Source organism: Streptomyces humicola, from assembly GCF_024436035.1.
GTDB classification, from domain to species: Bacteria; Actinomycetota; Actinomycetes; order Streptomycetales; family Streptomycetaceae; genus Streptantibioticus_B; species Streptantibioticus_B humicola.
Genome location: NZ_JANFNG010000014.1, coordinates 56,586 through 111,549, shown reverse-complemented (window position 1 = coordinate 111,549; position 54,964 = coordinate 56,586). Strand labels below are relative to the sequence as shown.

Sequence of the window (54,964 nt, the reverse complement as noted above, 5' to 3'; positions counted from 1 at the left end):
CGTCGAGGTGCTGCGCCGCTGCGCCTCGCTCACCGGCGACGCCGAACACCCGGTCCGTTTCCTGGCGCTGTCGGTCTCGGACGCGGCGGAGGACGTGATCGGCGTGATCCGCGGGGGCGCCCGCGGCTACGTCACCAAGACGATCACCGGCCCGGACCTCGTCACCTCCATCTTCCGCGTGGCCGACGGCGACGCGGTCTTCTCCCCGCGCCTCGCGGGCTTCGTCCTCGACGCCTTCGCCTCGACCGACGCCCCGCCCGTCGACGAGGACCTCGACCGCCTGACGCAGCGCGAACGCGAGGTGCTGCGGCTCATTGCGCGCGGCTACGCCTACAAGGAGATCGCCAAGCAGCTGTTCATCTCCGTGAAGACGGTCGAGAGCCATGTCTCGGCGGTGCTGCGGAAGCTGCAGCTCAGCAACCGGCACGAGCTGACACGGTGGGCGACGGCACGGCGTCTGGTGTGAACTTGCGCGCCCTGAGACCGAGAACGGTGGGGGTAGGTCCGCCGCCCTCGGCGAACCGTTCCGGCGTCAGCCCCGCATCGAGGAACGCGTGCATCAGCTCCGGCAGCGGCCAGTGCGCGGCACCGACCTTGGCGCGAAGCCCGTGGTCCGTCCAGGACTCCTTCGTCCAGTGGCCGTCGAGGTAGCCGGGCCGGACGACGACGGCGTCGGGATCGCCGCGGTCGGCGAACCCGCCGCAGAAGCAGGGATGCACGCCGACGTGCACGAACACCCCGCCGGTCCGCAGGACGCGCGCCGCCTCCCACACGACGGCCGGGTACCCCGGCATGTCGGTGTGTGCCACTACCGCGACCGTGGCGGGCACGGACGCGTCCCGCAGGGGCAGCCGCTCGGCGTCCGCCTGTGCGACGGGCAGCCGTCCGCGGGCGTACCGCAGCATCCCGTCGGACAGATCCACCCCGACGGGATCCCAGCCCAACGCGCGCAGCCGGCTCGCGTGAATCCCTGTCCCGCACCCGATCTCGAGGCAACTGCCCGCGCCCTCACCGAGCAGCTGCCGCAGCACGCGGTGGACCCCGATCGGGTCGTCCTCCTGGCTGCGGAGGAACTCCTGCTCGTACCAGTGGGCGATCTCGTTGTACGGCGCCGTGGACACCATGGAACCCTCCTTCACTCCCTTTGAGCCTTGTGTGCTTGAGCCTTGTGTGCTTGATCCTGGTGTGCGCGGCCCTGTTCGGTAAGTGCGGTGAGCGCCGCGAGATGCCGTTCGAACGCGCGGCGGCCCTGTCGGAGCACGCGACAACTCCGGTGCGTCGGCCGCGTTCACCGTGCCTGCGGCCTGTCGACGTGTGTGTGCGCGTAGAGCGGCTTAGTGGTGCCGCTCGCAGGGATCACGTTGGAGGCGGAGAAGATCAAGGAGCACATCCGCTGAGCATGGCACCCGTATGTCCGGTTTAGGGCAGTAAATGCCTTTGAGTCTTGTAACTCCTTTCTGTGTCATTAGGTGGGTAATCACCGCCAATGTGAGAAGTCGGCGGAGGCTGGCCCTCGTCTTGGCATGTCCTATTTATGTCGCTCTGCGGTGTGGTGTGCGACATAGGGCGTAAATCACTTACGAAGCGCTCTAGTGGGCTTATGTGTCCTTGACACCCTCAGTTCAGGACCAAAGTCCCACATCGCCCGGCTCGCCACTAGGCGGCTTAGTAAATCGGCAATTGTCGACGTATTTCCCAGCGGCTAAGAATGTCCACGCCGCAGCGCACCGCTATCCGAAATGCGGATCTTTTGCCGATAGGACACGGCAACTGCGGCCAACCAAATCCCGGAAGAGGTCCGCTCCATGCCTATTGCTGCCTTCAACCGCCTGACCCGTACGCGTCTGGTCTCCACCGGCTGCGCCGTCGCCATCGGTACGTTCGCACTGACCGGCGTGGTTTCGACGGGGACGGCCGAGGCCGCGAGCCCCAGCACCTACACCGTCCAGTCCGGTGACAACCTGACGTCCATCGCCAACGCCGAGCACGTGGCCGGCGGCTGGCAGGCTCTCGCCAGCGCGAACAACCTCACCAGCCCGTACATCATCCAGCCGGGCCAGGTGCTGAACCTGCCCTCCGGTTCGCCGTCCGGATCGACCGCGACCGCGACCGCCACCCCCGCCGTGGCCAAGACCTCCTCGTCCACGGCCACCGCTCAGACGGCCAGCTCCACGACGTACCCGAACAACCTGGACGGCTGGATCCGCCAGTCGCTGGCGATCATGGCCCAGAACGGCATACCGGGCAGCTACAACGGCATCTACCGCAACATCATGCGTGAGTCGTCCGGCAACCCGAACGCCGTGAACAACTGGGACTCCAACGCCGCCGCCGGCACGCCCTCCGAGGGTCTGCTGCAGGTCATCCAGCCGACGTTCAACGCCTACCACGTGCCCGGCACGTCCTGGAACCTGGTCGACCCGGTCGCCAACATCACGGCCGCGTGCAACTACGCGTACCACGTCTACGGTTCGATCGACAACGTCAACGGCCCGTACTAAGAGCGTGCCCCGACCCGCCCATGCCTACGGGGCACGGGGCGGCCGGGTGCGCAGGACGTGGTCGCGGAAGGCGCGCGCGGCCGGGGGCAGGAGGCGGTCGGCGAGCCAGGCCAGGCCGATTTCGCGAGTGCAGACCGGGGCGACGACAGAGATCAGGTGCGCGCGCTCGCCGCGGCGCGGCTCCTCGGTGTGATGGGCTGGGAGCAGGGAGACCCCCAGTCCCGCACCGATCAGGCCGCGCAGCGTGGCGACCTCGTCGCCCTCGAACGCGATGCGCGGCGTGAAGCCGGCCGTGCGGCAGGCCTCCTCGACGATGGTGCGCAGGCCCATGCCGGAGCGCAGCACGACGAAGGGCTCGTCGGCGAGCTCCGCCAGCTGGACGCGCTTGCGGCCGGCGAGGCGGTGGTCCGGTGGCACGGCGAGGCCGAGCGGCTCGGTGAGCAGGCGTCGCCAGCGCAGTGCGCGGGCGCGCGGTTCGCGCGGTTGCGGGGCGGTGAGCGCCAGGTCGACGGTGCCCGCACGCAACGTGTCGCTTCGTCACCGGTATTGGACGCATGGAACGGGATTGGCGGAGGATCGAGAGGAGACGGCACTGCCTGACTGCCTGACCGTCCGTATGCCCGACTGCCTGACGCAACGAACCATGGGACCACGTGATGACCTACCGGCCCGAAACCACCGGCGCCCGAGGCGCCGCGCTCCTCGCCGACCCGCTGCTCAACAAGGGCACGGCCTTCAACCGTCAGGAACGCGACGAACTCGGCCTCGACGGGCTGCTGCCGCCAGCCGTCGAGACCCTCGACGAGCAGGCCGACCGCGCCTACGCCGCCTTCCTCAACTACGACAAGCCGCTCAACCGGCACATCTACCTGCGCCAGCTCCAGGACACCAACGAGGTGCTCTTCTACCGCCTGATCACCGAGCATCTGGAGGAGATGCTTCCCATCGTCTACACGCCGACCGTCGGGGAGGCCTGCCGCCGTTTCAGTGCGATCTACCGCAGGCCGCGTGGGCTCTTCCTCTCCTGGGAGGACCGTCACCGGTTCCGGGAGATCCTGCGCAACCGTCCGCACCCGGAGGTGGACGTGATCGTCGTCACCGACGGCCAGCGCATCCTCGGCCTCGGTGACCAGGGCGTCGGAGGCATGGGCATCCCCATCGGCAAGCTCAGCCTCTACACGGCGATCGGCGGCATCCACCCCGCCCGCACCCTCCCCATCCTGCTCGACGTCGGCACCGACAACGAGGAGCTGCTCGCAAACCCGCACTACCTCGGCAGGCGGGAGCACCGGCTGACCGGCGCCGACTACGACGAGTTGGTCGAGGCGTTCGTCTCGGCGGTCGAGGCGGAGCTACCGGGCACGTTGCTGCAGTGGGAGGACTTCGCGACCGTCCACGCCCGACCGATCCTCACCCGTTACCGGGACCGGCTGCTCACCTTCAACGACGACATCCAGGGCACCGCGGCCGTCGCGCTCGGCGCGCTCACCACCGCGGTCTCGGTCGCGGGCACCGCGCTCACCGACCAGCGGTTCGTGGTGGTCGGGGCGGGCTCCGCGGCCGTCGGCGTCGCCGACATGATCCGTACGGCGCTCGTCGACGAGGGGCTTTCGGAGGCGGACGCCGCATCCCGCTTCTGGTTCGTCGACGTGAACGGGCTGCTGGTGCGCTCGCGTACCGATCTGACGGACGAACAGCGGGTGTACGCGCGCGACGACGGTGAGGCCGCCGGCTGGAACGGCACGGGACTCGCCGAGGTCGTGCGGCAGGTCGCGCCGACGGCACTGATCGGGCTCTCCACGGCGCATGGCGCGTTCACCGAGGAGATCGTGCGGCAGATGGCCTCGTCATCCGAACGGCCCATCATCTTCCCGCTGTCGAACCCCACGTCGCACGCCGAGGCCGAGCCCGCGGACCTGGCGCGGTGGACGGACGGCAAGGCGCTGATCGCCACCGGTTCGCCGTTCCCGCCGGTGGAGGTGGACGGGCGCGAGGTGCCGGTGGCGCAGGCGAACAACGTGTACGTCTTCCCGGCCATCGGCCTTGCGGTGACGGCGGCCAGGGCCAGCCGGGTCACCGACCGGATGCTGGTGGCCGCGGCCCGCGCCGTCGGCGAGTGCGCGACGCGCGCGGCCGGCGCCGACGGCCTCGTGCCGCTGCTGCCGCCGCTGACGGGGATGCGGGAGGCGGCCCGGGAGATCGCGGCGGCGGCGGCGCTTGCGGCGGTCGAGGACGGGGTCGCGCCGAAGGCGTCCGAGTCGGAGCTGCGCGCGGCGGTCGAGGCGGCGCAGTGGGTTCCCGCCTACGCGGACTGACGGGCTGCGGGCATGATCCTTGCAGGCGCGGGCAACGCGGTGGTGTCCTCATCCTGAGCCCGGCCCGAAGAGCCGCAGGTCATGCGGGCCGCGTCGCGCCCGCGAAGGGCATTTCGGACAGGGGCGCGATGCGGATGGGGGCGCCGGGGTGTGGGGCGTGGATGATTTCGCCGTCGCCGATGTAGATGCCGACGTGGCTGACGCCCGCATAGAAGAAGACCAGGTCGCCCGGCTCCAGCTGCGATTCGGGAACGCGCGTGCCGGCGTTGATCTGGCTGTACGTGGTGCGGGGGAGGGAGACGCCGGCGGCGGCCCAGGCGGCCTGGGCGAGGCCGGAGCAGTCGTAGGCGCCGGGGCCGGTCGCGCCCCATACGTACGGCTTGCCGAGCTGGGCGAAGGCGAAGGCGACCGCTTGGGCGGCGCGGGCGTCCGGAGCGTGGACGTCGGCGACGGTGAGGGGGTGGGCGACGCTGCCGGCGGAGGCGACGGCAGCCGCCTGTCCGGGGGAGAGCTCGTCGAGGAGGTGACGGGCGCCGGCGAGCCTGCTGTCGACCGCGTTCTTGTCGGCGGCCAGGGCACGTTGGTCGGCGGAGAGCGCGGCCAGATCGGCCGCGGCCTCCTCCCGCAACTGCTGGGTGGCGCGCTGCTGTTCGGCGAGGGCGGTGAGTTCGCCGGCCTCGGTGGCGTCGGCGCGGCTGAGCAGGCCGGCCCGCTCCAGGTACTGGGCGGGATCGGAGGAGAGGATGAGCTGCATCGCCGGGTCGATGCCGTCGGAGCGGTACTGGGCGTCGGCGAGCGTGCCGAGCCGGTCGCGGCTGTGGTTCAACGCCTCGGTGCGGCGGGCGAGTTCGTCCTGGAGCGCGGCGAGCTCGATGCGGGCGTGTGCGGCGTCGGCGGTGACGCCGTCGTACTGCTGCGTGGCCTGTTCCGCCTGGCGGTAGAGGTCGGCGACCTCGCTTCTGACCTGCTCGGGGGTGGGGCGGGCCGCGGCGTGGCCGGATTCGGCGAAGACGGTGGCCGTCGCCGTGCCCGCCATCGCGAGGGTGGCGGCGGTACGGAAGTGGGGCCGCGGTTCCTTGGGTTTTCGGTGCTTGCCTTGTTCCCGCTGTTCTCGCGGTTCTCGCGGTTTTCGCATGGGTGCCACGGGGCGACTGCTCCCTCCCGGGGCCGCGGAGGCGGCTTTGGTGAGGGACGGTAGACCCGCGCGTCACCGCGGCGCGGGGCATCGAGCGGGATTGCCCGTAAGCGATCGTCCAGTGACCGTACGTGATCGTTGCGTATGCGTGCATAGGCGGTGAAGGCCCACCCGAGTGATGAACCGTGCTATGGGCTGATTAGGCTCGCGCCCATGGACGTGCTCATCAACTTCTTCGTCGGCCTGCACATCATCGGCATCGCCGCACTCCTCGGCGGGTTCCTCACCCAGATGACGGCCATGCGCAACGGTGAGGCGCGGATCGTGCCGGCGATGCTGCACGGCGCCTGGACGATGCTCGCCACCGGTCTGGTGCTGGTCGGCCTCAACCAGGCCGGCCACCACCAGCTGAGCACCATCAAGATCGGCATCAAGGCCGCGATCCTCGTGGTGATCCTCGGTCTCGCCTACGTCAAGCGCGACGAGGAGACGGTGGAGACGGGCGTCGTCGCCGCCATCGGCGGGCTCACCGCCGCCAACATCTTCATCGCCGTGCTGTGGACGTGAGGCCGGGGGGATGAGTCATGCGGGGCGGGTCGCACCGTATATCGGCATCTCCGTCATCGGCTGGATGTCGACGACCGCCCCCGTGTGCGGGGCCTGGATGATCTGTCCGTTGCCTATGTACATCGCCACGTGGTCGATCGAGCTGTTGTAGAAGATCAGGTCGCCCGGTTGCACGTCCGATATCGGTATCCGGGTGCCGACGTCGACCTGGTCCCACGTCGTGCGGGGCAGTGACACCCCGGCGGCGCCCCAGGCGGCCTGGGTCAGGCCCGAGCAGTCGAAGGAGTCCGGCCCGGTCGCGCCCCACACGTACGGCTTACCGAGCTGGGCCTTGGCGAACGCGATCGCTTTTGCGGCCTTGGCGGTGTAGGAGCTGTCGGCGTTCTTGGCGGCGTTGGCCTGCGCCTCGGCGGCCAGCTGGGCGGCCTTGCGCGCCGCCTCCTCCTCCTGCTGCTTGCGGAGGGCTTCGAGCCGCGCCTTCTGCTGCGCGGTGAGGCTGTTGAGCAGGGTCTGCGCCTGGGTCAGCTTCTGCTGGACGGTGGTCTTGTCGGCGGCAAGCTGTTGCTGCGCGCTGCTCAGCTGCTGCAGGCTGTCGGCGGCCTGCGTGCGCTGCTTGGCGGCGGCGGCCTGCTGCTGCTCGAAGGTGGTGAGCACCTGCTGCTGCTGGGCCGTCATCCTGCCCAGGATGTGCTGCTGCTCGAAGTACTGCTGAGGGTCGGAGGCGAGGAAGACGGCGGCCGTCTGGTCGAGGCCGCCGGTGCGGTACTGCTCGGCCGCGAACTGGCCCAGCACGCGCCGGGACTGGTTGAGCCGCTCAGCGTTCTGCGCGACCTGGGTGAGGAGGGCGTCGGCCTTCTGCCGCGCCGCGGCGGTCTGCTCCTGTGCCTGGTCGTACTTCTGGGTGGCCTCCTCGGCCTGCTGGTTGAGCGAGTCGACCTGGCTCTGCACCTCCTGGATGGACGGCTGCTGCGCTGTCGTCGCGGCGGAGGCGTGCTCGCTCAGCAGGGTCATCGTGGCGAGTGCGGCGGAGGTGACTCCCACGACGGCGCGCGGGCCCGACGGCGACAGGGTGCGAGTGCGCGGCTTGCGATGCGACGCCATGAAGGCGCTCCTTCCGTGGACCGCCTACCGGGTTAGCTGTCGGGTTAGGGCTTCGGAAGGCTGCCCTCCAGTCGCGACGGACGTCCGTGCGGACGCCCGTTCGGACCGATTCACCCCAAAGGTTGGTGGGTCCCCGGCTCCGGCCAGGCCGGATTAGGCGGAGGCGTCCGTTTCGGCCCTGGTCGCCGAACTGGGGGACGGGCGCCTGGTCGAGCACGCTAGCGAACGTGTGTGGCTCGTGTGAAGCCTGGTGCGTGATATGTCCGAAACCGCTTTGTTATCTTCACGCCGGCCGCTACGGCTGCTCGTCGGGCGCCGTCTTCCGGCGACCCCCGCGAGCTGTCGGTCCGGCGGCCTAGACTCGTACGACGATGAGCAGCCTCTTCGACGACAGCTTCCTGGCCGACCTCGAACCGCCCGGCGAGGAGCCTCCGCCGCCCGACGAACACCCGGCGGGGCACATGCCCGACGACCTCTTCGAGGGCCGGTTCGGCGCGCCCGCGCGCCGTGACCCGTACTACCGTGACGGCGCCGCGCGCCCCGCCGTCGACCCCGCGCAGCTGCTCGAAGGGCTGAACGAGCAGCAGCGCGCCGCCGTCGTGCACTCGGGCACGCCACTGCTCATCGTCGCCGGCGCAGGCTCGGGCAAGACCCGCGTGCTCACCCATCGCATCGCCCACCTGCTCGGCGCCCGCCGCGTCCACCCCGGCCAGATCCTCGCCATCACCTTCACCAACAAGGCCGCGGGCGAGATGAAGGAGCGCGTCGAACAGCTCGTCGGCGCGCGCTCCGCCGCGATGTGGGTGATGACCTTCCACAGCGCGTGCGTGCGGATCCTGCGCCGGGAGAGCAAGAAGCTCGGCTTCACCTCCAGCTTCTCGATCTACGACGCCGCCGACTCCAAACGGCTGATGGCCCTGGTCTGCCGCGACTTGGACCTGGACCCCAAGCAGTTCCCGCCGAAGTCCTTCAGCGCCAAGGTCTCGGGCCTCAAGAACGAGCTGATCGACGAGGAGACCTTCGCCGCCCAGGCCGAGAACGTCTTCGAGAAGAAGCTCGCCGAGGCCTACGCCCTCTACCAGGCCCGGCTGCGCGAGGCCAACGCCCTCGACTTCGACGACCTGATCATGACGACGGTCAACCTGCTCCAGGCGTTCCCCGACGTCGCCGAGCACTACCGCCGCCGCTTCCGCCACGTCCTCGTCGACGAGTACCAGGACACCAACCACGCCCAGTACACCCTGGTACGGGAGCTGGTGGGCACCGGCGACGAGGCGGCGGAGCTGTGCGTCGTCGGCGACGCCGACCAGTCGATCTACGCCTTTCGCGGCGCGACCATCCGCAACATCCTCCAGTTCGAAGAGGATTACCCGGACGCCACCACGATCCTGCTCGAGCAGAACTACCGCTCCACGCAGAACATCCTCTCCGCCGCCAACGCCGTCATCGAACGCAACACCAGCCGGCGACCGAAGAACCTGTGGACCGAGGCGGGCGCCGGCTCGGTGATCACCGGCTATGTCGCTGACACCGAACACGACGAGGCGCAGTTCGTCGCCGAGGAGATCGACCGGCTCACCGACGCGGGCGAGGCCAAGCCTTCGGACGTCGCCGTCTTCTACCGCACCAACGCCCAGTCCCGTGTCTTCGAAGAGATCTTCATCCGCGTCGGCCTGCCCTACAAGGTCGTCGGCGGCGTGCGCTTCTACGAGCGCAAGGAGGTCCGCGACGTCCTCGCCTACCTGCGGATACTGGCCAACCCCGAGGACAGCGTGCCGCTGCGCCGCATCCTCAACGTGCCCAAGCGCGGCATCGGCGAGCGCGCCGAGGCGATGATCGAGGCGCTCGCCCTGCGCGAGAAGATCACCTTTCCGCAGGCGCTGCGCCGCGTCGACGAGGCGTACGGCATGGCGGCCCGTTCGGTCAACGCGGTGCGCCGCTTCAACGAGCTGCTGGAGGAGCTGCGTACGGTCGTCGAGTCGGGCGCGGGACCCGCGACCGTCCTGGAAGCGGTGCTCGAACGGACCGGTTATCTAGCCGAGTTGCAGGCGTCCCACGACCCGCAGGACGAGACCAGGATCGAGAACCTGCAGGAACTCGCCGCGGTCGCCCTGGAATTCGAGCAGGAGCATCCGGAGGGCTCCCTCGCCGACTTCCTGGAGGGCGTCGCCCTCGTCGCCGATTCCGACCAGATCCCTGACGAGGACGAGGAGGGGGAGAGCGGCGGTGTCATCACGCTGATGACGCTGCACACCGCCAAGGGCCTGGAATTCCCGGTGGTGTTCCTCACCGGTCTGGAGGACGGCGTCTTCCCGCACATGCGCTCCCTCGGCCAGACCAAGGAGCTGGAGGAGGAGCGGCGGCTTGCGTATGTGGGCATCACGCGGGCGCGGGAACGGCTGTACGTGACGCGCTCGACGATGCGCAGCGCCTGGGGCCAGCCGTCGTACAACCCGCCGTCGCGTTTCCTGGAGGAGATCCCCGACAAGCTCATCGACTGGAGGCGCACGGGCGGGACCAGCCCGTCGGCATCGGCCTCTGCTGCCTCGGCAGTCACGGCGGTGGGCAGGAAGGGGCCCGCCGGGCCGTCCGGGTTCGCCGCGAGGAGGGCGACGGAGCGTGAGGTGGTCGCGCTCGCCGTCGGGGACAGGGTCACTCACGACTCGTTCGGCCTCGGCACGGTCGTCGCGGTCAAGGGCAGCGGGGACAACGCGGAGGCGACGATCGACTTCGGCGACGAGAAGCCGAAGCGGCTGCTGTTGCGTTACGCACCCGTCGAAAAGCTGTGAGCAGGCGCTGACTCGGCCTCAGCGCGGGTCGAGACCGTGGCTGAGCAGCCAGGGCAGCGGGTCGATCGGCTGGCCGCCGCCGGGCCGTACCTCGAAGTGCAGGTGCGGCCCTGTGGTGTTGCCGGTGTTGCCCGAGTAGGCGATGACGGTTCCGGCCCTGACCGAGCCGGAGCGGACCCTGGTGCCGCTCAGATGGCAGTACAGGGTCTGGGTGCCGTCGGGCGCGGTGACGATCGCCATGTTGCCGTACCACGGATTCCACAGCGTGCGGACGGTGCCGTCGGTCGTCGCCCGTACGGGGGTGCCCTGGCTGACGGGGAAGTCGATCCCGGTATGGATGGACATCCAGTTGATGCCGGACTGGCCGAAGTAGGCGCTCAGGCCGCGTTGCGCCACCGGCAGGACGAACTTGGCGCGCAGTGTCTCGCGGCGCGCGGCTGCCACCGCCCTGCGCCTGGCCTCCTCAGCCTGACGCTGCTTCAGCTCCAGGCTGATCCGCTCGTGGCTCGCGCGCGCGGCGGCATCGGCGGCGCGCCGTTCGGCGCGGGCGAGTTCCTGCCCGGCCCGGGGCGCCGGGATCGGGGACGCCGTCGCGCCTCCTTCGTCCGGTGTCCGTCTCAGGAGGCCGTCCGTGAGACGGATGCCGGCCGGGCTGTGTCCGGCGGCGACGCTGCTCGCCGCCGCCGCTGCGACCCCCATGACGGCGACGGACGGCGCGGCGACGGTCAGCATCGCGGCGCGAGTCGCCGGATATCGGCGTCGACGGCGTCGGTCCACCACCAGTTTCTCCAGTTCCTCTTTCGCAGAGAACGAATGGCGACCTTATCCACGGCCAATGCGCGGCGACAATTGTCGCGCTCTTTCGGGTAGGTGTGCGAGCGTCGCCGAACGCAGGCCTGACGAACGCAGGCCTGACGAACGCAGGCCTGACGAACGCAGGACTGGAGAACGCAGGACTGGAGAACGCAGGAGCTATGCCGCGTCCACCGTGCTCGCGGCCGGTGCGCCGCCCTGCAGCGCCTGGCGTACCGCGGTAGCCACCGCCCCGTTGACCGGCATGGCCAGATGTCCGATCCCGCGCACCTCGATGTTCTGCGAGATCAGATCCGAGTGTTCGAGCCGGGCCGATTCCACTGGCACCATCAATTGGTCCACGCCGCTCCAGAAAGCGACGAACCGCGTCGAGCAGCCCGGCGCGGGCAGTGCGAGCTCGGCTATCAGTTCGGAATTCGGACGCATTTGCCGGACGATGGGGTGAGTGCTCGCCAGCGGCACCGCCCGCGTACCGGAATGCGGTGCGGCGAGAGTGACGACGGTGCGCACCCGCGCGTCCCCGCCGAGGCGCTGCACGTAGTAGCGCGCGATCAGACCGCCGAGGCTGTGCCCGACGATGTCGAGCCGCCGATGGCCGCTCTGCTCGCAAACCTGCTCCACATGGCGCCCCAGCATCTCCGCCGCCCGGCGGATGTCGCTCGTCAACGGCGAGTAGTTGATGGCCTGGACGTGCTCCCAGCCGCTGCGCCGCAGGCTGCGCCGCAGCACCGCGAACACCGACCGGTTGTCGACGAAGCCGTGCAGCAGCAGAACGGGCGGGTGGATGCCGTCGGCCGCCGCGTGGACGCGGCGGCTGGTGGGCGAGGACTGAGGTGAGCCGTCCTGCTGCTGCGGCATCACCCTTTTGGCGTATTCCTCGCCCAGCCGCTCTTGCAGGACACCGGTCGGGTAGAGCAGAAGGTGCCCGGCCAGGATCGTCACTTCAAGGCTGGTGGCGCGGATCAGGTCGGTGGTGTGCTGCAGCCCGCGCAGTGCGCTGGTGACGGCGGTGCTGGTGAAGGACAGGGCACCCATGGCCCACCTCCTTGCGGCACGCAGGAGACGGCCCTGTCCCCCGCGTGCCCTGCTGGGCGGCCGGTCAGAAGCGACGTCTGGCCGTGCCGGCGGCTCTCCCTGGCGGCACTCTTCTTATCCACCTATCCACGACCGGTCCGCCTGCCGCCCGTACCGTCGCCGCGGGAAAACGGGAGGGGTATACGGGTCGAACGCGTCGCGAATGTGTGTCCCACATGTGATTTCCCCCTCCCTCTACGCCGTGAAACTGCCGAGTAGGGGATGCTGGAGATAACGTTCGTTCACGCTTGAGCCCGATGGCATCGCATGACATGGCAAGGCATGGAGGCAGTGATGGGTGTGTCCGGTCCGATCCGCGTGGTGGTGGCCAAGCCGGGGCTCGACGGCCACGACCGTGGTGCGAAGGTCATCGCGCGTGCGCTGCGCGACGCGGGCATGGAGGTCATCTACACCGGCCTGCACCAGACGCCCGAGCAGGTCGTGGACACCGCCATCCAGGAGGACGCCGACGCGATCGGCCTGTCTATCCTCTCCGGCGCGCACATGACGCTCTTCGCCAAGGTGCTCGAACTGCTGCGCGAGCGCGACGCGGCCGACATCAAGGTGTTCGGCGGCGGCATCATCCCGGAGGCGGACATCCCGCCGCTCAAGGAGCTCGGCGTCGCCGCGATCTTCACCCCGGGCACGCCGACCAGCGACGCCGTCGACTGGGTCCGGGCGAACGTGCGCCAGACAGCCGACGCCTGAGCCGTGATGCAGTGCTGTCAGCCGCCTCTGTGACCGTTCTCACCGCCGTGGTGTGATCTGGAATTTAGATCCTTGCGGTGGGCAGGGATAACCTGCGATGCGGACATGCCGCGTACTAGGCGGACGTGTGCGCCCCCGCAGGATCGCAGGATCGCGTCCTCACGCCGTCGCCCATCACGTCACGGCACGCCCACGCAGACAACAACCCCTCCAAAAGAAGCAAAGGGACGGACGCGCGTGGACCTGTTCGAGTACCAAGCGAGGGATCTCTTCGCCAAGCACGGTGTACCGGTGCTTAGCGGTGAAGTCATCGACACCCCCGAGGCCGCGCGCGAGGTGACCGAGCGTCTCGGCGGCCGGGTCGTCGTCAAGGCCCAGGTCAAGACCGGCGGACGTGGCAAGGCTGGCGGCGTGAAGCTCGCCGACAGCCCCGACGACGCCGTCGAGAAGGCCACCGCCATCCTGGGCATGGAGATCAAGGGCCACACGGTCCACAAGGTGATGCTCGCCCAGACGGCGGACATCGCCGAGGAGTACTACGTCTCCTTCCTCCTCGACCGCGCCAACCGCACCTTCCTCGCCATGGCCTCCGTCGAGGGCGGCATGGAGATCGAGGAGGTCGCGGCGACCAAGCCCGAGGCCCTCGCCAAGGTCCCGGTCGACGCCAACGAGGGCGTCACCGACGCCAAGGCACGCGAGATCGTCGAGGCCGCCAAGTTCCCGGCCGAGCTGCACGACCAGCTCGTCGAGATCCTCAAGAGCCTGTGGACCGTCTTCATCAAGGAAGACGCCCTGCTCGTCGAGGTCAACCCGCTCGCCAAGACCCCCGAGGGCAAGGTCCTCGCGATCGACGGCAAGGTCTCGCTCGACGCCAATGCCGCGTTCCGCCAGCCGGAGCACGACGCGCTCGAGGACAAGGCCGCCGCCAACCCGCTGGAGGCTGCGGCCAAGGCCAAGGGCCTGAACTACGTCAAGCTCGACGGCGAGGTCGGCATCATCGGCAACGGCGCCGGCCTGGTCATGTCCACCCTGGACGTCGTGGCCTACGCCGGCGAGAAGCACGGCAACGTCAAGCCGGCCAACTTCCTGGACATCGGCGGCGGCGCCTCCGCCGAGGTCATGGCGAACGGCCTGGAGATCATCCTGGGCGACCCGGACGTCCGGGCCGTCTTCGTCAACGTCTTCGGCGGCATCACCGCGTGCGACGCGGTCGCCAACGGCATCGTGCAGGCCCTGGAGCTGCTCAAGTCCAAGGGCGAGGACGTCACCAAGCCGCTGGTCGTGCGGCTCGACGGCAACAACGCGGAGCTGGGTCGCAAGATCCTCACCGACGCGAACCACCCGCTCGTCGAGCAGGTGGACACCATGGACGGCGCGGCCGAGCGGGCCGCCGAGCTGGCTGCTGCGAAGTAAGGGACGAGGTCACCAAAGCCATGGCTATCTTCCTCACCAAGGAAAGCAAGGTCATCGTCCAGGGGATGACCGGGTCCGAGGGCCAGAAGCACACCCGGCGGATGCTCGCCTCCGGCACCAACATCGTCGGCGGCGTCAACCCGCGCAAGGCCGGCCAGAAGGTCGACTTCGACGGCCAGGAGATCCCGGTCTTCGGCACCGTCAAGGAGGCCATCGAGGCCACCGGCGCCGACGTCACCGTCATCTTCGTGCCGGAGAAGTTCACCAAGGACGCGGTCATCGAGGCGATCGACGCCGAGATCCCGCTCGCCGTCGTGATCACCGAGGGCATCGCGGTGCACGACACCGCCTCGTTCTGGGCGTACGCGGGCGCCAAGGGCAACAAGACCCGCATCATCGGCCCGAACTGCCCGGGCCTGATCACCCCCGGCCAGTCCAACGCGGGCATCATCCCGTCGGACATCACGAAGCCGGGCCGCATCGGCCTGGTGTCGAAGTCCGGCACGCTGACCTACCAGATGATGTACGAGCTGCGCGACATCGGCTTCTCGTCGGCGGTCGGCATCGGCGGTGACCCGATCATCGGCACCACCCACATCGACTGCCTCAAGGCCTTCCAGGACGACCCCGAGACCGACCTGATCGTGATGATCGGCGAGATCGGCGGCGACGCGGAGGAGCGCGCGGCGGCCTACATCAAGGAGCACGTGACCAAGCCCGTCGTCGGCTACGTCGCAGGCTTCACCGCCCCCGAGGGCAAGACGATGGGCCACGCCGGCGCGATCGTCTCCGGCTCGTCCGGCACCGCCCAGGCGAAGAAGGAGGCCCTGGAGGCCGCGGGTGTCAAGGTCGGCAAGACGCCGTCCGAGACCGCGCGCCTGGCACGGGCCGCGCTCGGCGGCTGACCGCAGGCGCAGAACGGTACGAAACGGTACGAAAGAAAGGCGCGGGCCTGAATCCCTGGCCAGGGATCCAGGCCCGCGCCCTTTTGCTGCGCTTGCAGGGTTTGCTGCGCGCCGTTGGGTGGCGCCTCACCGCGACACGACGACCATTCGTCCGCTCCCGGGGCTGAACGGACGTTATTGGCAGCATGGGCTGATGTGACCGATGTGACCCAAGCACCCGATGGTGCCGCCGAAGCGCCCCGGGCGACAGAACGGCAGAACGCCCAGCCGTCGGCACCACCGTCGACGCAGCCGTCGATGTCACCGTCGACGTCGATGCTCCGGCTGCTCCGGCTCTTCTGGCTCTCCCTCGGCCCCCGGCGCGCCGAACTCGCCAGGCGCGCCCCCGAGGTCGCCTCCGCGATGCTCGGCGGCGTGGTGGCGGCAGGGCTCGGGCTCGGCGTCTTCGCCGTCGTCGTGCTCTTCTTGTGGATCACCTCGCCGTACGCCGACAGCGGCCCGAATGCCGCGCTGCACGTGGCCGCCGCCCTGTGGCTGCTCGCGCACGGCGCCGACCTGCTGCGCACCGACGCCCTCACCGGTGCCACCGTGCCGATCGGTGTGACCCCGCTGCTGTTGACGGCCCTTCCCGCCTGGCTCGTCTACCGGGCAACCGCACACGCTGTCGACGCCGCCGAGGAGGCGCGTGCGGCGGTACGGGCCGTCGCCGACGGAGTATCCGGAGCGTCCGGAGTATTCGGAGTGTCAGGAGAGCCTGGAGAATCCGACGAGGAGGAACCGCTCGGACCGGTCGCGGTCGCCGGCTGGTTCGTCGCGGGATATCTGCTCGTCGCGTTCGTCGCCGTCCTCGTCACCATGAACGGCACCCTGCGCAGCTCCCCGCCCTCCGCGCTGCTGTTCGTCCCGCTGCTCGCCGTCGTCGCCGCGGGCGCCGGGGTGGGCACCTCCCGGCTGCGGCTGCCCGTCTCGCGCGAGATCCTCGACGACGCGCTCGGCGGCGCCCTCGGCGTCGCGGTCCGGGCCTCGGTCGTCGGCGTGGCCGTGCTCATCGCCGGCGGCGCGCTGCTCACCGCGGTGGCGATGCTGTGGCACGGGCTGGCTGCGGGAGAATCCATCGTCCGGCTCAGCCGGTCGGTCTCGGACCGCTTTGCCGTCCTGCTGTTGGCCGCCGCGCTCACGCCGAACGCCGCCGTGTGGGCCGCCTCGTACGCGCTCGGGCCGGGCTTCTCGGTCGGCGTGGGCAGCGTCGTATCACCGACAGGCGCGCACGGCTACCCCGCCAGGATCCCCGACTTCCCGCTGCTCACCGCCCTGCCCGCGCCCACCGGGCACGTCGCCGCCACCCCGGTGACCTGGCTGGGCTGGCTCGTGCTCGCCGTGCCGTTCGCCTCCGGGACCGTCGTCGCGTGGTACGTGGCCGACCGCGCCGACCTGCACCGCTGGACGGTTCGGCGTACGGCCGCGGCCGCCGCACTCGGGTCGGTGGGGTGCGGTGTGCTGACGACGCTCGTCACGCTGTACGCCGCCGGGCCGATGGGCACCGGGATGCTCGCGGACTTCGGCCCGACAGGGTGGCGTACGGGGGCCGCGGCGCTCGGCTGGACGGCGCTCGTCGCCGTGCCGGGGGCGGTCGGCGCGAGCCTGTGGCGGCTGCACGGCCCCAGGCCCGCGCCTGCGGCGCGAGCTCGGGTCAAGCACCCGCCGGAGCCACCGGCCGACAGCCCACCGCAGGCGGGCGTGCAGGCGATGCCCGCGCCGCGCACCGCGGGCCATGCGAGTGACAACGCGGCCGACAACGCGAGCGAGTCGGTGGACGCTCAGTCCTGAACGCCGAGGACGGACTGCAGCTGCTTCGGAAGCAGGCTGTTGCAGGATTCGCGGGCAGGCTGCGTCAGCGCGTTGTTGACGCAGTTGTAGTAGTCCTTGTAGACGATCTGGAAGGTGAAGGTCACCGCCACGATCGCCAGTGCGACAAGGCCCGCGATGATCCCGCTCACCGCCGCCGTGAACTGCGGATTGCGCTGGTCCCGCGCGTACGGGGACGGGGACGATGACGGGGCGGCGGGACGGCCCGTGGCCGGCGCCTCGTCGCGCGGCGGCCCCGGCTGCATCGCGGCCAGCACCTGGGAACGCGCCGCACCCGTTGCCGTCCCGGAGCCGTCGTCCTTCGGCTGGGCGCGCAGTGAACTGATCCCCCAGTACAGCGCGAGCGCGCCCAGCAGCAGTGCCACCTCCGGCAGGCTGAACAGCCCGAAGAACAGCCCCCACATGCCGGCGAGCAGCGCGTAGCGGGCGCGCCGCTGCACCGGATCGGTCACGTCGAATCGCGGCCCCATCCCGCCGCCGGGGCCCGAGGAGCCGCCACCCGGACCGGACGGAGGCTGCTGGCGGGGGCCACCGCGCGGCGGCTGCGGCCGGTGCTCGGGCGGCTGGTTGCTGCTCCAGCGGTCGCCGCCGTCGTCGGCGGGAAGCCGCGGCTGCCATGGGCGGTCGGGGGAGTCCTTGGCCGGTGGCGCGAACGGGTTGTGCTCGTCGTCGCCGGCGGTGCCGGCTCTGCCGACGGTGTCGCTGGGCGGGGGCGGGGTGCGTTGCTCGCGCAGCGCCGCCGCTGGTACGCCGACCGGGGAGACGGAAGAAGCCGCCCCCGGGACGCGCATGATCGTGATGCGGCCGCTGCTCATGGTTGTCTGCGTCATCCCCTTGCCATCAGCTGTACAAGTCCCCTGATGGTGCACGCTACCGGCAGCGTGCACCACCCGTCCCTACGGGGGCGTGGCGTGGTGCCGGTATCGTTGCTGACGGTCGGCTCCTTCGTAGGGTTCCCTGGATCTTCCTGACCCCTTGGTTTGTACGACCACACAATATGATCGGCCCCAGCCCCCTCAACCCCCGCGAAACCACCGCGAGAAAGAACCCCGCCGTGGCCCCCGCCTCCACTCCCCCCGCACCTCCTTCTCGCCCTGCCCGCCTCGTCGTCCTCGTCTCCGGCTCGGGCACCAACCTCCAGGCGCTGCTCGACGCCATCGCCGCCGACCCCGGCTACGGGGCCGAGGTCGTCGCCGTGGGGGCCGACCGGGACGGCATCGCCGGTCTGGAGCGGGCGCGCCGCGCCGGGCTGCCGGTCTTCGTACGCCGGGTCAAGGACTACGAGGACAAGGGTGGCCGTGCGGCGTGGGACGCGGCGCTCGCCGACGCCGTCTCCTCCTACGAACCGGATCTCGTGGTCTCGGCCGGTTTCATGAAGATCGTCGGCAAGGAGTTCCTGAACCGCTTCGGCGGCCGGTTCATCAACACACACCCGGCGCTGCTGCCGAGCTTCCCCGGTACGCACGGCGTCCGGGACGCCCTCGCCTACGGCGCCAAAGTGACCGGCTGCACCGTCCACTTCGTCGACGACGGCGTCGACACCGGTCCGATCATCGCGCAGGGCGTGGTCGACGTCCGCGACGAGGACGACGAAACCACGTTGCACGAGCGCATCAAGGAAGTCGAGCGACGGCTGCTCGTCGAAGTCGTGGGCCGCCTCGCCCGCGACGGCTACCGCATTGAGGGAAGAAAGGTCATCGTCCCGTGAGTCCCGAATCCACGAAGCGGCCCATCCGCCGGGCCCTGGTCAGCGTCTACGACAAGACCGGCCTGGAGGAGCTGGCCCGAGGGCTGCACGCGGCCGGGGTCGAGCTCGTCTCCACGGGGTCCACGGCCGCGCGGATCGCGGACGCCGGGGTGCCCGTCACCCAGGTGCAGGACCTGACCGGCTTCCCCGAGTGCCTCGACGGCCGCGTCAAGACGCTCCACCCCAAGATCCACGCGGGCATCCTCGCCGACCTGCGCCTCGACGCCCACCGTGAGCAGCTCGCCCAGCTGGGTGTCGAACCGTTCGAGCTCGTCGTCGTCAACCTCTACCCCTTCCGTGAGACCGTCGCCTCCGGCGCCTCGCCCGACGAGTGCGTCGAGCAGATCGACATCGGCGGCCCGTCGATGGTCCGCGCCGCCGCCAAGAACCACCCGTCGGTCGCCGTCGTCGTCAACCCCCAGCGGTACGAGGAGGTGCTGGGCGCGGCCGCGGACGGGGGCTTCACCCTGGAGCAGCGCAAGCGGCTCGCTGCCGAAGCGTTCCAGCACACGGCGGCGTACGACGTCGCGGTCTCCGGCTGGTTCGAGGCGAGCGGCTACGCCCCGACGGATGAAGGCACCGGCTTCCCCGCCTTCTTCGGCGGCGCCTTCGAGCGCAAGCAGGTGCTCCGCTACGGCGAGAACCCGCACCAGCCGGCCGCCCTCTACACCGACACCTCGTGGCGCTGGGGCGGCCTCGCCACTGCCGAGCAGCTGCACGGCAAGGAGATGTCGTACAACAACTACGTCGACACCGAGGCCGCGCGCCGTGCGGCGTACGACCACGACGAGCCGTGCGTCGCGATCATCAAGCACGCCAACCCGTGCGGCATCGCAATCGGCGCGGATGTGGCGGAGGCCCACCGCAAGGCGCACGCCTGCGACTCGCTCTCGGCGTTCGGCGGCGTGATCGCCGTCAACCGTGCGGTGAGCGTGGCCATGGCCGAGCAGGTCGCCGAGATCTTCACCGAGGTCATCGTCGCCCCGGAGTACGACGACGGCGTGGTGGAGGTGCTGGCCCGCAAGAAGAACATCCGCGTGCTGCGCTGCCCGGGCGAGCCGTGCGAGCGGCGCGAGTTCCGCCGCATCGAGGGCGGCATGCTCGTCCAGGCCAAGGACCGCTTCCAGGCGGACGGCGACGACCCTGCCCACTGGACGCTGGCGAGCGGCGACGCGCTCGACGAGGCGGGCCTGCGCGAACTGGCCTTCGCCTGGCGCGCCTGCCGGGCGGTGAAGTCCAACGCGATCCTGCTCGCGAAGGATGGCGCGACGGTCGGGGTCGGCATGGGCCAGGTCAACCGCGTCGACTCGGCCCGGCTCGCGGTCCAGCGCGCGGGCGCTGAGCGCGCGGCGGGCTCGTTCGCCGCATCGGACGCGTTCTTCCCGTTCGCCGACGGGCTGGAGGTCCTGACGGCGGCGGGCGTGAAGGCCGTCGTCCAGCCCGGCGGTTCGGTCCGCGACGAGGAGGTCATCGAGGCCGCGAGGAAGGCGGGCGTGACGATGTACCTGACGGGCACGCGGCACTTCTTCCACTGACCGCACCGGGGAGGGCGGAGGCCGCGTCGCCGCGAGAGCGGAGGCGCGGCCTTTGTCCTTGAGCCTGAAGCCTTCACAGATTCCCCTTCAACTGCCCATCGGCCACTCACGGTTTCGGTTGCGAACCCTTGTCAGGCTTTGGGAGCGTTATGCCGCTGCAGAGACCAGATCCTGACAAGAAGGTGTCGTCGTGACCGCTCTCCGTTTCACCCTCCCGACTCGGCAGGCGTGGACGCCGATCATCGGTGTCGGGGTCCTGCTGCTGATCGCCGTGATTGCGGGCGGCTTCGGCGCACTCGGCGTTGCGGTGCCGTTCGTGTTCTTCGCGGTGATGCTGTTCGTCATATACTTCGTCGTCATGTTCGGCTCGTACTCGACCTTCGACGAAACGGGCATCCACTCGAAGCGGGGCATTTACCGGCACAAGGTGACGTGGGACCAGGTACGCGAGGTGAAGCTCGATCCGAAGTCAGGCCAGGTCCTCATGGTGTACAAGCACCACGGCAGGCCGTTCAAGCTGGGTGCCCCGATCAGCGGCGGGTTCTCGACCGACCCGGAATACCGCGCGAAGGTCGCCCATATCCAGGAATTCGTTAGGGCGCACATCGGGTGAGGGCTGAGGCCCAGAAGTCACGAGTCGGTTGCGGGGACGCAGTGTCACGTCCCCGCAACCGGCCACCAACTAGTTGCTCTTGCTGGAGGAGGGGACGCAGCGGATCGAACGGACAAGGTTGTCCAGGTCGGGAACGACTTCCGCGAAGCGCTGCTGGTCCCACGCCATCATGAAGACCTGTACATCGGTGTCGAATTCGTCGTCACGGAAGGCGTAGTCGGCCTGCCAATATTGTCCGGGCCCGGTGACGCCGGTCCAATGGGCCTTGATACCCGTCCCGAGTGCCTCCGTCTTGAACCATTCAGCTTCCGGCTGGATCGTAGCCGACTTGGTGCCGTAGTAGCCGTAGAACTGGAGCGCTTCCTCTCTTGTCCCCTGGCACTTCCACAAGCCGATGAAGGTGGCTACGGGAGTCTTCGTCGTGTCGGGGCAGTGGAAGTAGATCTTGTGCGCGGCCACGTTGCCGGCGATCTCGGCGCGTCCGCGGACCAGGGCCTGAGCGCGAGGCACGACCTCCTTCTTCATCAACTTCTTGGTCAGCTCGCCGTGGGCACGCATGACGCGCTCACCCGCCCAGTCGGTGGCCCACTCGGCAGCGTCAGGCCATTTTGTGCCCTGGAAGCTGAGGGGAACCGGGATCCATACCTCTCGGTCCCAGCCGACCTCGGCCCAGTTGTCCGTTGACTTGCGTTGATCGAAGCTCACGCAGCCTCCTGTCTGTATTGCCACCGCAACGTGCTCATGATCCCGTCGAACAGCGTGCAGAGCAGCTTCGACACCTGATCGTCGGGGTTGCCTTCCCCGAACGTCGAGAAGGATGAGACGAGCCAGCTGTCGGCCGTTCCGGGCACTGACAGAATGTACTCGACGCGGCGCGACGGATACTCCACGTTGCGTCCGGGATCAGGGTCATACACCCGTTCCGTCCGCATACCATGGGACCCGTCGAGCTCGATCGGTACTGCGCCCTCAGTGGTCGACAACACCTCGGCCAATACCTGCTCGGGATTGGGCGCGTCGAGTTTTCCGAACTCCACGTAGGAGATGAGGAACGAGGCCGGCAGATTCCGCTCGCGATGACCGAGCGGCAAGAATACGTCCACGCCGGCGTTTTCGCGAGCTTGCCGGATCGTCTTCTTGAGCCGGGCCTCCAGCTCACGCCGGTACTGCGCGACCTCGTCCCGGCTGTGCTTGGCGAAGGCCTTGTCGAGCAGAGCGGCGATCGCCTTGTCAGTACCGCTTCGGACCGGAACCTTGTGCCATTCGTTCGGTACGACGAGCCGGTAGCCGGACACAGGGCCGGGCGGCCTCTGTGCCGGGCGGCGCTCCTGCCTCTCGGTCATGAACCGATCCCTGCGGTCGTCATTTCTTTGAAGTCGTTGAACGCGCCCCAGGAGGGCGAAGTGTCGCCTTCCGTAATCGGCCGGAAGATGTCGCCGTCCTCAAAGCCGTGGCCGTGCGCGAGGTTTCCGATGAAGTTGATCGCGTCACTGCCTCCGGCCCAGTGGCCGAACTGGTCGGCAATGTTGGCACTGCCGTTAATCACGCGGACTGCGTTCACCAGACCGCCGGCGCGTTGGACGATGTTCGCGCCAAGCCTGGTGTTGGGGAACTGTTCGGCGAAATTGTTGATCTTCTCCATGTTCTCGACGACGTCCTTTTCGCCGCCGGCCATGAACTTCTCGCCAACCGCTTTGCCCCAGTCCGAGACAGCGGACCACGCCCGACTGGCGAATCCCTGTGAAGCCTCTTCTGCGGGATCCGCACCGTCTGCCGCCAGCTTGGCCGTAGCTTCGCCGCCCTCCTCCACCTCGGAGCCGTCGCCCAGCACCTTGCCCAGGCCGGTAGCGAGATCCGCGCTTCCCTCAAGAGCTCCCTTCGCCCAGGAGGCGGCGCCCAGCGTCGCGAGCGCGAAGACGTCCATGGCGACATCTGTCCAAGAACCGTCACCGTTGAGAGCCAAGGCGGTATGGCCTACCAAGGCCGCAATCATGAATCCGGCCAGGATTCCCGTCGCAATGTCCAGTCCCGGGATAAGCAGGGAAAGAATGACGAGCCCCGTGACGATCCACGTGCACACATCCGCCAGCAGCTTGATCAAACCGGCGTGCTCATGGATCCAGTTGGAGACGCCGTCCCAGAACCCGTCCTTCAGGTCGTCGTGGTCGGAGTCCTCTATCTTCTGCATCCAGTAGCGGCCACGGTCATCGCGATGGTTCTTAGCGTTGTCCAACTGCCGCTTGGCGTCAGCGATCTCTCCTTGGGCAGCCTCTTTCGCCTTCTGCGCGGCCGCTTGCTGCTGCTCCTGCTGCGGCGTGAGCTTCGGCTGAGGCGATCCCGGGGCCGGCTTCATCTCAGGCGCATTCGCCGTCGGCGCGGCCTGCTGGGCCTTGGCGAGAGCCCTCAGCGACTCCGACTGGGAGTACTCCAGATCGCTGGCCCAGTTCCCGAGGTAGGTCGCCACGGACTCGTAGCGCGTGGCCACCTTCTCCAGATCCCCGGTGAGCTCGGTGGCCGTGCTGCGGATCTTGTCGGCGTACTTGCCGACGTTCAGGTTCTCGTCGCCCTGGATCTTCTTCAGCAGCCCGATCTGGTCGCGAAGCGTCTGCGCCATGCGGCCCAGGCGGTTCGACTCGTCGCGCACCTCTTGTGGATCCCCCGGAATCGGATCCTGGCCCTCGCCCAGTACAGCCCACTCGTAGTCCGGCGGCCTACCCATGCTCTTGGCTCCTCGCAGTTCTGGATGTCCGTATCGAAGACTGGCAGCCGTCGGCTACTTCTTGCCATGCCCGTCGAGGCCGTGCTTGAGCTTGTTGTCCACGTCGGTGAATGCTTCCATCGTCTTCTCGGACATCTCTCCCAACGCCTGGACCTTGTCGAGAATCTTGCGACGGTGGTTGTCCCAGTTGTTGGCGAAGTCGTCCATCGCGTGCGCGATATCACCGGAGCCGAGAGCACCCTTGATTTCGCTTTGGTGCTCCCCGGTGTTCTGCAGCTCGTTCTGGATCGCCTTGAGATTTGACGTCGTTTGACTGAGCCAGTCATAGGAGACCTTGAGGTCTGCCATCCCCGTAACCAATCCGCTCGCAGTGGCCACTGTCAGTGGTTTGATACATCCGACGCATTTGACCGTGCTGCCCGCTGGTGGCTTGATCCCGTCGGTGTCACAACTGGCCATCGTAGTACTTGCAGTTGAAGAGGTACTACCTCCGGCCTGTGACGGTTGCATGATTGTTGTGCTGTGTGCGGCAGCTCGCGCGGGTGTGTAGGGTGCGGTGCGCTACGCCGACTGGTGCGTGCCGGTGACAAGCGCACGTACCTTCACAATTTCTCTGTCTCATGCCTGAAGTTTTCTCACTTCACCGCGGCGGCCGGTTCACAGCCAGTCCTCTTCCGGCATGGCTGCTCTCAGCAGGGCGAAGAGCGGCCATGTGCCGCCGCTCAGGGCGGGGATGCCGACGTACGCGACGATGCCGTGCGCCGATCCGAAGCGCTGGATGCCGGGCGGCCAGCGGCGGTCGGCGGCCGTTCCCGGCGCGAGGAGAAAGTACATCCGCCTAAAGCCGCTTGCTTCGCAGACGATGGGACCTGCGTTGGCGTGCGTGGCGGTGATGAGCTCCTCGGCCACCTCCTCACCGCGTACGCCGGCGACCCGTACGGCGTCGAACTGCATGCCTGCGCGACGCAGGCAATGACCGTCCGTCGGGACCCATTCGGGACGGTAGGGGGGCGAGGGGTGGAGTTTCGTCGTTCATGGCTTGAACCATGCCGTCGCGAGACTAGCCTGCGTAGTGATCGGATGGTGACAGACCGTAGCTGTGCGGTGATGTGCGGGCGTTGTACCGGCTGTGTCGCACGCGGAGGCATACGCCAGGGCGGTGATCGCCGGATACTGTCCACCGCTGGACGATGACGAGATCGAGCGCCAGGCCGCAGCCCGGCTGGGGCGGCAGTCGCACTTCTGACGCGAAAGCCTCTGCCGGTATTGGGCTTTGTCGTCGATCAGGCGCCCATCCTGCGCACGATCGGCGGGCGGGACGTGCATCGAGCGCAACTTCGTCAGCTGCTCGACATCTCGCGGCTTCGGCACATCGCAATTCAGGTGATGCCACTCGACTGCGAGGTGCATCCCGGTTCCGACGGCCCGATGGTCCTGCTGGACACCCCTGAGGGGCGGAAGTTGGCGTACATCGAGGGACAGGGGACCAGTGAACTCGTCTCGAAGCCTGACGAGGTGAGCGTATTGGACCGCCGCTATGGGGTCATCCGGGCTCAGGCACTCACGACCAGGGAATCCCGCAGGCTGATCGAGGAACTGGCAGGAGAGCGATGAGCACCTGCAGGCGATACACGGTCCTGGTGAACTGCAGTGGTTCAAGTCGAGCTACAGCGGAGCCCAGGGCGGCGACTGCGTCGAGGTCGCCGCGGGCCCCCACACCATCCACGTCCGGGACTCCAAGGACGTCACGCGACCCTCACTCTCGTTCGGACCGGGCGCCTGGGCCGCGTTCATTGCCTACGCGTCGGTCTGACGCGAGACGCAAGAAGGCCGCACGTCCGGCTTCCGGCAGGTGCGTGCGGCCCTCCTCTCACGGCATCCAAGTCGCTCGAATCACTGCGACTTGATGACGATCGTCTTGACGATCTTGTCCGCGAAGGTCTGCTTCTTCGCGTCCCAGGCCGGCCACAGGAAGCCGAGGTAGCAGGGAAGCGCATCCAGGATGTGGGCGATCTTGCGGCCGAAGGCCAAGCCGAAGCCGAGCACCTGGCCGTCGGACTCGCGCACGAGGCGGATGTTGACCGCGCCCTTGCCGATCGACTGGCCGGTGGTGCCCTCGCGGTAGATGTGGAACACCCAGACCCCGATGAAGACGAGGTATGCGACGATCGACAGAGCCGCGGTGTTTGTGGCCGTGGCTATGCCGTTGATGATTCCGGCCGGCACGCCCGCGATGATGGCGTCGATGAAGTATCCGCCGAAGCGCTGCCACCATCCCGCGTACTCGGCGGGGGCGCCGGCGCCCGGCTGGCCGTAGCCGTAACCGGCCTGCTGCGGGTACGGGGTCTGGGCGTAGCCCGGCTGCTGTTGCTGCTGGGGGTAGCCGTACTGCGGCTGGCCCGGCTGTTGCTGGGGGTAGCCGTACTGGGGCTGGGCAGGCGGCTGCTGCTGCGGGTAGCCGTACTGGGGCTGCTGCGGCTGCTGGGGCTGGCCGAAGCCGGGCTGCTGCTGGCCGTACGGGTTCTGGTCCTGTGGGCCGGGCGGGTAACTCACGTCGATTCCTTCGAGCGGTTGATGTGGGACGAGCCGGACCGTGTCCGGAGATCCAGGGCTCGTTCCACCCCCGTGCCCCCCGCGGCCCGACCGACCCATCGTCCTAGTACCACACAGCCCGTGTCCAGATACCGCTGGTCACACCCGCCACTATGGGGCCAATTGCGGGATATGACGGGGCGTAGTGTTATCGGGGCGTGACTGCGGTGACGTCGGCGTGGCACGTCACCGCAGATGTCTCCCGTTGTGCGCCGGTGTCACCGCGTGTTGACGACGATGGTGCTAAGGATCTTGTCGCTGAAGGTCTGCCGCTTGGCGTCCCAGGCCGGCCACAGGAAGCCGAGGTAGCAGGGGAGCGCGTCGACGAATTGCAGCACGCGGCGGCCGAAGGCCGTGCCGAAGCCGACGGGTTGGCCGGTCGATTCGCGGACCAGCTTGATGCCGAGCGCCTTCTTCCCCGGCGTGCAGCCCGTCTTGCCCTCGCGATAGGACAGCCACAGCTGGCCTGCGAAGCCCAGCAGCGAGGCGCCGTAGAGGAGGAGCATGGTGCCGAGCCCGAGGTGGGCCGCGGCGGGGCAGGTGGTGGCGCCCTGGTCCTGGCAGGCCTGCACGTTGTGGACGGCCTTCGCGATGAACTGGACGTAGCCGATGATGCCGATGATCGTCGGGACGAGGCCGACGATGAGCCAGTCGATGAGGAACGCGCCGACTCGGGCGCCCCAACTGGCGTAGAAGGATCTCGGCATGGTGCCGGGCTGCAGGTAGCCCGGCGGCTGCGGATACCCCGGGGGCTGCGGGTAGCCGTAGCCGTAGGCGTAGCCGTACTGAGGCTGAGGCTGGGGCGGGCCAGCCGGCTGCTGGGGTTGTTGCGGGTAGCCGTACGGGTTCTGCGGGCCGGGAGGGCCAGGCGGGTAGCTCACGTGGATGTCCTTCTGCGGTGTACTTCTCTCGAGCCGGATCCTTGGCGCTCCAGGACGACTCGTTCCCCCCTGACCCAGCCTTCCGGCCGGCTCATCGTCCAGGGCCCGCGGCCGTCCTGTCCAGATACCGCCGGTCACAGTCGTCGCTGTGCAGCCGCTATGCGGGAAATGCGTATTTGATCATGTCCGATCATGGCGGCCGGGACCTGATTGGGACGTTCCCGCCCGCATCCGGGAGGATGGAGGCATGACGGCCCAGATTCTCGACGGCAAGGCCACTGCCGCAGCGATCAAGTCCGAGCTCGCCGCCCGCGTGGAGGCGCTCAAGTCCCAGGGCATCACGCCCGGCCTCGGCACCGTACTGGTCGGCGACGACCCGGGCAGCCACATCTACGTCGCGGGCAAGCACCGTGACTGCGCTCAGGTCGGCATCGCGTCGATCCAGCGGGAGCTGCCGGGTGACGCGACGCAGGAGCAGATCGAGGCCATCGTGCGGGAGCTCAACGAGGACCCGGCCTGCACCGGCTACATCGTCCAACTCCCGCTCCCCAAGGGCATCGACGCCAACCGTGTCCTGGAGCTGATGGATCCGGCCAAGGACGCCGACGGACTGCACCCGATGAATCTCGGCCGTCTCGTGCTCAACCAGCCGGGGCCGCTGCCGTGCACCCCGAACGGCATCGTCGAGCTGCTGCGCCGCCACGACGTGACGATCAACGGGGCGCACGTGGTCGTCGTGGGGCGTGGCATCACCGTCGGACGCTCCATCGGCCTGCTGTTCACCCGGCGCAGTGAGAACGCCACCGTCACGCTCTGCCACACCGGCACCCGGGACCTGGCAGCGCAGCTGCGCCAGGCCGACATCATCGTGGCTGCGGCCGGTGTGCCGCACCTGATCAAGCCGGAGGACGTCAAGCCGGGCGCGGCCGTGCTCGATGTCGGCGTCAGCCGGGACGAGCACGGCAAGATCCTCGGCGACGTGCACCCGGGTGTCGCCGAGGTCGCCGCGTGGATCTCGCCGAATCCGGGCGGCGTGGGGCCGATGACCCGGGCGCTGCTGCTGCAGAACGTCGTGGAGGCCGCCGAGCGGCAGGCGGCGGCCGCTGCAGGCTGAGAGGACGAGGAGAAGCCGACCCATGGGAGCTCAGACCACGCCGGACGCGCCGGACGGCGGCGCGCGTGTGAATGGCGCGTCTCCCGGGCCGCGTGGTTCACACGCGCCCAGCAGCCGGTTCCCCGAGATCACGCGGGACACCGCCCGGCCCGAGGGCGGGGGCCGTGCCGTGGGGGGCGCGCACCCGGCGCCGGCGCGTCAGTGGCCGCTGCTGACGGTGCTCGGCGGGGTGGGGCTGGGCCTGGCGATCACCGCGGCGGGCGGCTTCCGGGCCGGGCTGATCGTCGTCGGCGTGTTCATGCTGCTCGGCGCTGCGCTGCGCTGGCTGCTGCCGTCGGTGGGGATGCTCGCGGTGCGCAGCCGTTTCACGGACCTGATCACCTACGGCGTGGCCGGGGTCGCGATCATCCTGTTGTCGTTGATGGTGCAGCCGGATCCGATCGTGCACGTCCCGTTCCTCGACAGCATCGTGCGGTACACGGTCGGCCGCGGCTGACTGCTGCCCGGCTGACCGCTGCCCGGTTTGGCCGAAACTGCCCTCCCTCCTGCCCGCTGCCGCAGCGCATTGGGTAGGGAGGTTGTAGCGCCCGTCACGGGGAACGGCGCTCAACGGGGATTGACGGGGAGGGGACATGTCTCGTAGGGGGAGCGCGAGCATGCACAGCAGGAACGATGCACCGGGGGACTTAGCCGGCGGGCCCACCGCACTGACGGACCGCGACGACCCGCACGGCTCATACCACTCGTCCGAGCCCGTGGATCCGGTGCTCGCTGAGCGCCATGCGCGTCGCCGGCGCGCCGTCGCCGCCGCCGCGGTGGCCGTCGTCTTCCTCGGTGGTACGGGCTGCCTGCAGTGGCAGGCGGCGCCCTGGCCGTTCTGAGGCGCCCTGGCCGTTCTGAGTCGTTCTAGGGATCGTAAGGTTGCGCGAGACCTGCGCTGAGGCTGCCGCGATTCCTTGATGCTCACGCGCCGGGACGAGACCCCGGCGCGACGAGCGGAAGGAGCGCACGTATGCGTCGAAGGACGCGCGCCGTCAGGCTGGCGAGCTGACCGGCCTCGTCACCCGGGGATCACCGAGGCGGACCTTCCGTATGTCTTCGACCGCTTCTGCCGCTCCCCGGCGGCGCGCTCGCTGCCCGGTTCGGGCCTCGGTCTCGCCATCGTCCGCCAGATCGCCGAGACCCACGGCAGCACGGTCGCCGCCGTGCCACCGGCGCCGGGAGTGCGGCTGAGGATGATGCTGCCGCCCCTGACGTGAGCGGGAGGTTACGGTCCTATAGCCTGGCGCCACCGACAACAAAGCGCAGCAGGAGATCGCAATGACCCGCACTCCCGTCAACGTCACCGTCACCGGTGCGGCCGGCCAGATCGGCTACGCACTGCTCTTCCGCATCGCCTCCGGCCAGCTCCTCGGCGCTGACGTCCCGGTGAAGCTGCGCCTGCTGGAGATCCCGCAGGCCGTGAAAGCCGCCGAGGGCACCGCCATGGAGCTCGACGACTGCGCCTTCCCGCTGCTGCGCGGCATCGACATCACCGACGACCCGAACGTGGCCTTCTCCGGTGCCAACGTGGCCCTGCTGGTCGGCGCCCGCCCGCGGACGAAGGGCATGGAGCGCGGCGACCTGCTGGAGGCCAACGGCGGCATTTTCAAGCCGCAGGGCAAGGCCATCAACGACAACGCGGCGGACGACATCAAGGTGCTCGTCGTCGGCAACCCGGCCAACACCAATGCGCTCATCGCCCGCGCCGCCGCCCCCGACGTACCGGCCGACCGCTTCACCGCGATGACCCGCCTCGACCACAACCGCGCCGCCACCCAGCTCGCGCAGAAGCTCGGCGCCGGTGTCGAGGAGGTCAAGAAGCTGACGATCTGGGGCAACCACTCGGCGACGCAGTACCCGGACATCTTCCACGCCGAGGTCGCCGGCCGTAACGCCGCCGAGGCCGTGAACGACGAGAAGTGGCTGGCCGAGGAGTTCATCCCGACCGTCGCCAAGCGCGGCGCCGCGATCATCGAGGCGCGCGGTGCCTCCTCCGCGGCCTCCGCCGCCAACGCCGCCATCGACCACGTCCACACGTGGGTCAACGGCACCGCGGACGGCGACTGGACCTCGATGGGCATCGTCTCGGACGGCTCCTACGGGGTACCGGAGGGCCTGATCTCCTCCTTCCCGGTCACCACCAAGGACGGCAAGTACGAGATCGTCCAGGGGCTCGACATCAACGAGTTCTCCCGCACCCGCATCGACGCCTCGGTCAAGGAGCTGACCGAGGAGCGCGACGCGGTGCGCTCCCTCGGCCTGATCTGAGCGCGCCAAGCCTGCCGCGCCAAGCCTGCCGCGCCAAGCTCGCGAAAGCTCCTGTGTGGCCCGGCTCACGCCAACCGGCGTGAGCCGGGCCACATTTGTTTATCAAAAACGCATAAGGCTTCCTCTTCCGGGCACGGCTCACTTTTGCTGTCGTTTGCAGTTCGTTGAACGGCAGTGTGCAACCGGGCGAGAAGGGGACGAAAGTGTCGGCAGCCGAGACCATTCATGTGGACGGGGTGTGGCGTACGGCCGCATCCGGCGCCCAGCGGGAGATCCTCGACCCCGCCGACGCCAAGACGTTCGCCGTCGTCGCCGAGGGCGGCAAGGAGGACACGGACGCCGCCGTCGCCGCGGCCCGCCGAGCCTTCGACGAGGGCCCCTGGCCGCGGCGGCCGGTCGCCGAGCGCGCCGCGCTGCTGCGCCGCGTCGCCGACCTGCTGCAGCGCGACCGTGAGGCCATCGCGCTCACCGAGAGCCGCGACACGGGCAAGACGCTGGAGGAGGGCCGTATCGACGTCGACGACGTGACCAACGCCTTCCGCTACTTCGCCGACCTCGCGGTCAACGAGAGCGGCGGCCGCGTGGTCGACGCCGGCACCGACGACGTCCACAGCGTCGTCGTGTACGAACCGGTCGGCGTGTGCGCGCTGATCACCCCGTGGAACTACCCGCTGCTGCAGGCGAGTTGGAAGATCGCCCCGGCGCTCGTCGCGGGCAACACCTTCGTCATCAAGCCCAGCGAGATCACCCCTCTGTCCACCGTCCACCTGATGCGGCTGCTGGCGGAGGCCGGCCTTCCGGCGGGCGCGGGCAACGTCGTCACCGGTCCCGGTGACCCCGTCGGCGCACGTCTCGCCGAACACCCGGAGGTGGACCTCGTCTCGTTCACCGGCGGCCTCGCCAGCGGTACGAAGGTGATGGCCGCGGCCGCGCCCACCGTCAAGAAGGTCGCCCTGGAGCTCGGCGGCAAGAACCCCAACGTGGTCTTCGCCGACGCGTGCGCCACCGAAGAGGGATTCGAGACCGCCGTCGACCAGGCGCTCAACGCCGCGTTCATCCATAGTGGCCAGGTCTGCTCGGCGGGCTCGCGCCTGATCATCGAGGAGTCGGTGCGGGACCGTTTCGTCGCCGAGCTCGCCCGCCGCGCCGCGCTCATACGCCTCGGCCGCGGCACCGAGGGGGGCGTCGAGTGCGGCCCCCTCGTCTCCGCCCAGCAGCTGGCCAAGACGGAGGCTTACGTCGCCGACGCCATCGCCGAGGGCGCGACGCTGCGCGCCGGCGGCTGCCGCCCCGAGCCCAGCAGCACCCGCCCCGCCACCGGCTACTTCTACCTGCCGACCGTCCTCGACCACTGCCACGGCGACATGCGGGTGGTGCGCGAGGAGACCTTCGGGCCGATCCTGACCGTTGAGACCTTCCGCACCGAGGAGGACGCGGTCGCGCTGGCCAACGACACCGAGTACGGCCTCGCGGGCGCCGTGTGGACCGCCGACGCCGGCCGCGCCCGCCGCGTCGCCAAGCGCATGCGCCACGGCACGGTGTGGATCAACGACTACCACCCCTACCTCCCGCAGGCGGAGTGGGGCGGCTTCGGCAAGTCCGGCATCGGGCGCGAGCTCGGCCCGTCGGGCCTCGACGAGTACCGCGAGGCCAAGCACGTCTACCAGAACCTCGCGCCGCAGCCCGTGCGCTGGTTCAAGGGCTGACCTGTCCGTTTCGCTGCACCGAGCACACTCAAGCACCAGGAGCACCAAGCGCATGTCCCAGCACGTCTACGACTACGTCGTCATCGGCGGCGGCACCGCCGGATCGGTGATCGCCTCCCGGCTCACCGAGAACCCGGGGGTACGCGTCGCCGTCATCGAGGGCGGACCGTCGGACGTCGACCGCCCGGAAGTGCTCACCCTCCGCCGCTGGATGGGCCTGCTCGGCAGCGAGCTCGACTACGACTACCCGACCACCGAGCAGCCGCGCGGCAACTCCCACATCCGGCACAGCCGCGCCCGCGTGCTCGGCGGCTGCTCGTCGCACAACACGCTGATCAGCTTCAAGCCCCTGCCGTCCGACTGGGACGAGTGGGCGGCGGCCGGCGCCGAGGGCTGGGACGCGGTCCGCATGGACCCGTACTATGACCGGCTGCTCAACAACATCGTCCCGGTCGACGAGAAGGACCGTAACGCGGTCGCCCGCGACTTCGTCGAGGCGGCGCAGGCCGCGACCGGTGTGCCGCGGGTCGAGGGGTTCAACGCCAAACCGTTCCACGAGGGCGTCGGCTTCTTCGACCTCGCCTACCACCCGGAGAACAACAAGCGCTCGTCCGCTTCCGTCGCCTACCTCCACCCGTTCCTCGACCGCCCCAACCTGCATCTGATGCTGGAGACCTGGGCGTACAAGCTGGAACTCGACGGCAACCGGGCCACCGGCGTGCACGTCCGCACCAAGGAGGGCGAGGAGGTCCTCGTCCGAGCGAGCCGTGAACTCCTGGTCTGCGCGGGCGCGGTGGACACCCCGCGGCTGCTGATGCACTCCGGTATCGGCCCGAAGCGGGACCTGGAGGCGCTGGGCATTCCCGTCGTCCACGATCTGCCGGGCGTCGGCGAGAACCTGCTCGACCACCCCGAGTCGGTGATCGTCTGGGAGACCGACGGGCCGATCCCCGACAACTCCGCGATGGACTCCGACGCGGGCCTGTTCATCCGGCGCGACCCCGCTTCCAAGGGCCCGGACCTGATGTTCCACTTCTACCAGATCCCCTTCACCGACAATCCCGAGCGCCTCGGCTACCAGCGGCCCGAGCACGGCGTGTCGATGACCCCGAACATCCCCAAGCCGCGCAGCCGCGGCCGCCTCTACCTCACCAGCGCCGACCAGTCGGTCAAGCCCGCTCTCGACTTCCGGTACTTCACCGACGAGGAGGACTACGACGGCCGGACCCTCGTCGACGGCATCCGCATCGCCCGCGAGATCGCCAAGGCGCAGCCGCTGGCGGGCTGGCTCAAGCGCGAGGTGTGCCCGGGGCCTGAGATCACCTCCGACGAGGAGATCTCCGAGTACGCCCGCAAGGTCGCGCACACCGTCTACCACCCCGCCGGTACGTGCAGGATGGGCGCCGCCGACGACGAACTCGCCGTCGTCGACCCACAGTTGCGCATCCGCGGCCTGGACGGCATCCGCATCGCGGACGCGTCCGTCTTCCCGACGATGCCGGCCGTCAACCCGATGATCGGCGTGCTTATGGTGGGGGAGAAGGCCGCCGAACTGCTCGGCGGGGCCCCGGCCCAAGGGGGTGGGGCCCGATGAGCGCGCCCGTCTTCTCCGTGCACAACCTGTGGAAGGTCTTCGGGCCGAAGGCCAAGGCCGACCGCGTACCCGGCAGCGACGCCGCCGACCTGACCGCCGATCAGCTGCGCAAGAACACCGGCTGCACCGTCGCCGTGCGTGATGTCTCCTTCGACGTCCTGGCGGGCGAGGTCTTCGTCGTGATGGGCCTGTCGGGATCCGGCAAGTCCACCCTCGTACGCTGCCTGACCCGCCTCATCGAGCCCACCGCGGGAGAGATCGCCATCGACGGTGAGGACGTGCGCTCCATGGACCGCGCCCGCCTGCGCGACCTGCGCCGCCACCGGGCGAGCATGGTCTTCCAGCACTTCGGGCTGCTTCCGCACCGCACGGTGCTCGACAACGTCGCATACGGCCTGGAGATCCAGGGCGCGGGCAAGGCCCAACGACGCGCCAGGGCCGCCGAGATGGTGGAGAAGGTGGGCCTCGCCGGACTCGAAGGCCGCCGCCCCGGCCAGCTCTCCGGCGGCCAGCAGCAGCGCGTCGGCCTCGCCCGCGCGCTCGCCGTCGACCCCGAAGTGCTCCTCTTCGACGAGCCGTTCAGCGCTCTCGACCCGCTGATCCGCCGCGACATGCAGGAAGAGGTCGTGCGGCTGCACCACGACGAGGGCCGCACCATGGTCTTCATCACCCACGACCTCGGCGAGGCGCTGCGCATCGGCGACCGGATCGCGCTGATGCGCGACGGCCGGATCGTGCAGTGCGGCACGCCCGAGGAGATCGTCGGCTCGCCGGCGGACGACTACGTACGCGACTTCGTCCGGGACGTGCCGCGCGAGCAGGTGCTCACCGTGCGCCGCGCGATGCGTCCCGCGGACGCGGGCGAGGCGGACGCCGGTCCCGCGCTCGCGCCCTCCACGCTCGTCAGCGACGCGATCGAGGCCGTGGCGCGGACCGGTGGCCCGGCGCGCGTCGTCGACGGCGGCCGTTGCCTCGGCGTCGTCGACCACGAGCGGCTCCTCGCGGTGGTCGCGGGGCTTCCTCTCACCGGAGCGGCTGCCTGATGGCTTCGAGTGCAACCGCCACCGATATGGCGGCCACCGCGACCTCCCCTGCCCGTAACGCGCTGTGGCGTGCGCTGACGGGCCGCCGCGGGCTCGGCAAACTGCTGCTGCTCGCGATGATCGCCGCCGTGTTGGTGCCGTTCGCCGCGTCCCGCTGGGGCAGCGGTGCCTGGCCGGGCGCCCTGACCGTCGACCTGTCCGGGCCGCTCGGCCAGGCCAGCAACTGGATCATCGACAACCGCGACACCCACCCGCTCTTCCTCTACTTCTTCGGCTGGATCAGCGAAGGCGTCATCGTCGCGGTGCGCGCCGTCTATCTGCTGCTGCTCGCACTCGGCTGGACGGGCGTGACCGCGGCCGCGTCGCTGCTCGCCTGGCGGGTCGCGGGGCTGCGTGTCGCGCTTACCGCGCTCGCTTCGTTCGCCGTGTGCGGGGTGCTCGGCATGTGGGTGCCGACGATGCAGACGCTCGCGCTGATGGCCGCCGCCGTCGCCGCCTCCGTCGTTGTCGGTGCGCTGCTCGGCCTCGCCGCCGGCTTGTCGGAGCGTACGTATCGCGCGCTGCGCCCCGTCCTCGACACGATGCAGGTGCTGCCGGCCTTCGCCTATCTGCTGCCCGTGGTGCTGATCTTCGGCATCGGGGTGCCCGCCGCCGTCCTGGCGACCGTCGTCTACGCGGCCCCGCCGATGGCGCGGCTGACCGCACTGGGTCTGCGCGACGCGGACCACGGCGTGCTCGAAGCCGTCACCTCGCTCGGCGCCACCGCGCGCCAGCGGCTGCTGACCGCACGGCTGCCGCTCGCGCGCCGCGAACTGCTGCTCGGCTTCAACCAGACGATCATGATGGCGCTGTCGATGGCCGTCATCGCCTCCGTGATCGGCGCGGGCGGCCTCGGTGACCGTGTCTACCAGGCGCTGTCCACAGTCGACGTCGGCAGCGCACTCGCCGCCGGCATCCCGATCGTGCTGCTCGCCGTCGTCATGGACCGCACGACGGCCGCCGCGGGCACGCGTATCGGCGAGGAGCCGAGCGGGCCCCGCTGGTCGTACGGGTGGCAGGCGTGGGCGGGCGTCGCGGCCGTCACCGCCGCGGCCGTGGCCGCCGGGCGCGCCGCGTCCTCGTTGACGTGGCCGGGCAGCTGGATGGTCACCATCGCGGCGCCCGTCAACAGCGCGGTCGGCTGGATGACCTCGCACCTGTACTCGGGCGTGCCGGTGATCGGCGGCACCGCCGACTGGGCCGGGCACTTCACCACCTGGATCCTCGACCCGCTGCGCAGCGGACTGACGGCGCTGCCGTGGTGGGCCGTACTGCTGATCGTCGCCGCGCTCGCGTGGCTGATCGGGACCTGGCGCACGGCGCTGACGGCGGCCGTGTCCATGGCGGTGATCGGAGTGCTCGGCGTGTGGAGCATCTCGATGGACACGCTCTCGCAGGTGCTCGCCGCCGTCGCGGTCACCCTGGCGCTCGGCTTCGCCGTTGCGGTGGCAGCGGCGCGCAGCCGCCGCGTCGAGGCGCTGATCCGCCCGGTGCTCGACGTCCTTCAGACGATGCCGCAGTTCGTCTATCTGATCCCGGTGGTGGCGCTCTTCGGCGCGGGCCGTGCGCCCGCCGTTGCCGCGGCCGTCGCGTATGCACTGCCCGCTGTCATCCGCATCACGGCGCAGGGGCTGCGGCAGGTCGACCCGGCGGCGCTGGAGGCGGCGCGCTCGCTCGGCGCGAGCGGCGCACAGCAGCTGCGGCAGGTCCAACTCCCGCTCGCGCGGCCCGCGTTGCTGCTTGCCGTCAACCAGGGTGTGGTGCTGGTGCTCGCCGTCGTCATCATCGGCGGCATGGTCGGCGGCGGTGCGCTCGGTTACAACGTCGTTTACGGGCTGGCCCAGGGCGACCTGGCGACCGGCCTGGTCGCGGGCGCGGCGATCGTCTGCCTGGGGCTGATGCTCGACCGGGTCACCCAGCCCTCGTCCGACCAGGCCGGGAAGGAGCGCTGACCCATGGCCCGTGTGACCCGTAGGACCCGTATGACTCGTACGCGCGTGTTGTGTGCGCTCGCCGCAGCCGTCGGCCTGCTCACCGTCACCGGCTGCGGCGCGGCCGACATGACGAAGCAGACCTCGCCGTTCGCGAACGCGCAGGGGGCGAAGTCCGTCACCCTGTCGGTCCAGTCGTGGGTGGGCTCCGAGGCGAACGCCGCCGTCGCGCAGTATCTGCTGGAGCACGAACTCGGCTATCACGTCGACACGGTGCAGGTGGACGAGGTCCCGGCGTGGGACGCGCTCAGCCAGGACCGGGTGGACGCGATCCTCGAGGACTGGGGGCACCCGCAACAGGAGCAGCTGTACGTCCAGAACAAGAAGACGATCGTCTCCGCGGGCGGCGAGGGTGTCACCGGCCACATCGGCTGGTACGTCCCCAAGTACTTCGCCGACCAGCACCCGGACGTCCTCGACTGGAGGAACCTCAACAAGTACGCCTCGGTGCTGCGCACTCCGGAGAGCGGCAGCAAGGGGCAGCTGCTCGACGGCTCGCCGTCGTACGTCACCAACGACAAGGCGCTGGTGAAGAATCTCCACCTCGACTACCAGCCGGTCTTCGCCGGTTCCGAGGCCGCGCAGATCACCCAGATCAAGCAGTTCGCGAAGGAGAAGAAGCCCTTCCTGACCTACTGGTACGAACCGCAGTGGCTGTTCAACGTGGTGCCGATGGTCGAGGTGAAGCTGCCGCCGTACACGGCCCAGTGCGCGGCCAAGCCGGCTGCGGAGATCGACTGCGCGTACCCGACGACCCCGCTGCAGAAGTACCTCAATGCCGACTTCGAGAAGAAGGGCGGCAAGGCGGCCCAGTTCCTGAAGAACTTCCGCTGGACCAAGGACGAGCAGAACCAGGTCTCGCAGATGATCGCCCAGGACGGGATGTCGGCGGACGCGGCCGCGAAGAAGTGGGTCGAAGAGCACCCGGACGTCTGGCGGGCGTGGATCCCGAAGTAGTCCGGACCAACGTATGCACATGTATGGACCGGTGGAGAGCTGAGCGCTACCTTCACCTGACAGTGCTTCATGTCCATGTCCATAGTTCACGTACGTGAAGGTGAAGGAGCTCTCATGGTCATACGACCCTCTCGCATCCGCAAGGCCCTGTTAGCGGGCGCGGCCGCCGCCTTCCTGCTGACGGCCGCCACGACCGCGCCGGTCCAGGCCGCGTCCGCAGCCTGGACCGGCCAGTTCAGCGGCTACGCGTCCTCGTCGTGGAAGTCCGCCTGGGGCTACACCTCGACCGGCTCGTGGGGCTCGGCCGACCTGAAGGAGGTCTCCGGCGCCGGGGCCCCCGGCGACGGCTCAGCCCTCGAAGTCACCTACGGCGCAGGCTCGTCCGCCAACTCCTGCACCGACTGCCCCAATCCGGGCGGCGGGCAGTTCTACACCCGGCTCAGCTCGCTCGGCCTCAGCAGCCTGGCGAACTCCCCCACCCTCGACCTGAAGTACGCGCTGAAGTTCCCCACCGGCTACGACTGGGGCAAGGCCGGCAAGCTCCCCGGGATCTACGGCGGCCAGATCGGTCAGGAGTCCGGCGGCAACCACGGCAACGGCTTCTCCACCCGCTACATGTGGCGGGGCACCAGCCCCGCCCCCGACAACGGCGAGATCTATCTCTACACCCCCACCGACTCCGGCCCCACCGGCTACGGCGTCGACCTCGGCCTCGGTGACTGGAAGTGGCCCGCCGACGGCGCCTGGCACATCGTCGAACAGCTGGTCGACCGCACCACGGGCGACATCACCGTGTGGTTCGACGGCAGCCAGGTCTACAACGGCACCGGCGTCGCCGACGGCATCTCCTCCATCCCGTTCAGCGGCGTGTTCTTCTCCACCTTCTACGGCGGCCACGACACCAGCTGGGGCCCGAAGACCACCACGCACTCCTACTTCGCCGACTTCACCCTCTCCACCGGCGTGCAGCACTGACTGCCGGCCGCCGGCGCGTATCGTCACCTGCAGAGGGTGACGGTGCGCGTCTGCGTGGGCCGGCCCGTCGTCAGGTCGAGGCGGACGACCGGCGCAGCACCCGAAAGGTCCACGCTCACCCCGGGATCGTCGCTCACCGCGCGCCGGTAGGGTCGCGATCGCCGCCGCATAGCCGGGATCGGAGGGATCGACGTGCGCGCCGCCGGTGAGGACGTCCGACCTGCGACGAACTCTTAGGCCTCCTCGGCGAGCACCTCGCACAGCCGCTCCAGCGCCCCCGCGAAGGCGTGCTCGGGCGGTGTCCCGTAGCCGACGACCAGCGCCGACCCGCGCGAATCCCCGAACAGCCCCATCTGCGCGAGTGCGAGACCGCGCCGGGCCGCGCGCTCGACGACTTCCGCCTCCGCCGGACCGTCTGGCGGCAGCTCCACCACCGCATGCAGTCCTGCCGCGATCCCCGACACGTGTACCCGGGGGGCGCATTCGGCGAGGGCCGCGACGAGCCGATCACGACGACGCCGGTAGCGCAGCCGCATCCGGCGCACATGACGGTCGTACGCACCCGAGGTGATCAGCTCGGCGAGCGTCAACTCGTCGACGACGGACGATTGACGGTCGGCCAGACGCCTCTCCTCCACCGCGGGCTCCAGCAGCCGCGGCGGCAGCGCCAGCCACGCCAGCCGCAGCCCGGGAGCCAGGCTCTTGCTCGCCGTCCCCGCATACACCACATGCGTGGGATCCAGCCCCTGGAGTGCGCCGAGCGGTTGTCGGTCGTAGCGGAACTCGCCGTCGTAGTCGTCCTCGATCACCACACCGCCACTGCGCCGCGCCCACGCCACCGCCGCGGTACGCCGTTCCGGCGGCAGCGCGGCGCCGGTGGGGAACTGATGCGCGGGCGTGAGCAGCGCCGCGCCGGCGCTCACCCCATTGCCGAGCAGGCCCACCTGCGCCCCGCCCCTGTCCACCGGCAGCTGCACGGCCTCCAGCCTCGACCGGTGCAGGATCGTCCGGGTGACGGGGAAGCCGAACTCCTCCACCGCGATCCGCCGCGTGCCGAGCGCCCGCAGCGCCCGCGCCAGCAACCCCGTCGCCTGCATGAACCCGCTGCACACCATGATCAGCCCCGGCTCGCTCCGCACGCCACGCACTCGCGCCAAATAGGCGGCGAGCGCCTCCCGCACCTCGATACGCCCCCGGGGATCGCCGTACCCGAACGCTTCGTTGGGCGCCGCCATGAGCGCCCGGCGCGCCGCCGCACCCCACGCCGCGCGAGGAAACGCCGACACATCCGGCGAACCCGGCCTCAGGTCGTACGGCAACCGCGGCTCGCCGGCGGCCACCGTGTCCGGGAACGGGGACATGTCCTTCGGCGATGAGCGCCTGGAGGTGGGCACCGGCGGAGCCGCCACCCGTGTGCCCGACCCCTGTCGCGCCGTCAGCCACCCCTCGGCGACCAGCTGCCCGTAGGCATCGGCGACCGTGTTCCGGGCGATTCCCAGATCACGTGCGAGCACCCGCGACGACGGCAGCCGGGTGCCGGGCGCGAGCCGCCCGTCCCGAGCGGCCTCGCGCAACGCCACCTCGAGCCCCGCGCGCACGCCACCCCCGGAAGTGAGGTCCGACGCGAGGTCCAGGTGAAGGTCGAGTCCCGGATTGGCCCGCTCGTTCATGCTTCAAGTGGACCACACGACGGGGCCACTACGGCCCTAGCCTGGTCATCATGACGATCGCAGCGAACACAGAGAACACGGAGAAGGCCGACGAGGCACTGGTCCCCGCCGAGCCCCGGCGGATGAACCTGATCACGGGCCTCCCCGACTTCTACAAGGCCATGTGCGCCCTGGAGGAGGCGGCCTCCTCGGGCCTGGATCCGGCAGTGAAGGAGTTGGTCAAGATCCGCGCCTCGCAGATCAACGGCTGCGCCTTCTGTGTCGACATGCACACGCGAGACGCCCGAGCCATCGGCCTGTCCGAGCAGAAGCTCTTCGGCGTCTCCGTCTGGCGCGACACCCCCTTCTTCACCGCGCGGGAGCGCGCCGCCCTCGCCCTCTCCGAGGCCATTACCCGCCTGGGCGAGCGCGGAGTCCCGGACGACGTCTACGACGAGGCCGCGGGCCTCTTCGACGCGGACGAGCTTCCCCGCCTGATCGCCAGCTGCGTCACGATCAACGCCTGGAACCGCATCAGCATCGCCACGCGCATGTCTCCGACGCAGCGTCACTCCGACTGAGTGATCCGCAAGTCCGATGGGGTGAATCCGTCATACCAACTGTCCGGCTTCCCCTCCGGCGTGGCATGGATGCGATCACCACGTCCACGCCTAGGAGGCATTCATGCGTTCTCTCATCATCGCTGTTGCCGCAGCCGGTCTTGTCGCTGTCGGCGCCGGAACGGCCGCGGCCCAGGGCAATGACACCACCGGGACCGGTACGGCGAATAATTCGCCCGGTTTCATTTCTGGAAACCTGGCCCAGGTGCCGATCAACCTCCCGATCAACGTGTGTGGGAACACCGTCAACGTTATCGGCGCGCTCAACCCGGCGTTCGGCCACCCCTGCGTCAACGGTTGATCCGAGGGCACCTCGCGGATTGAGCCCGGCCCCTGCCCTGAGTCGTCAGGACCGGGGGCCGGGCTCTGCCTGACGCTATGTCAGTCCGCTACCACGCATGCTCGTCAAGCAGCTTGCCGAGTCCGCGCACGACGCCCGGCCAGCCCCCGCCCATCCCCTCGAAAGCCTTCTTGCCCATCGGGGAGTCGAGATCGAATCCGGCGTGTTCGAGGAAGAGGCGCGTTCCGGTGCCCTCCGCTTCGAGCCGCCAGGTGATCGTCGTGTCGAGCGAGCCCTCCGCGAAGCTGTATCGGATCAGCCGCTCCGGCTCGACCTCGATCACCTCGCACGGCTGCTGCCCCCAATGCCCCATGTCGAGGGTGAAGCGGTGGCCGACGACCGGTCGTACGTCGCCCGCCGCCCACCAGCGGGCATGCAGCTCTGGATCGGTCAGCGCCTTCCACACCGTGGCCGGCGGATGGCCCAGAAACTGGTCACACCGGATGACGGCGGCCTGTGTCGGCTGTGTCATGGGTTGTTCTCCTCATCGAGCAGGTCACGAAGTGAGCGCATCCGTTCACGCCAGTAGTGCTCGAACGGATGCAGCCAATCGCGCACCTCGACGAGGGGATCGGGCTCAAGGTGGTAGTAGCGCTGGCGACCCCTTGGCTCCTCCCGTACGAGGCGGGCATGCCGGAGCACCTGAAGGTGCTCTGACACGGCCGGCCGGCTCAACTCGAACTGACCGGCGAGGTCATTGACCGCGCGCGGCCCTTCCCGTAGCGAATCGAGCAGCTTGCGACGCACCGGATTGGCAAGTGCGCTGAAGACGTCTGTAGGCGGCACGCCCACCACGTTACGTCGGAGAATCCCGACGCGTCAACGTTTCCCGACGCGTTGGTGGGCGTCACCGATAGTAATGCCCTGCTTTCACTCCGTTGGTGAACGCGGCCCACGCCGCCGCGCCGAATATCAGGGCCGGCCCCTGCGGGTCCTTGCTGTCCCGGACGGGGACGACGTCGCGGAAGCCGTCGGCGACCTCGATGCAGTTTCCGCCCTGGCCGTTGCTGTAGGACGACTTGCGCCAGCTAGCCTCTACCAGCTGAACTCGCCTGTTCATCTCGTACGTCCTCCATCGCCGACTGGATTACGGCAAGAGACGCTTCTGGCGTCAGCGCCTGGGCCTGTAGCAGATCGTACGCGTATCCGAACTCCGCGACGTCCTCTGCCTGCTCGACCAGTTGGCCGCGGTAGGAGCCTTCGACGTAGGCCGCGTTCGGCCCGTTCCCGAATCCCAGGATCGTCAAGTCGCCGCCGAGCGCGGCGTGTGCGCCGGTGTCCAGCGGGAGTACCTGCATCGTCACGTGCGGAAGTTGGGCGACCTTCAGCAGTCGTTGGAGCTGCTCGCGCAATGCATTCGCTCCTCCAACCGGCCGTTGTAACACGGTCTCTTCCAGGATGAACCAGCACAATGGTGTCGGACCGTGGAGGATCGTCTGGCGCTTCAATCGGGCCGCGACGCGCTCCTCGATCAGATCGGCAGCGTCATTGGGTCGCCCGGCGCGGAGCACCGCACGTGCATACGCCTCCGTCTGCAGCAGCCCGGGCACGATCACCGGCCCGAACTCATGACGGCTTATCGCCTTGAGCTCCAACTCCATGAACCGTCGTGACCAGTTCGGATACGTCTCCCGCACCATGTGCCACCACAGATCGCACAGGTCGCCATCCGCCTTCAGCGCCTCGTCGAGCGCATCCGAGAGATTCTCGGGGACCTTCTCCGTGGCGAGTTCGATCTGCGCGATACGGCTGGACACGACGTGCACGCGCTCGCCGAGGTCGCGTTGTGTCCAGCCCGCCTTTATGCGCAGCTTGCGCACCTTCGCGCCGTAGAGCGCCGCCAGCGAGGCCGTCGGGTCAAGTTGCTTGGGAGCAGGCATCGTTCCCCCCGGTTTTAGCTCGTACTTCCCCCATGTGAAGGCTGGACGCCCTCATATCGTCACCCCTAGTAATCGTATCCCTACGCCGTGATGCTTCAAACCCGAACAGCAACATCACGGAAGGTGCGGCAGGGATGACGGCGGAAGAGCCCCCGGAGGTGGGCGCGATCGTATGGGACACGGCGCGGGACCTCATGGGCGTGGTCGTGGCGGTGGACGACATGCTGGTCCGGCTGCGCGTCGCGGGCGGCGGCGCGACGTGGCGGGCCCGGCTCGCCGACGTCTGCCGTGCGTGCCCGATGGACGAACTGCGCACGCGGGTCACGGAGATCAACGCCTGCCACGTGTGGTCGCGGTGAGCGCTGACGAGCGGCGGGACGACGCGCCGCGCATGGCCCTGCGTGTGTACCGGATCGACCGCGACGGCGTGCGCGTGGAGATCTCCTCCTGTGTCGTGCGCGCCGGCGAACTCCCCAAGGAGTTCAGCCCGATCCGCTTCCCACCCTGCCGCTGCTCGCGGTGCGAACGTCATAACCCCGTCACGGGCCTGTCGTAACCCATCACCGGCCGAAAGCTCATGCTGCCGACCCGGCCGAGACCGGCATCTTTGTAAGTCCCACGAACGGTAAGTTTCGACTTACGGATTCGCTGCGGCAACCTTCGGGGGCGCGGCAAAATGAAATCGGGGGCGGCCTGCGGTTGCGGGAGGCGGATCCGCCGATGCCGTACATCTCGGTGAGTGCCTTGAGCCATGTGGGGCTCGTGCGCGAGAACAACGAGGACAGTCTCGTCGTCGGGCCCTGGACCCTGTGCAGCTCCGTGACCGAGAATCCGCAGACCCTGCTCTTCGCGCTCGGCACGCCGCTGGTCGTGGCGGTCGCCGACGGCCTCGGCGGGCAGCCGGGCGGGGAGGTGGCGAGCTCGCTGGTCGTGCGCCGGCTCGCCCGCGTCGGCGGTTCGCTCCACAGCACATCGGCGGTCCGCGAGGGTCTGGAGTCGTGCAACCGTGCCGTCTACGAGGCGGCCGACGAGTATCCCGGGCTGGGCAGGATGGGGACCACGGTCGCCGGTGTCGTCGTGCTCCCGGACGCGATGCTGGCGTTCAACGTCGGCGACAGCCGGGTCTTCGACGTCGACGGGAACGGGCTGCACCAGGTGAGCGTGGACGACAATCCGCCTCTGGCACCGGGGCAGCGCACAACGCCCATCGTGACGCAGGCGCTCGGCGGCACCGCCAAGTTCCGGCCCGTCCATCCGCATGTGGCCGAGCGGCCGCTGTCTGTGGGCACCCGCTGCCTCGTATGCTCCGACGGTCTCACCGACCCCGTCTCCGACGACGCGCTCAGTGAACTCCTCCGGGAGCACGACGGGGGCAGGGCGGCCTTCGAGCTGTGGAAGGCCGCGATGGAGGCGGGAGGCCCGGACAACATCACCATCGCCGTCGTGCGGATCGGAGCCTGACGCCGACGCTCCACCGGTTCCCCCGCAGCCGTCGTCACGTCCGATGTCCGACGGCTTGTCAGCAGGCGACGACCCGGATGCTCCCGCGCTGTGAATCCTGCAGCGCACCTTGACGACAGCGAGTGCTCGGGAGGTGCGGAGACCTACGCCTAGCCCACCTGTTCGTCGATCGTGCAAAACCCCGGACAGTTCGGGCAGACGTTCAGCGGCTACACCGGGTGATCTCCGGTCGGTGAGGGCGGCCCGGTCTCCGCGCCGCCCTCGTCGACTCCACCGCTCGCGCTGCCCTCACCGCCCTCACCGCCCTCGCCGAACCGGGCGAGCGCAAGCGCACCGAGCACCGCGAGCAGATATCCGGCCACGGCGACGCCGGCGAGCCCCGCCCGTGTGCGGTCGCCGAGGGCGAACACCCCGATCAGCGCCGGGCCGAACGTCTCACCGATCACCATGCCGGCCGTCGCCGCGGTCACCGAGCCGCGCTGGAACGCCGTCGTCAGCAGCGCGAACGCGGCTGCCCCGCCCACCAGTACGGCATAGGTCGCGGGATTGGTGAGCAGGCCCACGATCGCGAAGTCCGGGATCAGCCGCACCGCGACCGTCACCACGCCGAAGCCGAGCCCCGCGCCCAGCCCCAGCGCCGCTGCCCGCGCCCGCTCCGGGAGCCTCCCGGCGAACGCGCCGGCCGCGAGCACCAGCACTGCGGCGATCAACGTGCCCCAGCGCAGCGCCGGAGAGCCCGAGCCGTGGCCCTCCACACCGGAGGCCGCCGCCAACAGCCCGAGCCCTGCGCACACCACGCCGACCGCCGCCCACTCCGCGCCGCCGAGGCGCGCCTTGAGCAGCCACGATGCGACGACCGCCGTCACCGCGAGGCTCGCGGCCAGTGCCGCGCCGACGAGGTAGATCGGCACCAGCCGCAGCGCGACGAGCTCCATCCCGAAGCCGAGGGCGTCGAGGCCGAGCCCGCCGATGTACCACCACTGCCGCAGCGCACGCATCAGCAGCCGCGCGTCGACGCCGCCGCCCCCGCCCCCGCCGTCGCCGGTGTCCGCGCGGCGGGCCGCGACAGCCTGCATCACCGACGCCGTACCGAAGCAGACCGCCGAACCGAGAGCGCACAGCAAACCAAGAAGCACGTACGGGACTCTACGGCCACCGGATGGAACAGCCGGACGCGAGATCAGCCGGACGCGAGATCAGCCGGACGTGAGATCCTGGTGCCCGGCGGACGGACACGGGCGCGGGCGGGAGCGCGGCAGCGGTATGACAAAGGCACGTCAAGGGATCGCCGCGGTGTGGGTCCGGCTGTGGGACGGCTACGCCGCCTCCGATCCGGGGCTGCTGCGGCTGACGGCGGCGCTGCGGACCGTCGGTTCGATCGTGCTCACCCTCGCCGTACTTGCCGCGTTCGGCCTCCCCGCGAGCCTGCTGGTCGCGGGTGCCATGGCCGCCATGGTGGCGACGTTCGCGATCACCGAGCCGCTCCCGCGTGACCAGGCCGTCACCCTTGCGCTCGGGCTGCCCACCGCGCTCCTCGCCGTGACGCTCGGGGCGCTGCTCGACCCGTATGTCATCGTCGGGGACCTCACCTTCCTCGCGCTGATCTTCGCCGCCGTCTATGTGCGGCGGTTCGGCGACCGCGGGACGTCGCTCGGCCTGATCGGCTTCCAGATCTACTTCGTCTCGCTCTTCGTCCACGCGCGCATGGCGCTGCTCCCGCATCTGTACGCGACGCTCGTCATTGCGGTGTGCTGCGCGGCCGTCGCGCGCTTCGCGCTCGTGCCGGCCACGCCCGAGCGCACCCTCTCCCAGCTGCGGCGCGCCTTCCGTGCCCGGCTCGCGCAGGTGGTCCAGGCGCAGGAGGAGCTGGTCGGCGAGGCCGGGGCCCCGGGGGATCAGTCGGATAAGACTCTCGACGACCTGCGACGGCAGACCGCTCGCCTCCACGAGTGCGCGCTGATGATCCAGGGCCGCCTCGAGACCGGAACCCGCGACGAGGCGACCGCCGCCGTGCTGCAACGCCGCATCGCCGACGCCGAGATCGCGGCCGAGCGGCTCGGCGTCCTGCTGCTGAAGTCCCGTCATCGCCAGGGTGTGGACACCCTTACCCTCCATCTGCCGCCCGCGCCCGAGCTGTCGGCGGCGGCCCCGGGGACCACGGCGACGACGGCGACCCCGGCGGAATCGCCGTTCGAGGACGAGACGACCCGCCGGCTCCGCCGCGACCTGCGCGGACTGCATCTGCTCATCACCCGCGCCGCCCCGGACGACCGAGGCACCGGCCTCGCCGTCGTCCGCAACCGCCTGCTCGGCTACCGCGACGACGAGAATCTCCCGCAGGCCTCCCTCGCCGTGCAGGACGTGTTCCGCGCGATCGGCGAGGCGGCCCGCGCCGTCCTCGGCCTGCGCGTCGCGCTCGACGGGCTGCAGGTGGAGTCGGAGGACGACAGCCCCGAGACCATCCGCTCGCGTGAGGAGCTGGAGGCCGAGGACGTCTCCATGGCGTCGATGGAGCGGGCGGCGGAGGAAGAGCCGGAACCCACCGGGCTCGACCGTCCGACGACGCGGTCCGCGTTCCAGGTCACCGTGGGCTCCGCGCTCGCGATCGCCGGCGGGGAGCTGCTCTCCACGCAGCGTTGGTACTGGGCGGTGCTCACCTGCTGGGTGGTGTTCCTCAACACCTCCTCCACCGGCGAGATCCTCGTCAAGGGTTACCGCCGCGTCCTCGGCACGATCACCGGTGTGGTGGCGGGCCTCGTCCTCGCCGGCCTGGTCGGGCACCACACATGGATCGCGTTCGTGTTCGTTCTGGTCTGCGTCTTCGGGGCGTTCTTCACCGCGCCGCTGTCGTATGTGCTGATGTCGTTCTTCATCACGGCGATGCTCGGCCTGCTCTACACGCTGCTGAACACCTACAGCCTGGCCGTGCTGGAGCTGCGGGTCGAGGAGACGGCGCTGGGCGCGGCGTGCGGCATGATCGCCGCGCTGCTCGTGCTGCCGGTGCGCACCCACCACCGCACCGACCAGCAGCTGCGCGAGGTGCTCTCCCGGCTCAGCGACGTCAGCCGGGCCGCGGTCGATCAGCTCAGCGGCAGGCCCGAGGCGCCGGAGGCCGATCTGCTCGATCTGGCACGGGAGTTGGATACCGCGCTCGACGACTTCCGGCGCTCCACACGGCCGTTGACGCATCCGATCACGCCGTTGCGGGTACGGAGGCGCACGGCCCGCTACATCGTGGCGCTACTGGAGACGTGCGCTTACCACGCGCGCAGCCTGGCGGCGACCGCGGAACTCGTGCCGAGCAGTACGCGCATCGCCGCGGATCCGCGGCTCGCCCAGGCGGGTGAGCGAATCGAACGGAACCTGCGGGTGCTCATCGGGCGCTTGGAGGGCGAGCAGAGCGGAACGGTGGAATCCGGTGCGAGCGTCGCCGCGTCCCTGGTCCCGGGGGAGCCGCTGGGACCGGGCACGGTCGCCTTCCGCGTGCTACGGCACGTGCAGCGGCTCGACGAGGGCGTGGTCGGCCTCGCCCGCCCGCTCGGCGTCCCGACGGACGGGGAGCGTTCCCGTCGTACTGCTGCCTGAGAGCCGGCACGGGAACAGGCCAACCGCACCGGCCCTCAGGCATGCCTCGGCCCTGTCCGGCCGATCTTCGTGGATCAGCCCGCGGGCCCCGGCGCCGGGGCTACGTCCCCAGCACCTCGCGCAGCTGCGTCAGGCCCCAGTCCAGGTCGTCCTTGGTGATCACCAGCGGCGGGGCGATGCGGATCGTGGCGCCGTGCGTGTCCTTGACCAGGACGCCGCGTTCCATCAGCTTCTCCGATACCTCGCGGCCCGTGCCGTGGCCCGCGTGGATGTCGACACCGGCCCACAGGCCGCGTCCGCGCACCGCGTCCACCGCGCCGGCTCCGACCAGGGCGCTCAGCTCGGCGTGGAGGTGGTCGCCCAACTCCGCCGCGCGCTGCTGGTATTCGCCGGTGCGCAGCATCGCGATGACTTCGAGCGCGACCGCGCACGCCAGCGGGTTGCCGCCGAACGTCGAGCCGTGCTCGCCCGGCCGGTAGACGCCGAGTACGGACCGCGACGACACGACCGCCGAGACCGGCACGACACCGCCGCCGAGCGCCTTGCCCAGCACGTACATGTCGGGCACGACGCCCTCGTGCTCGCACGCGAAGGTCTTGCCCGTACGGCCCAGGCCGGACTGGATCTCGTCGGCGATGAACAGCACGTTCTGCTCGGCGGTGATCCGCCGCACGCCCGCGAGATAGCCGGGCGGCGGCACCAGCACCCCCGCCTCGCCCTGGATCGGCTCCAGAAGTACGGCCACCGTGTTGCGGTCGACTGCCGCTTCGAGCGCCGCCAGGTCGCCGTACGGGACGACCTCGAAGCCCGGCGTGTACGGGCCGAAGTCCGCGCGCGCCTCCGGGTCGGTGGAGAAGCTGATGATCGTGGTCGTGCGGCCGTGGAAGTTGTCGGACGCGACGATGATCTTCGCCTGCCCGTCGGGTACGCCCTTGGCCCGGTAGCCCCACTTGCGGGCGGTCTTGACCGCCGTCTCGACCGCCTCGGCGCCGGTGTTCATCGGCAGCACGGACTCCATGCCGCACATCTCGGCGAGTTCGGAGCAGAACGCGGCGAAGCGGTCGTGGTGGAAGGCGCGCGAGGTGAGCGTGACCCGCTCGAGCTGCGCCTTGGCGGCCTCGATCAGACGGCGGTTGCGGTGGCCGAAGTTGAGCGCCGAGTAGCCGGCGAGCATGTCCAGGTAGCGGCGGCCCTCGACGTCCGTCATCCAGGCGCCGTCCGCGGTGGCGACGACGACCGGAAGAGGGTGGTAGTTGTGCGCGCTGTGTGCGTCGGCTTGCTCTATGAGCTCCGCTGAGGTGGGCAAGGAGGTGCTCCATTCCTGGTCGGTGGGGGAATGCCTGCCCGTGGGACGGGATGCTGCCTCTTTCTATCGTCCACCCGCGGGATACGGAAGAAGGCAATGAAACTTCGCAATAGGGGATATCGATAGGGCACCAGAAGATGTAGATAGAGTGGACGTGAGCCGTGACTGGCGCGCTGGGATGGGAACGACCATCGGGGAGCGGCTCACGACGCAGCGACGTGCGCGAGCGACGCACGCGAGCAGGTGGAGGGGTCCCCCCGCCGCAAGGCAGGGGGAGGGCGGCCGAGGAACGAGGCCGGCCGCGGAGCCTGCGAGCGGGCGGAGAAGCGAACGATCGACTGCGGCGCAGTGCCGAGCGCCTGGGCCGTCCTTAACGTCGTACGAACGTTGTCACTGCAGGAGGTCCCGTGAGTACCAGCGCCACAACCGAGTCCACCGCGTTCCGCAGCGCGCTGGAGGTGATCCGCGGTGTCGAGCCGCGCGTCGCCGACGCCATCGGCCAGGAGATCGCCGACCAGCGCGAGTCGCTCAAGCTGATCGCCAGCGAGAACTACGCCTCCCCGGCCGTGCTGTTGGCGATGGGCAACTGGCTGAGCGACAAGTACGCCGAGGGCACCATCGGCCGCCGCTTCTACGCCGGCTGCCGCAACGTCGACACCGTCGAGTCGCTCGCCGTCGAGCACGCCCGCGCGATCTTCGGTGCCTCCCACGCCTACGTACAGCCGCACTCCGGCATCGACGCCAACCTCGTCGCCTTCTGGGCGGTGCTCTCCCAGCGCGTGGAGAGCCCGGCCCTGCAGCGCGCCCAGGTCCGCCACGTCAACGACCTGAGCGAGCAGGACTGGGCGACGCTGCGCCGCGAACTCGGCGACCAGCGGATGCTGGGGATGTCGCTGGACGCCGGCGGGCACCTCACCCACGGCTTCCGGCCCAACATCTCCGGCAAGATGTTCGACCAGCGCAGCTACGGCACCGACCCTGCCACCGGCCTGCTCGACTACGAGGCGCTGCGCAAGACCGCCCGCGAGTTCCGCCCGTTGATCATCGTCGCCGGCTACTCCGCCTACCCCCGCCTGGTGAACTTCCGGATCATGCGGGAGATCGCCGACGAGGTCGGGGCGACCCTGATGGTCGACATGGCGCACTTCGCCGGCCTGGTGGCGGGCAAGGTGCTCACCGGTGACTTCGACCCCGTACCGCACGCCCAGATCGTCACCACCACGACCCATAAGTCGCTGCGCGGGCCGCGCGGCGGCATGGTGCTGTGCGACGCCGAGCTCGCGGAGCACGTCGACCGCGGATGCCCGATGGTGCTGGGCGGCCCGCTGCCGCACGTCATGGCCGCCAAGGCCGTCGCGCTCGCCGAGGCGCGGCAGATCGACTTCCACGCCTACGCACAGCGCATCGTCGACAACGCCAAGGCGCTGGCGGAGGGGCTGCTGCGTCGCGGCGCCCGCCTCGTCACCGGCGGCACCGACAACCACCTGGTGCTCCTCGACGTCTCCGGCTACGGGCTCACCGGCCGCCAGGCGGAGTCGGCGCTGCTCGACTCCGGCGTCGTCACCAATCGCAACGCGATCCCGCAGGACCCCAACGGCGCCTGGTACACCTCGGGCATCCGCATCGGCACGCCCGCGCTGACCACGCGCGGTCTCGGTGCGGCCGAGATGGACGAGATCGCCGACCTGATCGACACCGTGCTGCAGCGCACCGAGCCCGCCACGGCCGCGAGCGGCAAGCCGTCCAAGGCCCAGCACCTGCTGGACGAGGCGGTCTCGACGCAGGTCGCGCGGCGCGCTGCCGACCTGCTCTCCGCGTTCCCCCTCTACCCCACCGTCGACCTGGGCTGAGCCGGCGGCGTACGGAGCCGGGGAGCACGCGCGTAGCGGTGCCGGGCCGCTTGGGGGACCTGAGAGAATGAGCCCATGGCCCTCGACCGCCCGCCCGTCACCCACCACCGCCCTCAGGGGGATGACTCCGCCATGCAGCGTCGTCCTCGCGTGCTCTCCGGCATCCAGCCCACCGCAGGCTCTTTCCACCTCGGCAACTACCTCGGCGCCGTGCGCCAGTGGGTGGCGCTGCAGGAGAGCCACGACGCGTTCTACATGGTTGTGGACCTGCATGCGATCACGGTCCCGCAGGATCCGAAGGAGCTGCGTGCCAACACCCGGCTCGCCGCGGCGCAGCTGCTCGCGGCCGGCCTCGACCCCGATCGCTGCACGCTGTTCGTGCAGAGCCACGTCCCCGAGCACGCGCAGCTCGGCTGGGTGATGAACTGCCTCACCGGCTTCGGCGAGGCGTCCCGCATGACGCAGTTCAAGGACAAGTCGGCCAAGCAGGGCACGGACCGCACCACGGTCGGCCTGTTCACCTACCCGATACTGCAGGTCGCCGACATCCTGCTCTACCAAGCCAACGCCGTGCCCGTCGGCGAGGACCAGCGGCAGCACATCGAGCTGACCCGCGATCTCGCCGAGCGCTTCAACACCCGTTTCGCGGTGAAGGGCGCCCGGCCGACGTTCACCGTCCCCGAGCCGTACATCGTCAAGGAGACGGCGAAGATCTACGACCTGCAGGACCCGTCGGTGAAGATGAGCAAGTCGGCCTCCTCACCGAAGGGCCTGATCAACCTGCTCGACGAGCCGAAGACCTCGGCGAAGAAGTTCAGGAGCGCGGTCACGGACACCGACACGGTGATCCGCTTCGATGCGGAGGCGAAGCCCGGCATCAGCAACCTGCTCACGATCTACGCCACGCTCACCGGCACCGCCGTCGCAGATCTCGAGCAGCAGTACGAGGGCAAGGGATACGGCGCGCTCAAGACCGACCTCGCCGAGATTTTCGTGGAATGGGTCACACCGTTCCGCGAGCGGACGCAGGGATACTTGGACGACCCCGAGACGCTGGACTCGATCCTCGCCAAGGGGGCGGAGAAGGCGCGTACGGTGGCGGCCGAGACGCTGGCGACGGTCTACGACCGGATCGGTTTCGTGCCGGCCAAGCACTGAAGGGCACGCAGAGGCCGAGCATCCCAGGCCCAGGGAGGAGCGCAGTGGGGACCCGCATGATCGGCGTGTCGATCGCGGTCCCGGAGCCTCACGGCAGCCTGCTCCAGGAGCGGCGGGCCGGCTTCGGCGACCCGGCCGCCCGCGCCATCCCCTCCCACATCACGCTGCTGCCGCCCACCAAGGTCGCCGCCTCCGCGCTGCCCGCCTTCCGCGAGCACCTCGACGCAGTGGCGGCGGCTTGGGTCCCGTTCCGCCTGCGGCTGGCCGGTACCGGCACCTTCAGGCCGCTGTCGCCGGTGGTCTACATCCAGCTCGCCGAGGGCGTGCGCGACTGCTCCGAGCTGCAGGAACGCGTGCGCTCCGGGCCGGTGCGGCGCGATCTGGACTTCCCTTACCACCCGCACGTCACCGTCGCGCACGGCATAGCGGAGGAGGCGATGGACCGTGCCCAGCGGGAGCTGGCCGGCTTCTCCGCATGCTGGACGGTGACGGGCTTCTCGCTGTACGAGCAGGGTGACGACGGCGTGTGGCGTACGACGGGCGACTACCCGTTCGGGCAGGGCGCTCCGGCCGTCCCACACCAGGCCCGTCGCGGCGAGCCCGCGGACAGGGGCACGCGCACAGCACGCCACACGTAGCATCTCGCGTGCGACGGCGCACGTCACGGCCCCGGTGCGGGTCGGCGTGGCGCACGGCGTGTCGTTCCGCCACCCGGAGGGTACGGGCGTGGACCTGAGGCAGGCTCGTCCTATGGACTGGCTGACCCGGCTTCCCTGGATCGGGCCGTGGATCGCACGGCTGATGCGCACTCACGCCTGGCGCGCTGTCGAACTCCTGCAGCGGGTCCGGTGGTCTCGCCTCGCGGCGGCGGTCACCTTCACCAGCTTTCTCGCGCTCTTCCCGCTCATCACGCTCGGCGCCGCCATCGGCGCGGCCTTCCTGACGCCACGTCAATTGGGCCATCTCGAGCAGACGGTCGCCAAGCAGCTTCCGGGCGTGGCCTCCCAGGTCGACATCGGCTCGCTCGCGGCGAACGCGGGCACCGTCGGCGCCATCGCGGCAGCGCTGCTGTTCTTTACCGGCATGGGCTGGGTCGGATCCCTGCGAGGCGCTCTGCGGGCCGTGTGGGAGCAGGAGGACGTCGAGGAGAACCCGCTGGTGCGCAAGGTCGCCGACGGCGTGGCGCTGCTCGGTCTGGGCATCGTGGGACTCGCCTCGTTCGCAGCGTCGGCGCTGGCCACCACCGCGGTCGGATGGGGCGCGGGCAGGCTCGGCCTGGCCGGCAGCGCGAGCGGCACGGTGCTGTTGACGGTGCTCGGTTACGTCATCGCCGTCGCCGTCGACTTCCTGCTCCTCGCCTACCTGTTGACCTTGCTGCCCGGAGTCCACCCCGGGCGCCGCACGGTCGTCGTGGCCGCCCTGATGGGTGCGGTCGGCGTCGAGGTGCTGAAGGTCGCGATGAGCGGCTATCTCAGGGGCGTTGCGGGCAAGAGCATGTACGGCGCGTTCGGCACCCCGGTCGCCTTGCTGTTGTGGATCAACTTCATGGCCAAGCTGCTGCTGTTCTGCGCGGCCTGGACGGCCACGCAGAACACCGAGCGGCGGAGCACGCCGACTACTGGCTAGGCCCTCGCCTCCGCAGCCTCGCCCACAGGTCTGCAAGCCGCTCCGGCATCTCGTCCGGGAGCCGTTCCTGCACCGCCGCCGGCCAATGCTTGCGGACCGCGAGCACTCCGGCGGCGAGCACCGCGAGCAGCACCGCACCGATCCCTGCCGTCATGGCCAGGGTGTTCGACCCGGAGCTGCCCACGTGCACGGAGGCGGACGACGAGCCATTGGTGTCCGTCTTGTTGTCCGCACCGGCTGCGAGGGAGGCCTGCACCTCGGAGTTCTTCGGCGGGACCAACTCGCCGACCGGCTGGACCTTGCCGTCCGCCGCGAACCCCCAGTCGAGCAGCGACGCGGCCTCCTTGTAGACCTCGTCGGAGCCGACGGTCGGGTGCATGACGGTGACCAGCAGCTTCTTGCCGTCGCGCTCGGCATAACCGGTGTACGTGTTGCCCGCGTTCGTGGTGTAACCGTTCTTCACGCCCATGATGCCGGGATACGTCT

Annotated in this window: 57 protein-coding genes, 1 pseudogene and 2 riboswitches (2 of these 60 only partly in view); of the genes and pseudogenes, 36 read left to right on the top strand and 22 right to left on the bottom strand. The window is 69.6% G+C overall.

Going from position 1 to position 54,964, the window contains the following annotated elements; genetic code table 11:
• Positions 1–466, top strand: partial view of a LuxR C-terminal-related transcriptional regulator gene (locus NGB36_RS18915; protein ID WP_255921504.1) — the 3' portion only. The gene continues 245 nt to the left of window position 1, outside the view; only the last 466 of its 711 coding nucleotides appear in the window; the start codon falls outside the window, past its left edge; it ends in the stop codon at positions 464–466.
• On the opposite strand, the gene NGB36_RS18910 is transcribed toward NGB36_RS18915, so the two are convergent.
• Positions 414–1,124: a class I SAM-dependent methyltransferase gene (locus NGB36_RS18910; RefSeq protein WP_255921503.1), complete on the bottom strand. Its 711-nt coding sequence runs from the start codon at positions 1,122–1,124 to the stop codon at positions 414–416. The genes NGB36_RS18915 and NGB36_RS18910 overlap by 53 nt on opposite strands.
• 681 nt (positions 1,125–1,805) lie before the next feature.
• Here NGB36_RS18910 and NGB36_RS18905 point away from each other — a divergent pair.
• Entirely contained in the window at positions 1,806–2,501 is a 696-nt protein-coding gene (locus NGB36_RS18905; RefSeq protein ID WP_255921502.1) for a LysM peptidoglycan-binding domain-containing protein, read from the top strand.
• Between the two features lie 24 nt (positions 2,502–2,525).
• On the opposite strand, the gene NGB36_RS18900 is transcribed toward NGB36_RS18905, so the two are convergent.
• Entirely contained in the window at positions 2,526–3,026 is a 501-nt protein-coding gene (locus tag NGB36_RS18900; RefSeq protein WP_255921501.1) for a LysR substrate-binding domain-containing protein, read from the bottom strand.
• A 131-nt stretch (positions 3,027–3,157) separates the two neighbouring features.
• Here NGB36_RS18900 and NGB36_RS18895 point away from each other — a divergent pair, with 131 nt between their 5' ends.
• Positions 3,158–4,816: an NAD-dependent malic enzyme gene (locus NGB36_RS18895; protein WP_255921500.1), complete on the top strand. Its 1,659-nt coding sequence runs from the start codon at positions 3,158–3,160 to the stop codon at positions 4,814–4,816.
• 79 nt (positions 4,817–4,895) lie between these two features.
• Here NGB36_RS18895 and NGB36_RS18890 read toward each other — a convergent pair whose 3' ends face one another.
• The gene (locus NGB36_RS18890; RefSeq protein WP_255921553.1) at positions 4,896–5,951 is read right to left on the bottom strand and encodes a C40 family peptidase; all 1,056 of its coding nucleotides are present in this window, start codon (positions 5,949–5,951) and stop codon (positions 4,896–4,898) included.
• Positions 5,952–6,164: 213 nt separating this feature from the next.
• Here NGB36_RS18890 and NGB36_RS18885 point away from each other — a divergent pair, with 213 nt between their 5' ends.
• Positions 6,165–6,518, top strand: a complete 354-nt coding sequence (locus NGB36_RS18885; RefSeq protein ID WP_255921499.1) for a hypothetical protein — start codon at positions 6,165–6,167, stop codon at positions 6,516–6,518.
• A gap of 15 nt (positions 6,519–6,533) precedes the next feature.
• On the opposite strand, the gene NGB36_RS18880 is transcribed toward NGB36_RS18885, so the two are convergent.
• On the bottom strand, positions 6,534–7,619 hold the full coding sequence (locus NGB36_RS18880) for a C40 family peptidase (protein ID WP_255921498.1): 1,086 nt from the start codon (positions 7,617–7,619) through the stop codon (positions 6,534–6,536).
• 6 nt (positions 7,620–7,625) lie between these two features.
• Positions 7,626–7,789, bottom strand: a riboswitch (cyclic di-AMP (ydaO/yuaA leader).
• Between the two features lie 201 nt (positions 7,790–7,990).
• Here NGB36_RS18880 and pcrA point away from each other — a divergent pair.
• Positions 7,991–10,408 carry a DNA helicase PcrA gene (pcrA, locus tag NGB36_RS18875; protein ID WP_255921497.1) on the top strand — a complete coding sequence of 806 codons (2,418 nt, stop codon included), beginning with the start codon at positions 7,991–7,993 and terminating at the stop codon, positions 10,406–10,408.
• 18 nt (positions 10,409–10,426) lie between these two features.
• On the opposite strand, the pseudogene NGB36_RS18870 reads toward pcrA, so the two are convergent.
• Positions 10,427–11,173 (bottom strand): annotated as a pseudogene (locus NGB36_RS18870) (M23 family metallopeptidase); the annotation flags it as partial.
• A 207-nt stretch (positions 11,174–11,380) separates the two neighbouring features.
• Positions 11,381–12,256 carry an esterase/lipase family protein gene (locus NGB36_RS18865; RefSeq protein WP_255921496.1) on the bottom strand — a complete coding sequence of 292 codons (876 nt, stop codon included), beginning with the start codon at positions 12,254–12,256 and terminating at the stop codon, positions 11,381–11,383.
• 333 nt (positions 12,257–12,589) lie between these two features.
• On the opposite strand from NGB36_RS18865, the gene icmB reads away from it, so the two are divergent.
• From icmB to NGB36_RS18845, 4 genes are all read left to right on the top strand, one after another.
• On the top strand, positions 12,590–13,003 hold the full coding sequence (gene icmB / locus NGB36_RS18860) for a coenzyme B12-dependent isobutyryl CoA mutase small subunit (RefSeq protein ID WP_255921495.1): 414 nt from the start codon (positions 12,590–12,592) through the stop codon (positions 13,001–13,003).
• A gap of 237 nt (positions 13,004–13,240) precedes the next feature.
• Positions 13,241–14,416 carry an ADP-forming succinate--CoA ligase subunit beta gene (sucC, locus tag NGB36_RS18855; RefSeq protein ID WP_255921494.1) on the top strand — a complete coding sequence of 392 codons (1,176 nt, stop codon included), beginning with the start codon at positions 13,241–13,243 and terminating at the stop codon, positions 14,414–14,416.
• Positions 14,417–14,436: 20 nt separating this feature from the next.
• Entirely contained in the window at positions 14,437–15,321 is an 885-nt protein-coding gene (gene sucD / locus NGB36_RS18850; RefSeq protein ID WP_255921493.1) for a succinate--CoA ligase subunit alpha, read from the top strand.
• A gap of 195 nt (positions 15,322–15,516) precedes the next feature.
• The gene (locus tag NGB36_RS18845; protein WP_255921492.1) at positions 15,517–17,148 is read left to right on the top strand and encodes a cell division protein PerM; all 1,632 of its coding nucleotides are present in this window, start codon (positions 15,517–15,519) and stop codon (positions 17,146–17,148) included.
• Here NGB36_RS18845 and NGB36_RS18840 read toward each other — a convergent pair.
• A complete protein-coding gene (locus tag NGB36_RS18840; protein WP_255921491.1) occupies positions 17,139–18,017 on the bottom strand; it encodes a hypothetical protein in 879 nt (292 codons plus the stop codon). The genes NGB36_RS18845 and NGB36_RS18840 overlap by 10 nt on opposite strands.
• A gap of 167 nt (positions 18,018–18,184) precedes the next feature.
• Between NGB36_RS18840 and purN the strand changes: the two genes are divergently transcribed.
• The 3 genes from purN (at position 18,185) to NGB36_RS18825 (ending at position 21,082) form a co-directional block, all read left to right on the top strand.
• Positions 18,185–18,895, top strand: coding sequence for a phosphoribosylglycinamide formyltransferase (purN, locus tag NGB36_RS18835; protein ID WP_255921490.1), 711 nt, complete (start codon positions 18,185–18,187; stop codon positions 18,893–18,895).
• Complete coding sequence (gene purH, locus NGB36_RS18830; RefSeq protein WP_255921489.1) at positions 18,892–20,469, top strand: bifunctional phosphoribosylaminoimidazolecarboxamide formyltransferase/IMP cyclohydrolase; 1,578 nt, start codon at positions 18,892–18,894, stop codon at positions 20,467–20,469. The genes purN and purH overlap by 4 nt, the downstream gene beginning before the upstream one ends.
• Before the next feature lie 190 nt (positions 20,470–20,659).
• Complete coding sequence (locus tag NGB36_RS18825) at positions 20,660–21,082, top strand: hypothetical protein (RefSeq protein WP_255921488.1); 423 nt, start codon at positions 20,660–20,662, stop codon at positions 21,080–21,082.
• Positions 21,083–21,151: 69 nt separating this feature from the next.
• On the opposite strand, the gene NGB36_RS18820 is transcribed toward NGB36_RS18825, so the two are convergent.
• The 5 genes from NGB36_RS18820 to NGB36_RS18800 form a co-directional block, all read right to left on the bottom strand.
• Entirely contained in the window at positions 21,152–21,787 is a 636-nt protein-coding gene (locus NGB36_RS18820) for a hypothetical protein (protein ID WP_255921487.1), read from the bottom strand.
• A complete protein-coding gene (locus NGB36_RS18815) occupies positions 21,784–22,425 on the bottom strand; it encodes a hypothetical protein (protein ID WP_255921486.1) in 642 nt (213 codons plus the stop codon). Before NGB36_RS18815 ends, NGB36_RS18820 begins: the two co-directional genes overlap by 4 nt.
• Positions 22,422–23,801, bottom strand: coding sequence for a hypothetical protein (locus NGB36_RS18810; protein WP_255921485.1), 1,380 nt, complete (start codon positions 23,799–23,801; stop codon positions 22,422–22,424). The genes NGB36_RS18815 and NGB36_RS18810 overlap by 4 nt, the downstream gene beginning before the upstream one ends.
• 54 nt (positions 23,802–23,855) lie before the next feature.
• Positions 23,856–24,149 (bottom strand): DUF6317 family protein, encoded by a 294-nt coding sequence (locus tag NGB36_RS18805; protein ID WP_255921484.1) that lies wholly within the window; start codon positions 24,147–24,149, stop codon positions 23,856–23,858.
• Positions 24,150–24,458: 309 nt separating this feature from the next.
• The gene (locus tag NGB36_RS18800) at positions 24,459–24,755 is read right to left on the bottom strand and encodes a hypothetical protein (protein WP_255921483.1); all 297 of its coding nucleotides are present in this window, start codon (positions 24,753–24,755) and stop codon (positions 24,459–24,461) included.
• A gap of 175 nt (positions 24,756–24,930) precedes the next feature.
• On the opposite strand from NGB36_RS18800, the gene NGB36_RS33835 reads away from it, so the two are divergent.
• The 3 genes from NGB36_RS33835 to NGB36_RS18790 are packed head-to-tail and all read left to right on the top strand — an operon-like array spanning position 24,931 to position 25,614.
• Positions 24,931–25,047 (top strand): Scr1 family TA system antitoxin-like transcriptional regulator, encoded by a 117-nt coding sequence (locus NGB36_RS33835; RefSeq protein ID WP_505016746.1) that lies wholly within the window; start codon positions 24,931–24,933, stop codon positions 25,045–25,047.
• Complete coding sequence (locus NGB36_RS18795) at positions 25,044–25,415, top strand: DUF5753 domain-containing protein (protein WP_255921552.1); 372 nt, start codon at positions 25,044–25,046, stop codon at positions 25,413–25,415. Before NGB36_RS33835 ends, NGB36_RS18795 begins: the two co-directional genes overlap by 4 nt.
• Before the next feature lie 4 nt (positions 25,416–25,419).
• On the top strand, positions 25,420–25,614 hold the full coding sequence (locus tag NGB36_RS18790; protein WP_255921551.1) for a DUF397 domain-containing protein: 195 nt from the start codon (positions 25,420–25,422) through the stop codon (positions 25,612–25,614).
• An 80-nt stretch (positions 25,615–25,694) separates the two neighbouring features.
• Here the strand turns inward: NGB36_RS18790 and NGB36_RS18785 are convergent, their stop codons facing one another.
• Both NGB36_RS18785 and NGB36_RS18780 read right to left on the bottom strand, forming a co-directional pair.
• Positions 25,695–26,354, bottom strand: a complete 660-nt coding sequence (locus NGB36_RS18785; RefSeq protein ID WP_255921482.1) for an RDD family protein — start codon at positions 26,352–26,354, stop codon at positions 25,695–25,697.
• A gap of 257 nt (positions 26,355–26,611) precedes the next feature.
• Complete coding sequence (locus NGB36_RS18780; RefSeq protein ID WP_255921481.1) at positions 26,612–27,274, bottom strand: RDD family protein; 663 nt, start codon at positions 27,272–27,274, stop codon at positions 26,612–26,614.
• A gap of 247 nt (positions 27,275–27,521) precedes the next feature.
• On the opposite strand from NGB36_RS18780, the gene NGB36_RS18775 reads away from it, so the two are divergent.
• The 11 genes from NGB36_RS18775 (at position 27,522) to NGB36_RS18725 (ending at position 39,003) form a co-directional block, all read left to right on the top strand.
• Positions 27,522–28,388, top strand: coding sequence for a bifunctional methylenetetrahydrofolate dehydrogenase/methenyltetrahydrofolate cyclohydrolase (locus NGB36_RS18775; protein ID WP_255921480.1), 867 nt, complete (start codon positions 27,522–27,524; stop codon positions 28,386–28,388).
• A gap of 22 nt (positions 28,389–28,410) precedes the next feature.
• On the top strand, positions 28,411–28,884 hold the full coding sequence (locus NGB36_RS18770) for a DUF3017 domain-containing protein (RefSeq protein ID WP_255921479.1): 474 nt from the start codon (positions 28,411–28,413) through the stop codon (positions 28,882–28,884).
• A gap of 160 nt (positions 28,885–29,044) precedes the next feature.
• Positions 29,045–29,269 (top strand): hypothetical protein, encoded by a 225-nt coding sequence (locus NGB36_RS18765; protein ID WP_255921478.1) that lies wholly within the window; start codon positions 29,045–29,047, stop codon positions 29,267–29,269.
• A gap of 78 nt (positions 29,270–29,347) precedes the next feature.
• Positions 29,348–29,647, top strand: coding sequence for a sensor histidine kinase (locus NGB36_RS18760; protein ID WP_255921477.1), 300 nt, complete (start codon positions 29,348–29,350; stop codon positions 29,645–29,647).
• 61 nt (positions 29,648–29,708) lie between these two features.
• Positions 29,709–30,698 (top strand): malate dehydrogenase, encoded by a 990-nt coding sequence (locus NGB36_RS18755; protein ID WP_255921476.1) that lies wholly within the window; start codon positions 29,709–29,711, stop codon positions 30,696–30,698.
• Between the two features lie 203 nt (positions 30,699–30,901).
• Positions 30,902–32,404, top strand: a complete 1,503-nt coding sequence (locus tag NGB36_RS18750; RefSeq protein ID WP_255921475.1) for an aldehyde dehydrogenase family protein — start codon at positions 30,902–30,904, stop codon at positions 32,402–32,404.
• A gap of 52 nt (positions 32,405–32,456) precedes the next feature.
• Positions 32,457–33,998, top strand: coding sequence for a GMC family oxidoreductase (locus NGB36_RS18745; protein ID WP_255921474.1), 1,542 nt, complete (start codon positions 32,457–32,459; stop codon positions 33,996–33,998).
• Positions 33,995–35,041, top strand: coding sequence for a quaternary amine ABC transporter ATP-binding protein (locus NGB36_RS18740; protein ID WP_255921473.1), 1,047 nt, complete (start codon positions 33,995–33,997; stop codon positions 35,039–35,041). The genes NGB36_RS18745 and NGB36_RS18740 overlap by 4 nt, the downstream gene beginning before the upstream one ends.
• A gap of 26 nt (positions 35,042–35,067) precedes the next feature.
• Positions 35,068–37,032: an ABC transporter permease subunit gene (locus NGB36_RS18735; RefSeq protein WP_255921550.1), complete on the top strand. Its 1,965-nt coding sequence runs from the start codon at positions 35,068–35,070 to the stop codon at positions 37,030–37,032.
• A 30-nt stretch (positions 37,033–37,062) separates the two neighbouring features.
• A complete protein-coding gene (locus NGB36_RS18730) occupies positions 37,063–38,028 on the top strand; it encodes an ABC transporter substrate-binding protein (protein ID WP_255921472.1) in 966 nt (321 codons plus the stop codon).
• A 114-nt stretch (positions 38,029–38,142) separates the two neighbouring features.
• Positions 38,143–39,003 carry a polysaccharide lyase gene (locus tag NGB36_RS18725; RefSeq protein ID WP_255921471.1) on the top strand — a complete coding sequence of 287 codons (861 nt, stop codon included), beginning with the start codon at positions 38,143–38,145 and terminating at the stop codon, positions 39,001–39,003.
• A gap of 233 nt (positions 39,004–39,236) precedes the next feature.
• Here the strand turns inward: NGB36_RS18725 and pdxR are convergent, their stop codons facing one another.
• Positions 39,237–40,673, bottom strand: a complete 1,437-nt coding sequence (gene pdxR / locus NGB36_RS18720) for a MocR-like pyridoxine biosynthesis transcription factor PdxR (protein WP_255921470.1) — start codon at positions 40,671–40,673, stop codon at positions 39,237–39,239.
• A 50-nt stretch (positions 40,674–40,723) separates the two neighbouring features.
• Here pdxR and NGB36_RS18715 point away from each other — a divergent pair, with 50 nt between their 5' ends.
• Positions 40,724–41,233, top strand: coding sequence for a carboxymuconolactone decarboxylase family protein (locus tag NGB36_RS18715; protein ID WP_255921469.1), 510 nt, complete (start codon positions 40,724–40,726; stop codon positions 41,231–41,233).
• Positions 41,234–41,336: 103 nt separating this feature from the next.
• Positions 41,337–41,573, top strand: a complete 237-nt coding sequence (locus tag NGB36_RS18710) for a chaplin (RefSeq protein ID WP_255921468.1) — start codon at positions 41,337–41,339, stop codon at positions 41,571–41,573.
• 88 nt (positions 41,574–41,661) lie between these two features.
• Here NGB36_RS18710 and NGB36_RS18705 read toward each other — a convergent pair whose 3' ends face one another.
• The 4 genes from NGB36_RS18705 to NGB36_RS18690 all read right to left on the bottom strand — a co-directional run bounded on the left by NGB36_RS18705 (position 41,662) and on the right by NGB36_RS18690 (position 43,432).
• The gene (locus tag NGB36_RS18705) at positions 41,662–42,084 is read right to left on the bottom strand and encodes an SRPBCC family protein (protein WP_255921467.1); all 423 of its coding nucleotides are present in this window, start codon (positions 42,082–42,084) and stop codon (positions 41,662–41,664) included.
• Complete coding sequence (locus NGB36_RS18700; protein ID WP_255921466.1) at positions 42,081–42,398, bottom strand: ArsR/SmtB family transcription factor; 318 nt, start codon at positions 42,396–42,398, stop codon at positions 42,081–42,083. The genes NGB36_RS18705 and NGB36_RS18700 overlap by 4 nt, the downstream gene beginning before the upstream one ends.
• A 61-nt stretch (positions 42,399–42,459) precedes the next feature.
• Positions 42,460–42,672, bottom strand: a complete 213-nt coding sequence (locus NGB36_RS18695) for a DUF397 domain-containing protein (RefSeq protein ID WP_255921465.1) — start codon at positions 42,670–42,672, stop codon at positions 42,460–42,462.
• Complete coding sequence (locus tag NGB36_RS18690; RefSeq protein ID WP_255921464.1) at positions 42,641–43,432, bottom strand: helix-turn-helix domain-containing protein; 792 nt, start codon at positions 43,430–43,432, stop codon at positions 42,641–42,643. Before NGB36_RS18690 ends, NGB36_RS18695 begins: the two co-directional genes overlap by 32 nt.
• Before the next feature lie 194 nt (positions 43,433–43,626).
• Here NGB36_RS18690 and NGB36_RS18685 point away from each other — a divergent pair, with 194 nt between their 5' ends.
• The 3 genes from NGB36_RS18685 to NGB36_RS18675 all read left to right on the top strand — a co-directional run bounded on the left by NGB36_RS18685 (position 43,627) and on the right by NGB36_RS18675 (position 44,953).
• The gene (locus tag NGB36_RS18685) at positions 43,627–43,851 is read left to right on the top strand and encodes a hypothetical protein (protein WP_255921463.1); all 225 of its coding nucleotides are present in this window, start codon (positions 43,627–43,629) and stop codon (positions 43,849–43,851) included.
• On the top strand, positions 43,848–44,048 hold the full coding sequence (locus tag NGB36_RS18680; RefSeq protein ID WP_255921462.1) for a hypothetical protein: 201 nt from the start codon (positions 43,848–43,850) through the stop codon (positions 44,046–44,048). Before NGB36_RS18685 ends, NGB36_RS18680 begins: the two co-directional genes overlap by 4 nt.
• Positions 44,049–44,212: 164 nt before the next feature.
• Positions 44,213–44,953 carry a PP2C family protein-serine/threonine phosphatase gene (locus NGB36_RS18675; RefSeq protein WP_255921461.1) on the top strand — a complete coding sequence of 247 codons (741 nt, stop codon included), beginning with the start codon at positions 44,213–44,215 and terminating at the stop codon, positions 44,951–44,953.
• 209 nt (positions 44,954–45,162) lie between these two features.
• On the opposite strand, the gene NGB36_RS18670 is transcribed toward NGB36_RS18675, so the two are convergent.
• Entirely contained in the window at positions 45,163–46,089 is a 927-nt protein-coding gene (locus NGB36_RS18670; RefSeq protein WP_255921460.1) for a hypothetical protein, read from the bottom strand.
• A 127-nt stretch (positions 46,090–46,216) separates the two neighbouring features.
• Between NGB36_RS18670 and NGB36_RS18665 the strand changes: the two genes are divergently transcribed.
• Positions 46,217–48,538: an FUSC family protein gene (locus tag NGB36_RS18665; RefSeq protein WP_255921459.1), complete on the top strand. Its 2,322-nt coding sequence runs from the start codon at positions 46,217–46,219 to the stop codon at positions 48,536–48,538.
• A 100-nt stretch (positions 48,539–48,638) separates the two neighbouring features.
• Here NGB36_RS18665 and rocD read toward each other — a convergent pair whose 3' ends face one another.
• Entirely contained in the window at positions 48,639–49,844 is a 1,206-nt protein-coding gene (gene rocD / locus NGB36_RS18660) for an ornithine--oxo-acid transaminase (protein WP_255921458.1), read from the bottom strand.
• A gap of 151 nt (positions 49,845–49,995) precedes the next feature.
• Positions 49,996–50,082, top strand: a riboswitch (ZMP/ZTP riboswitch).
• Between the two features lie 169 nt (positions 50,083–50,251).
• Here rocD and NGB36_RS18655 point away from each other — a divergent pair.
• The 4 genes from NGB36_RS18655 (at position 50,252) to NGB36_RS18640 (ending at position 54,478) form a co-directional block, all read left to right on the top strand.
• A complete protein-coding gene (locus tag NGB36_RS18655) occupies positions 50,252–51,694 on the top strand; it encodes a glycine hydroxymethyltransferase (protein WP_255921457.1) in 1,443 nt (480 codons plus the stop codon).
• Positions 51,695–51,826: 132 nt separating this feature from the next.
• Complete coding sequence (gene trpS, locus NGB36_RS18650) at positions 51,827–52,852, top strand: tryptophan--tRNA ligase (RefSeq protein ID WP_255921549.1); 1,026 nt, start codon at positions 51,827–51,829, stop codon at positions 52,850–52,852.
• 44 nt (positions 52,853–52,896) lie between these two features.
• Entirely contained in the window at positions 52,897–53,490 is a 594-nt protein-coding gene (locus tag NGB36_RS18645; protein WP_255921456.1) for a 2'-5' RNA ligase family protein, read from the top strand.
• 112 nt (positions 53,491–53,602) lie between these two features.
• Positions 53,603–54,478, top strand: coding sequence for a YihY/virulence factor BrkB family protein (locus tag NGB36_RS18640; RefSeq protein WP_255921455.1), 876 nt, complete (start codon positions 53,603–53,605; stop codon positions 54,476–54,478).
• Here the strand turns inward: NGB36_RS18640 and NGB36_RS18635 are convergent.
• Positions 54,468–54,964, bottom strand: partial view of a D-alanyl-D-alanine carboxypeptidase family protein gene (locus tag NGB36_RS18635; protein ID WP_255921454.1) — the 3' end only. It continues 802 nt past the right edge of the window; the window shows 497 of its 1,299 coding nt (coding positions 803–1,299); the start codon falls outside the window, past its right edge; its stop codon occupies positions 54,468–54,470. The genes NGB36_RS18640 and NGB36_RS18635 overlap by 11 nt on opposite strands.

Bases quoted from the DNA above. Each gene is read 5' to 3' on its own strand.
- NGB36_RS18910 (WP_255921503.1), bottom strand. From the start codon at position 1,124: ATGGTGTCCACGGCGCCGTACAACGAGATCGCCCACTGGTACGAGCAG.
- NGB36_RS18905 (WP_255921502.1), top strand. From the start codon at position 1,806: ATGCCTATTGCTGCCTTCAACCGCCTGACCCGTACGCGTCTGGTCTCC.
- NGB36_RS18895 (WP_255921500.1), top strand. From the start codon at position 3,158: ATGACCTACCGGCCCGAAACCACCGGCGCCCGAGGCGCCGCGCTCCTC.
- NGB36_RS18890 (WP_255921553.1), bottom strand. From the start codon at position 5,951: ATGCGAAAACCGCGAGAACCGCGAGAACAGCGGGAACAAGGCAAGCAC.
- NGB36_RS18885 (WP_255921499.1), top strand. From the start codon at position 6,165: ATGGACGTGCTCATCAACTTCTTCGTCGGCCTGCACATCATCGGCATC.
- NGB36_RS18880 (WP_255921498.1), bottom strand. From the start codon at position 7,619: ATGGCGTCGCATCGCAAGCCGCGCACTCGCACCCTGTCGCCGTCGGGC.
- pcrA (WP_255921497.1), top strand. From the start codon at position 7,991: ATGAGCAGCCTCTTCGACGACAGCTTCCTGGCCGACCTCGAACCGCCC.
- NGB36_RS18865 (WP_255921496.1), bottom strand. From the start codon at position 12,256: ATGGGTGCCCTGTCCTTCACCAGCACCGCCGTCACCAGCGCACTGCGC.
- icmB (WP_255921495.1), top strand. From the start codon at position 12,590: ATGGGTGTGTCCGGTCCGATCCGCGTGGTGGTGGCCAAGCCGGGGCTC.
- sucD (WP_255921493.1), top strand. From the start codon at position 14,437: ATGGCTATCTTCCTCACCAAGGAAAGCAAGGTCATCGTCCAGGGGATG.
- NGB36_RS18840 (WP_255921491.1), bottom strand. From the start codon at position 18,017: ATGACGCAGACAACCATGAGCAGCGGCCGCATCACGATCATGCGCGTC.
- purN (WP_255921490.1), top strand. From the start codon at position 18,185: ATGATCGGCCCCAGCCCCCTCAACCCCCGCGAAACCACCGCGAGAAAG.
- NGB36_RS18815 (WP_255921486.1), bottom strand. From the start codon at position 22,425: ATGACCGAGAGGCAGGAGCGCCGCCCGGCACAGAGGCCGCCCGGCCCT.
- NGB36_RS18810 (WP_255921485.1), bottom strand. From the start codon at position 23,801: ATGGGTAGGCCGCCGGACTACGAGTGGGCTGTACTGGGCGAGGGCCAG.
- NGB36_RS18805 (WP_255921484.1), bottom strand. From the start codon at position 24,149: ATGGCAGACCTCAAGGTCTCCTATGACTGGCTCAGTCAAACGACGTCA.
- NGB36_RS18800 (WP_255921483.1), bottom strand. From the start codon at position 24,755: ATGCAGTTCGACGCCGTACGGGTCGCCGGCGTACGCGGTGAGGAGGTG.
- NGB36_RS18775 (WP_255921480.1), top strand. From the start codon at position 27,522: ATGACGGCCCAGATTCTCGACGGCAAGGCCACTGCCGCAGCGATCAAG.
- NGB36_RS18770 (WP_255921479.1), top strand. From the start codon at position 28,411: ATGGGAGCTCAGACCACGCCGGACGCGCCGGACGGCGGCGCGCGTGTG.
- NGB36_RS18765 (WP_255921478.1), top strand. From the start codon at position 29,045: ATGCACAGCAGGAACGATGCACCGGGGGACTTAGCCGGCGGGCCCACC.
- NGB36_RS18760 (WP_255921477.1), top strand. From the start codon at position 29,348: ATGCTCACGCGCCGGGACGAGACCCCGGCGCGACGAGCGGAAGGAGCG.
- NGB36_RS18755 (WP_255921476.1), top strand. From the start codon at position 29,709: ATGACCCGCACTCCCGTCAACGTCACCGTCACCGGTGCGGCCGGCCAG.
- NGB36_RS18745 (WP_255921474.1), top strand. From the start codon at position 32,457: ATGTCCCAGCACGTCTACGACTACGTCGTCATCGGCGGCGGCACCGCC.
- NGB36_RS18740 (WP_255921473.1), top strand. From the start codon at position 33,995: ATGAGCGCGCCCGTCTTCTCCGTGCACAACCTGTGGAAGGTCTTCGGG.
- NGB36_RS18735 (WP_255921550.1), top strand. From the start codon at position 35,068: ATGGCGGCCACCGCGACCTCCCCTGCCCGTAACGCGCTGTGGCGTGCG.
- NGB36_RS18730 (WP_255921472.1), top strand. From the start codon at position 37,063: ATGACTCGTACGCGCGTGTTGTGTGCGCTCGCCGCAGCCGTCGGCCTG.
- NGB36_RS18725 (WP_255921471.1), top strand. From the start codon at position 38,143: ATGGTCATACGACCCTCTCGCATCCGCAAGGCCCTGTTAGCGGGCGCG.
- pdxR (WP_255921470.1), bottom strand. From the start codon at position 40,673: ATGAACGAGCGGGCCAATCCGGGACTCGACCTTCACCTGGACCTCGCG.
- NGB36_RS18715 (WP_255921469.1), top strand. From the start codon at position 40,724: ATGACGATCGCAGCGAACACAGAGAACACGGAGAAGGCCGACGAGGCA.
- NGB36_RS18710 (WP_255921468.1), top strand. From the start codon at position 41,337: ATGCGTTCTCTCATCATCGCTGTTGCCGCAGCCGGTCTTGTCGCTGTC.
- NGB36_RS18705 (WP_255921467.1), bottom strand. From the start codon at position 42,084: ATGACACAGCCGACACAGGCCGCCGTCATCCGGTGTGACCAGTTTCTG.
- NGB36_RS18695 (WP_255921465.1), bottom strand. From the start codon at position 42,672: ATGAACAGGCGAGTTCAGCTGGTAGAGGCTAGCTGGCGCAAGTCGTCC.
- NGB36_RS18685 (WP_255921463.1), top strand. From the start codon at position 43,627: ATGACGGCGGAAGAGCCCCCGGAGGTGGGCGCGATCGTATGGGACACG.
- NGB36_RS18675 (WP_255921461.1), top strand. From the start codon at position 44,213: ATGCCGTACATCTCGGTGAGTGCCTTGAGCCATGTGGGGCTCGTGCGC.
- NGB36_RS18665 (WP_255921459.1), top strand. From the start codon at position 46,217: ATGACAAAGGCACGTCAAGGGATCGCCGCGGTGTGGGTCCGGCTGTGG.
- trpS (WP_255921549.1), top strand. From the start codon at position 51,827: ATGCAGCGTCGTCCTCGCGTGCTCTCCGGCATCCAGCCCACCGCAGGC.
- NGB36_RS18640 (WP_255921455.1), top strand. From the start codon at position 53,603: ATGGACTGGCTGACCCGGCTTCCCTGGATCGGGCCGTGGATCGCACGG.